Below are 56,109 nucleotides of genomic sequence, written 5' to 3'. Positions count from 1 at the left end.
TGCATACGGGTGACTCGATCGAAGGCGAAGTACGTACGCCGAAAGACGGCGAGCGTTACTTTGCCCTGGTAAAGGTGGACAAGGTCAACGGCGAATCGCCGGAAGCCTCGAAGCACCGCATCCTGTTTGAAAACCTGACGCCGCTGCACCCGAACGAGCCGCTGCGCCTCGAGCGCGACATGAACGGCGCCGAGAACATCACCGGCCGCATCGTCGACCTGATCTCGCCGATCGGCAAGGGCCAGCGCGGCCTGCTGGTCGCCTCGCCGAAGTCCGGCAAGTCGGTCATGCTGCAGCACATCGCCCACGCGATCACCTCGAACCACCCTGACTGCACCCTGATCGTCCTGCTGATCGACGAGCGTCCGGAAGAAGTGACCGAGATGCAGCGTTCGGTGCGCGGCGAAGTCGTCGCCTCCACCTTCGACGAGCCGGCCACCCGCCACGTGCAGGTCGCCGAGATGGTGCTGGAAAAGGCCAAGCGCCTGGTCGAAATGAAGAAGGACGTCGTGATCCTGCTCGATTCGATCACCCGTCTTGCACGCGCCTACAACACCGTGATCCCGGCGTCGGGCAAGGTGCTGACCGGTGGTGTCGACGCCAACGCGCTGCAGCGTCCGAAGCGTTTCTTCGGCGCCGCCCGTAACATCGAAGAAGGCGGCTCGCTGACCATCATCGCCACCGCGCTGATCGAAACCGGCTCGCGCATGGACGATGTCATCTACGAAGAATTCAAGGGCACCGGCAACATGGAAGTGCACCTCGAGCGCCGCCTGGCCGAGAAGCGCGTCTACCCGGCGATCAACCTGAACAAATCGGGCACCCGCCGCGAAGAACTGCTGATCAAGCCGGACCAGCTGCAAAAGATCTGGATCCTGCGCAAGCTGCTGTACTCGATGGACGAGATCGAAGCGATGGAGTTCATCCTCGACAAGATGCGTGCGACGAAGACGAATATCGAATTCTTCGACATGATGCGCCGCGGCGGTTGATTTAACCGTTCGTTAAAGCATCGAAAGAGGGCAGCTGCGGCTGCCCTTTTTTATTCCTGCAGCCGGTATGCATCGTTTACTCGTGGGCATGCCCACCCTACGTTACACAACGGTCGGTTGAACTGGCTACGGGCAGTGGTGCACCGTAGGGTGGGCATGCCCACGCGTAAAACGCCGCAACCCCTTATCCGTATTCCGGCCGCGGCCCCCGAATACCCCACGGTTGCCTTGCCGGCGCAACCGTTTTATAATCGCGGGTTCAGTAGTACCCACCCCTGGCAAGTGATCGGCAATCGGGTCAAGAAGCAAGACGACCGACGAAGTGCTGTTTGGCTACCAAACCTACCCAAGGCAGAACCATGAAAAACGAAATCCATCCAGATTACCGCGACGTTGTCTTCCACGACGTGTCGTGCGACTTCAAATTCGTCACCCGTTCGACCATCGCTACCCGCGAAAAGATCGAATTCGAAGGTAAAGAATACCCGCTGATCAAGATCGAGGTGTCGGCTGAATCGCACCCATTCTTCACCGGCAAGCACAAGATCGTCGACACCGCTGGCCGCGTCGAGAAGTTCCGCCAGAAGTTCGGCGCCGTCGGTTCGAAGACCGCCATCGCGAACGACCAGGGTTAATTCCCGGAAGCCTTTTGCGGGCTTCGCAAGAACCCCGCAGGGACCTCGAAAAAGAAGCCGCGAATCAAAAGCTGATTCGCGGCTTCTTTTTTTTCGCCGCTATACTAGCGCGACATTCATTCCAGCACCTGACTTATCGATGAAACCAGTCCGTCTCCCCGCCGCCGCCACGCTGGCCCTGCCGCGCTGGGCCTTGTTCGCACTCGGCCTGCTGTATATCCTGCCGGGGCTGATCGGCCGCGATCCGTGGAAGGACGACGCCGGCAGCTTCGGCATCATGTGGACGATGGCGCGCGGCGGCCTGCACGACTGGCTGTATCCGAACATCGCCGGCCTGGCCGCCACCGAGGATGGCCCGCTCGCCTTCTGGCTGGGCGCGATCTGCATCAAACTGTTCGGCTGGATGCTGGGCGACGTGCTGGCCGCGCGCGTGTCGAACATCGGCATGTTCGTCACCGGCGGCATGTCGCTCTGGTACACCGCCTTCCACCTCGGCCGCCGCCCCGAAGCGCAGCCGCTGCGCCTGGCCTTCGGCGGCCAGCCGGAACCGGACGCGTATGGCCGCACCCTGGCCGACACGACGGTGCTGGTCTACCTCGGCTCGCTCGGCCTGCTGGTCTACAGCCACGAAACCCTGGCCGTCACCCTGCAAGGCTCGCTGGTTGCCTATTTCCTGTACCGCGCGGTGCGCTATATCGAAACCGCCAGCCTGCGCAACGCGGCCCTGGTCGGCCTGTCGCTGGGCGCGCTGGCGCTCACGCGCGGTCCGCTGTCGCCGGCCGTGCTGCTGCTGGCGCTGCTGCTCTGCACGCGTCTGTTCCACATCCCGACCGGCGCCGCGCTGCGGCACATGGCACTGGCGGCCCTCGCCGCGCTGGCCCTGACCCTGGTCTGGGTCTTGCCGGCCACCCTGGTGCAGCCCTACGGCGAGTCGCCGGTGGCGGCCTGGTTCGGCTCGCACATGGGGCAATTCGACGTGCCGAGCTGGACCTCGGTGAAATCCTTCCTGCGCGCCGGCGTCTGGTTCTTCTGGCCGGCCTGGCCGTTTGCCGGCTGGGCGATCTGGGCCTGGCGGCGCCAGGAAAACATGCTGCACATCGTGCTGCCGCTGACCTTCCTGGGTGCGCTCACCGCCCTGTTCCTGTGCGACCCGAATCCGGAAAACGGCGACCTGCTCAAACTCCTGCCGCCGCTGGCCCTGATGGCCGCGTTCGGCCTGCCGACGATGAAACGTGGCGCCATCAATGCCATCGACTGGTTCTCGGTGATGGCGCTGACCACGCTGGCGGCCCTCATCTGGCTGTTCTGGATCGCCAAACTGACCGGCTGGCCGGCCCAGCTGTCGCACAACGCCCTGAAACTGGTGCCCGGCTTCACACCCGAATTCGGCATCATCGCCTTCACGGTGGCGGCCAGCGTCTCGATCGGCTGGATCTGGCTGGTGCGCTGGCGCGTGTCGCGCCAGAGAGCCGTACTGTGGCGCGCCGTCGTGCTCTCCTCGGGCGGCCTGATCCTGCTGTGGGTGCTGTTGATGACCCTGTTCCTCCCGGACCTGAACTACAGCAAGAGCTACGCCGGCGTGGCGCAGGCGCTCGCCGCCAAGCTGCCGCCGAGCGCGAACTGCATCGACACCAACGTCGGCGCCGCCCAGCGCGCCTCGTTCGCCTACTACGGGCGCCTGCCGTTCGTGGGCGTCGCCGGCGGCAAATGCGACTACGTGCTGCTGCAAGACCGCGTCAAGACGCGCGACGACCGCACGCTGTCGCGCACCTGGGGCACGCGCGGCGCCACGCTGCTATGGGAAGGCCGGCGCGCCTCCGACCGCGACGAGCGCTTCCGCCTGTACCGGCGCGCGCCCTGAGCCGCAGCGCTGCGCTCCTCAAGCCGCCCTTCCGGGCGGCTTTTTTTTGCCGAAACCGCTGCCGGCCGCGCCAGGGGCGCCGCGATGTGACAAGCGCCCCGGTCCGGTTATTTGAGTCACGTCAACTCCGGGGCGCAAGCGGGGCCGACAATGACAAAGGTCCCGCCGATCCCGATGTACCCGTTGAGGAGACAACATGAAAAGCGTAATGTTCTCGGAAATCGTCGGGGCACCACGCCGCGCCGGCCTGCGCGGCCTCTCTCCCCTCGCCGCCTACTGCCTGACGATGGCGATCGGCATGCCGCTGCTGGTGCTGGTCGTGCACCTGGCCGACCCCGGCGCCCCGCTCGCCTGCATCGTGCTACCGGTGCTGGCGGGGCTGGCCCTGCCGCTGTGCACGAGCGCCCCCGGCCGGCTCGATGTCAGCACCCGCTTCGACGCCCGCCACATGCGCAGCACGCTCGACGCCACGCTGGGGGAAATGGGGTTCACGCAAGTGTGCGCCGGACCCGACCGCGTCCGTTACGTCAAGCTGGGCGCCCGCGCCTTGCGCGCCCAATCGGTCAGCGTGCGCATCCGCCCGCACGTGCTCGAAGTCGTCGGCCCGATCCCGACCCTGCGCGCCCTGCAGGCCGCGCTGGCCGGACCGGTCGATGCCCCGCTGCCCGTCACGCGGCCCGCGTCTCTTTCGCACCGGGAAACTGTTGCCGGTGCAATGCAAATCAGCGATAATGCGGAGCGCGTTGCCGGGATGGCGGAATAGGTAGACGCACGGGACTCAAAATCCCGCGCCGCGAGGCGTACCGGTTCGATTCCGGTTCCCGGCACCAACAGACAATAGCACGACATATCACGCAGTATCAGAACCCGCTCTCTCCATAGGAGGTGCGGGTTTTTTGTTGTCTCACGTAGGGTTGCCTTATACCATCAAATCTCGACACTTTGATGGTACCTTTGTTGGGATCTCGAACTGTCAGAAATCGACATACCAACAACGAGGAAGACATGCCACTCACCGACACCTTCATTCGCAAGATCAAGCACAGCGGCGTCCGGCTGGCGACAAGCACACCGACGGGCAAGCTCTCCACTTGCTCGTGAAGGAAGCCGGCAAGTACTGGCGCCTGAATTATCGCTTCGGTGGCAAGCAGAAGACTCTTGCTCTTGGCGTGTACCCTGAAGTATCGCTTGCACAGGCGAGAACGCGTCGGGATGATGCCCGCAAACTCCTGGCCGAAGGAATCGACCCGAGCAAAGCAAAAGTCGACAAGCTTGCTAAGGCGAGTGCTGCCGCGAATACGTTCGAGTCTGTCGCACGCACTTGGCTCGTAAAGACGGCGGCAACGCGAGCGGATAGCACGCAAAAAAAGAACACGACTTGGCTTGAGAAGATCGTTTTCCCGTCGATCGGGAAAATGCCGATCTCTGAAATCGGTCCGCGGGACTGGGAAGTCTTCTGCAACGGCTGAAATCTACGTTCATATTGCCGTTCTCCCTCCGCCTAACTGTGTTAAAGGAACCGTTCGTCAAGGTAGTACTGAAACAGTCTCCAAGCTGTGCAGTTTCAGCTATGCGAACATCGACGGCATTTCCCAAAGTAAACTTCTGCCATGGCATACTTATCGAACTTGCGCACCTAGCGCTGTTTGGAACCTGTCATGACCGAAAAATTAGCAGAGTGCACGTCTCTTTCAAATGGCGCACGGTTTTATCGAGGCGATCTACACATTCATTCTTACGGCGGCTCCCACGACGTTAAGGATCAAGGGATGACGCCGCAGGTGATTGTTGCAACGGCAGTCGCAGAGCGCTTGGATCTCATTGCAATAGCTGATCACAACGAGATCCTGAATGTACGGGCGGCGATCGAAGCTGGAAAGTCGGCGGGAATACTCGTTATCCCAAGCGTCGAGTTATCTACGCCAGAAGGGCATTTACTATGCTATTTCCCATCGATTGAAGCCCTGGAACAATTCCATGGCCGTCTGGATTTGTCAGAGCGCGGCACCCAGACAAGTCGTTGCCGCACAAATATGAGTCGCTGCCTAGACCTGATCGCTGAGCAAGACGGATTCGGAATATTAGCCCACATCGACGGCGGAAATGGATTAGAGAGAAATCATCCTGGTGCATCGCCCCATAAGCTCGACATCCTCTGCCACCCCGCGTTGTTGGCCATTGAATTGAGCACTGCTCAGTCTTCTGTTTCTTACACTAGCGACGATCCCGAACAGATTCGTGTCGGGATTGGTAAGCAACGAATCGCAAAGTTAGGGCTGGGAGAACGGCAAAATCTCGCACGCATCCTGAACTCAGATTCGCATACGCTACAGGCATTAGGGCGAAACGCAAATCAAGACCGAAAGCTCACGCGCTACAAAATGACAGCACCATCATTCCTTAGCTTGCGCCATTCGCTGGAGGAGTGCGACTCTCGGGTCAGGCTTGAAGAGGAGGTCCCGGCCGCAACTCCATTTGTTCTCGGAGTAGCTTTTAGCGGCGGATTCCTGGATAAACAGGTAATTCATTTCAATCGCAATCTCAACTGCATTATCGGCGGCAGGGGAACTGGAAAGTCGACGACTTTTGAAGCTATTCGATGTCTCGTCGGTTCCGACGAAGAAGCCGATGTCGTCGATACTGAAGTATGGCCTAACCAACTAAGTCTTTTTTGGCAAGATGAAGCCGGCCAGGAGCATAGCTTGCTGAGATCGGCTGGGCAGAAGCTTGAGAATCTCGATGCTCCCGACGGTCCTCTCACGTTTGGTATCGATTGTTTTAGCCAAGGCGAGGCTGCACGGGTCCGTGAACAGGCAAAGTCAGATCCCCTTGCTCTCATGAGATATCTGGACACGTTCACTGGAGTAAACGATGCTCTAGCGAACGAAGCGAATATCTTGCAGTCGTTGAAGGAAAAGCACAGCGAAATTTTAAAAGCTGAGAGACAACTTGCTCAAATTCCGCAGACTCAGCGGTCGTTACATACGGTTCAACAGCAACTGGCGGCATTCAATGCGGCAAAAGGCGCCGAGATCATGCAGTTGCAGCGCAGTCTGGCCAACGAAAAGGGCCGGCGCGAGTCGTTGACGCAAAGCATTGCAGACATCAAATTGGAGATAAACAATTTTTCGTTTGTGTCCATGATTGACGACGCCCGTATTTTCGCTAGCGGGGAGGACATCACGACCGGCTCTACCGAAGCGAACGCCATTGTTGAGCTCGCTGATGCTTTTAAGGAAAAGGCTGAAGAGATCGAGCAACACCTAATCGAAGCATTCAATTCGTTTAGAAACGACGTAATACGTGAAATGGAAGCGTGGGCATTGAAGGAGCGTCCAGTTCGTGAAAGTATTGAGTCGCGACGAGGTACGCTCGAACAGCAAGGCGTTAAGCTGAACATGACCCACATCAGCAAGCTGACTACAGATGAGGCATCATACAAACAAACGTTGAGCACACTAAAGAATTGGGAGCCACACCATCGACGTCTTTGTGCAGAATATGCTGCCTTACTGTTGGAGCGATGGGCGGCGCGCACGCGAATAGCGACACTTCGACAGCACTATGCCACAAAAGCGACGAGAGCCCTTGGCGAGGTACTGACTGATTTAAGAGTCAAACTTCAGTACGTTCAGAGCGGTTTTTCCGAGCAGGCGGTTGCGATTGTAGCGGCAGCATTAGGCTGGAAAACGGTTAATCATGCCAAGGCCAAGCTGCTCATCGCCAGTCTTACTGTACCGGGTCTACTGGAAGCAGTGTCGAAAAAACGAGTTGCACTGCTTACGGGGATCCTTACCGAAAATGAAACTCCGCAATTCAGCAAATCAGAGGCCGAAGAAATCATTGAAAAATTGGCTGATCCCGCTGTAAAAGCTTCTCTCGAACAATGTCAGATCGACGACCTTCCCAAGCTCACTGTCTCACGTCACGCAGGGGGAGCTGACGGCTGCACGGTCTTAAAACGTGAGTTCCCACAACTTTCGCTCGGTCAGCAGCAGTCGGTGCTGCTCGCCCTCATTCTATCGTCAGACAGTCGTCAGCCATTAATCATCGACCAGCCAGAAGACAACCTCGATAGCGAGTTCATTTTTCATACATTTGTTCCCGTCCTTCGCAGAGCAAAGGAACGTCGCCAGGTCATCATTGTGACTCACAATGCGAATATTGCTGTGCTTGGAGACGCCGAGCAACTTATCGTTTTAAAGACAAGTCGCGACCGTAGCCAGATTGTGGCACGTGGTTCGATTGACGAAACGTCCGCTAAAGATGCGGCATGCAAAATTTTGGAGGGCGCCAGAGAAGCGTTTGCTCGGCGAGCGCGGATTTACTGCATTTGATAGCACAATGAATCTGCGCGTGCCGAGCAATTTCGTCAGCTGAACAGAGTTCTTGCAATTGATTGAATGCATCAGGCTGTCGCCCCATCCATCGGTTGAACAGATGAACGACCGTCTGTAGAAAGTGCGCTGCACGCGGCCGGTACTTCCATTGACCACGCCAGCGCAGATTTTACAGAGCGATGCTTTTTGCTTAGCGCGCCAGGGCTGGGCGTACCGGCGGCATCAGCCGGGTTTGAATGTGACCACCACCCACGGCGCCACTATATTCGTCCTCTGCCGCCAGTTTGAAAGTGCCGACGACGGCCAGCAATTCCTGTGCTTGCACCTGCATCGAATCCGCCGCAGCTGCGGCTTCTTCCACCAGCGCCGCATTCTGTTGCGTCACTTGGTCCATCTGGGCGATTGCCTGATTGACCTGAGCAATGCCGGCACTCTGCTCTTGCCCAGCAATGGTGATCTCGCTCATGATGTCGGTAACCCGTTTGACGCTCGCGACGACCTCGTTCATGGTTTCGCCCGCTGCGGTGACAAGTTTGCTGCCAAGGTCTACCTTGCCGACGGAGTCGCCGATCAGCTCCTTGATCTCCTTTGCAGCAGCAGCGCTGCGCTGCGCCAGATTGCGCACTTCGGACGCTACCACGGCGAATCCACGTCCCTGCTCGCCTGCACGAGCCGCCTCGACAGCTGCGTTCAAGGCCAGAATATTCGTCTGGAATGCGATCCCATCGATCACGCCGATGATGTCGACGATGCGTTTCGCCGATTCGTTGATCGAACCCATCGTGCCGACGACTTGGTCGACCACGTCGCCACCCTTGACGGCAACTTGTGATGCCTTCGTTGCCAGCTCGTTCGCCTGGCGCACGTTTTCCGTGTTCTGCTGGACGGTCGAAGTCAGCTCTTCCATCGATGCAGCGGTTTCCTCAAGCGAACTCGCCTGCTGTTCGGTACGCGCGGACAGGTCAAGGTTTCCGGCAGCAATCTCGCCAGATGCCGTCGTGATCGTGTCCGTACCGTCGCGGACCTTGGATACCAGCGCGGCCAGGCTGTGCTGCATCTTGCGCATTGCAAACATCAGGCTCGTGCTGTTGCGCTCGTCGTCCACGTCAATGCCGATCGTCAGGTCACCGGCCGCGATCGAAGAAGCAATGGCAGCAGCGTAATCAGGCTCGCCGCCAAGCTGGCGAGTGACATCGCGCGTCAGCCACCACGCGACACCGGCACCGATGACGATGGCGCACGCGGCCAGCACGAGGCTGAGCGTCAGCATGTTACGCGTCTGCTGGGTCAACGCATCCTTGGCGACGGCAACTGCCTCGTTCTTTTCCTTGATGAGCTTGAGCAGGTCAGCTCGGGCCTCACGCCACAGTGGCGTTTCTTCCTTAGTCAGGATCGCGATCGTCGATGCCTGGTCCTGCGTCGCGAGTTGTACGATTTGGTCTTGAACCACAGCACGCTTTTCCTGCAATGCCTGGATTTTCGACAAGGCCGCCGCCGTACCCGCGTCCGACCGCGCGAGCGCCTGCGCGGTCTTCAGTTCCTTGCCAAACGCCTCGCGTGCGCTTGCCAGGTTAGTGTAGCCCTGCTTATTGCCTGGCTCAAGAATGATGTTCCGCAGAGCCTGGCCCATCTGCAAACCTTGGGCATACAGATTGTTGTTCGCGGTCAGGAATGCCTGATCCTGCTCGATAAAGGTGTCGAACTGCGCTGCGGCACTGCGCATGCCCGAGATCCCCGTACCGACCGCGACCATAAATAAGATGAATACGACGGCCATGCAGAGGGCCATCTTGTTTCGCAACTTCATGCTTGCCTCGATAAATGTGATGAGAGGTCACCCTGATGAAGGCAGACCATGAATCAGAATTATGAGGCGAAACAAATGATTCCCTAAGGAAATTTTCGGGAAATGTATCACGGCCGGAGTTTGCCGACGTATATACGCAACGTAACAAATTTTGGAAGGACGAGCGCCGCCCCGCTCGTTGCAAAGAGTGCCTTAAAGCGTTGAGTATGAAGCAGGTCGCGGGCCGACCTTAGGTGGTTGTAACTCGCCGGCCCGCTCGGCAAGTACGTGGCGCTGGCCTTTTACATGAACTTCTCCAGACCCGGGGTCGTATTGCGCTGTTCAGGCAATCCTGTAATTCCCGGCAACTCGGAAAGGCGGGGCATGCCACTCTTGACGTGCACCTTTCCCTGCTTGTCGCGCCACACGATGCCAGGGGTTCCACCAATGCCGAACCCATCCATCACCTCCCCGTTCTTCTGGATGGCGCTTACGAGGGTTGGGTGAGACGTGACGCTGAGGCCCGCTGGCGCAGTCCAGGGCTTGCCATGGTTCTCTTCCATACTGCGGAAGGCGGCTAGTTTGTCTTTAGCCGCGAGGATTGAAACCGCTTTGGGCAGGCTGGTCGGCCCCAGCATCGCCACTGGTATCCAGCGCACCTGCAAGCCCGCAGCCTGATAGGGTTGAACTGCCTGCCACAGGTAATGGCAATAAGGGCAGTTTGCATCGACGAATGCATAGATGACGCTCTTCGCATTGCCGGTACTACCCTCAGCGACGTAGCTTGTCTTCTCGAGCTGCCCAAACGCGGCGGAGAGATCCGGCTGCGGCACTTGGGACGCCTCGTAGAGCTGAGAAAGGTTCTGGCCGCGTTCATCGATCAGTGCACCAGCAATCAATGTTTTACTGTCGGCTGTGGTGTAGACAATCGAATATTTTCCACCCTGCGATAAAACCCATCCTGTCAAACCCGACGCGGCGGGGAACTGCTTGACGACCTTGACACCTGCGTTGACGGCGCCGTTGAGCACTTTTGGTACCGCCTGCGCCGCGAGAGCGGCCGGCATGATAATTGCGGCCGCGAGTGTAAGTGCGATGCTGCTTTTTTTGATACTCATGCTTTCTCCAAATGGATCGATATGGATGGGTCAAGGGGCAGCTTGGACGACGGGCGCAAGCGAATGCAGGAATGCATCGGCATCTTGGTAGCCGATCACGCGTGTCCCCGGGATTTCGGCCCCGCCAGCGCCGAAGAAAACGATGCCTGGGGGACCGAACAGTCCGAATCGCTTCAGGAGCGCCTGGTCGGCAGTACTGTTGGCCGTGACGTCCACCTGCAAAAGAACCAGCGTTTCGAGCTGGGCGCGCACGCGCGCGTTGGTGAAAGTGAAACGTTCCATTTCCTTGCATGAAACACACCAGTCCGCGTAGAAATCGAGCATGACCGGCCTGCCGCCGGCGGCTGCAAGTGCGGCGTCCAGTTCCGCGGTGCTAGCTATGCGCTTGAATGCTATCGCTGCGCCATGTGCGTCCGCCGCTTGCGTGAACGGGGCAAAGGGATCGGCACCTCCGGCCGCCAGCCCCGCCAGCTGCACTGCACCGAAGGCGCCAGCGAGCATGCCAACGACAAGATTGAGCGGCTTGCGATATCTGGACAGGAGCCACACCGCATATCCCAGGCCGAGGACGGCCCAGCCGACCATCTGGTAGCGCGGCGGAATGACCGGAGAAGCAATCCACAAGGCCGTGCCGAGCATCAGAACGCCAAAGAACTTCTTGATGTCGTTCATCCAGACGCCGGCGCGCGGGAGCAAGGTGCCGGCGGATGCCCCGAGCAGCAATAGCGGAATACTCATTCCAGCGGCCATCGCAAACAGTGCGCTGCCGCCGATCAGCGCATCCCGGGTCTGGCTGATATATACCAGGGCACCTGCCAGCGGAGCGGCAACGCACGGGCCGACGATCAGCGCCGACAGGGCTCCCATGACAAAGACACCCGCATGCGTGCCGGCGGTACGCTCGTTCGATTTGCCCATGAGCCGTGTCTGGATCCCGGCAGGCATCTGCAACTCGTAGACGCCGAACATCGATAGCGAGAGCGCTGCCATCAGAAGTGCGAAGCCTCCCAGCACCCAGGCGTTCTGAAGCGCTGCCGCCAATCCCTGTCCGGCGAGGCCAGCGCCAATGCCCATCATGGTGTAGACCAGTGCCATACCCAGCGAATACGAGGCAGAAAGCCCGAGTCCGCGCATTCGGGAGGTTTGGACGCCGTTGCCGACGATAATGGAGGACAGGATGGGCAACATCGGCAGGACGCAAGGCGTAAATGCCAGGCCGAGGCCGAGTAGCAGGAACATCGGCAGGATCAGCACCAGGTCGCGGCTGGATAGCGCCTTCTCGATCCGGCCGGCATCGTTGCCAGTTCCGAGTGCGTCTGGGGATCGCATCGCGTTTGCAGCGCTGCCGCCCACAAGCGTCGCCTTCGAGGTCATTGGGGAATAGCACAATCCTTTGTCCGAACAGCCCTGCGACGTCGAAAGCAACGTGAACGGGCCGGTGCCAGTAACCGGTACGCGAATCGTTACAGTTCCACGGTAGGTTTCGACATTTTTCTCGAAGGTCTTGTCGTAAACAACGGCGCCTTGTGGCATTCGTGGTGATCCGGTCGTGCCCCCCTGTGCCTTGAAAGCGAAGCGTTCGCGGTACATGTAATATTCGGGCGCGATGTCGTAGCGTACTTCGGCATCGTTCCCGTCCATCCGGGCAGAAAACTTGAATGCCTGCTCCGGCGGCAGGAAAGAATCATCCGCCTGCACAGGCATCATCATGAACAGCGATGCCATTACTGCCGCCGCAATCGAGCGCCAATGGAACAGCTTGAAAAAAGCTTTGATCATTGAATCCCCTTGATTTCAGGTCCGGGGCCTGCCATCGGCACCGCTGGCCTGGTTAGCAGTTCGACTCGCTGCGCGAGCGTAGCCGGCGACAGTTCACCCATGCGCCGATCGACGAGCTTTCCTCGCGCATCGAAAAACAGCGTGGTCGGAAGGCCAGGGGCATGTGCGACTGCGGCGACCCTACCTGCTGGGTCAAGGAGTACGTTCTGGAGCGTCAGCGACTGCTCATTGAGGTAAGAACGGATCGTCTCCTTGCTTTCTCCCTGGTTCACAAAGACGAAAGTCACGCCTGGCACTGTGCGCTGCGCTTGCTCTAGCACCGGCATTTCACGCCGGCATGGCGGGCACCATGTGGCCCACAAATTAAGCACCACCGGCTTGCCTGCAAATGCGCTGACCGAAATAGCGTTTCCATCGAGGTCGGCCAGGGAGAGCTCCGGCAGACTGCCGGCAACAGGGAACAGGTCGGCCATCGCCGTGCCAGCTACCCATAACAGCGTGCCGGAGAGGACACCCGCAATCACTGCCTTGCGCTTGTCAGCATGGCGCCAGGCTACCCAGCCGCCGGCAACGGCAGCGGCGAGAACACCGAGTGCCAAGCGAAACCCTCCGTCCCGTACGTCAATGATTCGCCATGGCTCATTCGCGTAACGGTCCCAGTAAATACCGACGAACGCGGCACGCGCGGTCAGCACGGAAACGGCTATTACAAACAACAAAATGCGTTCCACTTGCACGCCATCGGAGCGGGCAATGCGATTTCCCACTGCAACCCCGACAATCACGGCGACAAGGGTCACCAGCAGGCTCACTGGCAATACCAGGGGGCCGAGCGTTACTTCTGTCATGTTCATCTTTCATGAGCGTTTCAGGCCTCGTGCGTGCATACCGCGCCAGCTAGTACCGAGCACAGACGAGTTTCGAGCGTGAAACGGATGGTAGGGGCTGCCGATTACCGCAGCGTTAAGGGAATAAACTAATTTGCTTGCACGGGGATGAGCTGCGGTCCCTGTACCAACGGCGCCGCGTTAACCTTGGAGTAATCGCTAACGGGTAAGATGAGATTTTTTTGGAAGTGGGTGGTTTGATGCGCGTGTTAGTGGTGGAAGACGATCAGCTCGTCGCCAGCGGAATCGTCGCCGGGCTGCGACTTTCGGGAATCGACGCGGACCATATGCCGAACGCGTCGATGGCTGACGCCGCGCTCCAGACGGGCAACTTCGACGTCATCATCCTCGACCTGGGGCTACCGGACGCAGACGGCGTGTCCTTGCTCAAGCGCTGGCGAGCCGGTGGGAGGGCCTGTCCGGTACTCGTGCTGACCGCACGTGACAGCGTCCAGGACAAGGTGGGTGGTCTGCGCGCCGGCGCTGACGACTACCTCGTCAAGCCCTTCGACCTGGACGAACTGACGGCGCGGCTACACGCACTGCAACGCCGTAGTGCCGGGCGTAGCATCGACCTCATCGAACACGGCCCGCTGTCGTTCAATCCCGCGACCTCCGCAGTGACGCTGCATGGTGAGCCTGTCGAGTTATCGCGTCGCGAACTAGCCCTGTTGCAGACGCTGCTGAACTGCGGCGGCCGCATCCTCAGCGCTGAACAGGTCAAGGACAGCCTCTACGGGCTTGGTGAAAGCGTCGAGAGCAATGCCCTGAACGTGCACATCCACCACCTGCGCCGCAAGCTGGGACAACAGATTGTGGAAACAGTGCGTGGTCTCGGTTATCGCCTGGGACCGGCCGGTAAATGAAAACACTTCGATTACGCCTCCTGATTGCCATTGGAACTTCTTTCGCGTTGTTCTGGACGCTGTCGTCCATCTGGACCCTGGTCGACCTGCGCACCGAGTTCCGCGATGCGCTCGATGAAAGGCTCGCCGCTTCTGCACGCATGGTGTCCGCGCTGGTCGCCGATTCGCCTGTACTGACGGCACGTCCCGCGGCCCGGGAAACCCCACCGTATCTGGTGCGGACCGACGGTGTCGCTTGCGAGATCAGGCTCCTGCGCGGAGGAATCGTTGGACGCACACGAAATAGTCCGAACCGCCTGGGCATTGCCGTCCCCGGCTTTCAAACGCGCTCCATCGACGGTGTCGAATGGCGCAGCTATACGATCGAACAGAATGGCGTGCGCATCACGACGGCTGACCGGGTGGAGCGCCGTGAACATCTGTTCCGCAACATCGCGTTTGCGACTTTCGTCCCTTTCCTCGTCGCGATGCTGGCGACACTGGCTGCCTTGTGGTTCGCGATCCGGCGCTGTCTCAAACCGCTCGAGCGGATCCGCGGCGCACTGGCGGCGCGCGCTCCTGACGCATTGCAGCCCTTGCCTGTCGAAGGCTTGCCGGGTGAACTGTCGCCGCTGGTCTCGACCGTTAACGGCTTGCTGTCCAAGATTGAGCGCGCCATCGAGCGCGAGCGCCGATTTACCGGCGACGCCGCCCATGAACTGCGCACGCCACTCACCGCAGTCAAGACCCATCTCCAGGTTGCGCGCCTGAGCGAGCCCGGCGCGGCAGCCGGTATCGCACTTGACCATGCCGAGCAAGGAGTGCGTCGTCTCCAGAGCACAATCGAGCAGCTGCTGATGCTGGCCAGTGTCGAGGGCTCGGTGTCGTTCGATGAGGACCAGCAGCTCGACGCACGTACCATCGTTGAGCACGCCGTCAAACAAATCCCACCCTCCTCGGCCCAGCGCATCCACGTTATCGATGAGGGCGGTGCCGAACGAATACTGCGGGTACCAGCCTCGCTTGCAATGACTGCATTGCGCAATTTGCTCGACAATGCCTTGCGCTACGGCACGGCCGATGCGCCTGTGGTGGTTCGTATTCAACAAACAGGCGACACGATCAGGTTCACGGTCGAGGACGAGGGTGAAGGATTGAGCGATGCGGATATTGCCCGCGCCGGGCAACGGTTCTGGCGCAAGGGGGGCGGACAGGGAAGTGGACTTGGTTTGTCGATCGTGCGAGCAATCACTGCGCGTTACGAGGGCTCCTGGGACTTGCTACGACGCAGCCATGGCGGTATGACGGCGCGCCTTACTTTTCCCAGTAACTGATGGTGCTGGAAGGCAGGCGAATGCACGTCTCACTGCACATCCAGAATGACCTCAAGGATTGGTAAAAATGTCGTGCCAAAACTGCGCGGATCTTTGCGTTCGCTATCGAATCGCTTCGCCAAGTGACCTACGACGAACAATCAGGACCGCGCTCCGCAATGTCCAGAACGGGATATTGAGCGAAATAGCGACTCCAGGAGTGAATGGCACCCCTACGATTCAAGAGCTTGCATACGGTGCGGCTTGGAATGACGTCGATGCAATTCGCTTTGAATGTAAAACATGTGGGCAATCGTTCCACTTAAAGGTGAATCTTATTCCGGATCAGAAGGATATTGGGAACCAAGCTAAGCTGCCAGGCTACCTGGTCTACGTATTGGATGGTGCCCTACGTTGGTGGGGACTTTGTGTTGAACTTCCCCAAGCGGGATGTGTTGAGCACAACGCTCAGACTGCTGCCCAGCATTGCAAACGCCGCCGCGACCGGTAACACCATTCCCGTCGACGAAAGCGCGAGTACGAGCACGTTATAGACCATCGAAAACACGAGATTCTGGCGCACGATACGGACGGTGCGCCGCGCATGGCGCCAAGCCGCTACAACCTGGTCCACCCCACCGCTTGCAATCACGACGCCCGCCGTCGCCACGGCGGCGGTGCTGGCGCCTTGCACCGATATCCCGCAATCGGCGCCGGCAAGCGCCAGGGCATCGTTGACGCCGTCGCCAACAAAAACGGCCGGCCGCCCGGCCGATTCGATGATTTCCGCCTTGCGTTCCGGGCTGCATCCGGCATGCACCCTGTCCTTTGACAGTCCGATCACGGAAGCGACACGATTGGCAGGACCGCCCTCGTCGCCTGTCACCAGGCGCAGGCCGATTCCCGCTTCGGCAAGAACCGACAACGCACTTACAGCGTCTTTGCGAATCGCATCGCATAACAGCAGAGAACCCAGCCATGCACCATTTCGGGCTACCTCGATCCGGGTATTACCCTGCGTTTCGCCGGCGGCAGGCACGGGCACGCCATGGGCCTCGAGGAAGCGGGCGTTACCGACCAGTACCCGGCACCCGTCATTGTCGCTGCACCAGTCGCTGCCCTGCGCGTGGCGTTGCGCGATGCCGGCGATCGGCGAAGCATCGGGCAAGCTTGCCGCAGCATCCAGGATGGCGTGCGCCACAGGGTGCGCGATCCCGTGTTCGGCCTGCCCGGCCCAATACAACACTTCGTCGGAGGTGACGCCGGGCGCAGCGATCGAGCTCGCCAGCACCAAACGGCCTTCGGTCAGCGTACCGGTCTTGTCAAACAGGATCTCGCGTGCGTTCGCCAGCGCTTCGAGCGACGCCGGGTCGCGGAACAGGATGCCGTTGCGTGCCGCGCTCGCCGCCGAAGTCGAATAGGCCAGCGGCAGTGCAAGCCCCACCGCGCATGGGCAGGCGGCCACCAGCACGGACAAGGCGCGCAGTGCCGCCGCAACCGGGTCGCCATGCGCGAGCCAGCTACCCAGAAAGCTCAGGGCCGCAAGTGCGAGGGCGCCCGGAATCAGCCAGCGCGCAAAGCGCTCGGCCTGGGAAGCGGCTGCGCTGCGGGCCCCGAACAGTTCGAGCATGCGCACCCCGATGCGGTCGATGAAACGCTGCCCGTACGCCTGCTCGACACGGACGGTCAGCCGGCACGACAGGTTGATCGCGCCCGCTACCACCTGCGATCCCGGCCCCACCGGCAGCGGCAGCGACTCGCCGTTCACCACGGCAGAGTCGACTTCGCTGGCGCCGTCGACCACCACGCCGTCGACGGCGATACGCTCTCCGGCGTATATCAGCACCAAGTCGCCCTTGTGCACCTGGGACGCCGGGATATCGGTCGGAACACCATTGACACCGAGGCGCCGCGCCGTTTCGGGAACCGCTTGGCGCAACGCGTTGACGGCAGCCGAGTTATGCCGGCGCGCGTGCAGTTCGACCAGGCGTCCGCACAGGAGGAAAGTAACCAGCATGGTCGCCGTATCGGCATACACATGGGCACTGCCACGGGCAAGAGCCCAGGCCGATAGCGCGCTGGCGGCGATAACGCCAAGCGAAATCAGGGCGTCCATGCCAGGCACACCCGCACGCAGGGTGCGCCAGCCTGCCCGGTGGAAGGCGGCAGCCGACCAGGTGACCACCGGCAGCGCGGCCACGCAAGTGGCCAGCGCCACCCACCACCCCTCTCGCGAAGCGGAGAAATCCGTATCCAGATACAGGGCGAATGAGCCGAGCATGCTCCACATGCCAAAGAACGCGGCCACCGCCAGGCGTATCCAGACCGCGCGTGCCTGGGCATCGATCTGCGCCTCTACTTCCTGCGCTTCGAGCAGCGGTGCGATCGTGTAACCGAGTTTTTGCACCCGCGTGAAGAGAACGTCGAGGTCGATCGTCTGCGGATCCCAGCGGATCAGCGCCGAACCGCCTGCGAAGCTGGTGCTGGCCCAGGTCACCCCCGGCGTACGAGCAAGGGTACGCTCGACGGCCATGGCACAGCTGCCGCACCACATGCCCTCGATGCTGACCACCATGCGGCCTGCGTGCCGCAGCGACTCACGGTCGAGTTCGTCGAACGGCAGCGCGGCCATGGTCAGGTTCCCGCCGGGCTGCTGCGCGCCACCCCGACGCCAAGCAGCTTGCCGTTGACTTCCTTGCCGTAATAGCTTTTCTCGTCCTTATGGAACTTGGCGCGCGCCTCCTCGATCTCGCCGGTCTGGCGCGGATCCTTCGGCCGCTCGTGGCCGTTGATATAGGCGGCCACGTCCCACGCGTCCTGGTCCGACAGACTGTAGGGTTTGCTGAGCGGCATGTTGGCCTTGATGAAGCCGGCGGCGGTATCGATCCGCGCCATGCCGGCGCCCCAGTTGTAGGCTTCCGGGCCCCACAAAGGCGGGAAGCGCACCTTGCCGTTGGCTTCCTTGCGTCCCTGGCCCTCGGCGCCGTGGCACAGCACGCAGTTTTGCTCGTACACTTTGGCGCCGCGCGCGTAGTCGTAACTACGCGCAGTTTCCTTGACCTTGATGTAGCCGCCGCCACGCATTTCTTCGCCGGTCGGCGCGCCATCCGCCAGCCAGTACATGTAGGTCATCAGCTCCTTGTAGACGTCGTCCCCGGGTGGAGGCGCCTTGCCGGCAGGCGAGGCCTGGGCGTTCATCGAGTAGTTGAAGCAGCCATTGATACGCTCCTCGAGCGTGTTGATCTTGTTGTTCTTGGCGCGGAATTTCGGGTACTGCACATAGGCGGCCCACATTGGCGCCGAGTTTTCGCGGCGTCCCGCGTCGAGGTGGCACTGGGCGCATGCCATGCTATTGCCTGCGTAGCGCGAAGCGAAACGCGGGGTATCGACGAAGATATCGCGGCCGCGCTTGATGGCGTCACCCACGGGCCCCTTCGGAATTTCGGCCTCCGACGGCGGCACGAAGTAACCGTCGTGGCCGACCGGCTGGAGCGGAGCCGGCGCCTTGCCCTCCTTGTCTTTCTTGCGGGCCGCGCGCGCGGCCAGCATGGCTTCGCGCGCCGCCTTCTCCTGCGCCTCGTGCGTCAGTGCAGGGGCAACGTTCGCCCCGCCGAGCGAGGTACGCAGCTCGTCCCAGGCGCCGGTCTGGTGCACCAGCGCGCCGAGCGCGAACAGGACCAGCCCGCCGCCGGCCCCGGCCAGGACCCGTTTTACCGTCCGGCCGATGCCGTAGGGGCTGCTGTTATCGGTTTCTTTTGGATTCGTCATGATCTTCCTTCGCCAGCGGCTGGCCTCAAAATTGGGGGGGCGACGGCGTCGCCGCTGCCTGCACGGGCGACGCCGCGGCGCGCGATGGCATCGAGCCGAGGTAATCGGCAACAGAGCGCATGTCCTCGAAGCTCATGCGCCGCGCGATGCCGTCCATCAGTGCCTGTGGCGAATTCTTGCGCTCGCCCTGATGCCAGGCAGCCAGTTGCCCGAAGATGTAGTCCGGCTTTTGCCCGGCCAGTGCCGGGAAGCCAGGCGCGACACCCTCGCCGCCCATCCCGTGGCAGGAGAAGCACGCCGGAACATTCGTTTTCCAGTCGCCCTTTTCGGCAATCGTGCGTCCGCGCGCCAGGTCGCCGCCCAGCGTCGGCGCACCCGTGGTACTCAGCTTGATGCCGGCGTAATAGCTGGCCAGTTTTGTCATATCCTCGTCGGACAGCGCACGTGCAACGAATTGCATCGACTCGTTGTGGCGCAAGCCGGTTTTGAAATCCTGTAATTGCTTGTTCAGGTACTCGGCCGGCTGTCCGGCAAGACGCGGCGTATTCAGGTTGCCCTGCCCTGCCTCGCCGTGGCACGAGGCGCAGCTCCACGCCTGTCCCTTGCCGAGCCCGACCATTCGTAGCGTGGCCGCGTCGCCATCCGCCACGCCAGGCGTACCCGACAATGAGCCGGAGGCGGCAGGCGGCAAGGGCTGCACCGGGGTCAGCATATTCGCTTCCACCTTCTGCTCAAATCCTCGCTGCTGCGCCCGGTATTCGGAGACATAAGTAAGCAGGCCCCAGAATGCCAGTGCGAAGACCACTGCCAGCACGAACAGGGGGACCGGCCGCACCTGTTCCCAAGGATCGAACGCTTCGTCCACCGGCGGCGCCAAAGGACGGCTTTGAGGATCGGTGTTCTTCATTGTTGCTCCTTCCTGGACAGCGCATAGCCCTCGTCACGAATACGGTCGCCGGCCGGGCCGCCCTGGTAAGTGCGGTTCAGGCCCTGCAAGTAAGCGACCAGATCGAGCGCCGCTTGCGTCGCCACGACAACCTCGCCCTCGGGCTGGTATTCGGGCGGCAGCTTGACGACGACATCGCCAGGCTCCGCTACCTTCTTGCGCTCGAACAGGTAGGAATAGGAAGGCATGATGCTCCAGTCGAAAATCGCACGCGGCTGGTAGAGGTGGGTCAGGTGCCAGTCCCTGCTCGGCAGGCGCGCGCCGACGTTGAGCAGGTCGGGGCCGGTACGCATGGTGCCGAGCTGGTGCGGGCGATCAAAGGCGAAATCGGCGGCGGTCGGCGCAGGGCCCCAACCCTTGGCCATGTCGGCCAGGGTCTGCCCGGCGGCCCGCGGCTGCTGGCTATGGCAGTACACACAGCCCTGATTGATGTATTGCTGGCGGCCGGCCAGCTGCTGCGGCGAGTAATCGACAAGGCCGGGCGCCGGCGCCTGGTCGCGAATCTGGGCGCCGGGAATAATCACCAGCATCAGGGTGGCGAAGGCGAGAATGGCGATCGCGCCGACAAAGATAGGAATGAGCCGGTTCATGATCATGCTCCTGCGTTGACGGATGCCGGCGTCTGGTCGGCAAGCGCCAGGCGCGGTGTGCCCTTGCCCAGCATCAGCGCGGCGATATGGAATGCGAACACAAAGTGCCCGAGGGTCATGAGGGTGCCGCCGACCGAGCGGGCTTGCAAATAGGGGATAGTTGCCCTGGTGATCGCTTCAAACGAGCGCCCGACGTCCAGCAGTCCGACGCCCTGGAGCCAGCCACCCAACGACACCGCGAAGAAGTACAGCGCAAAGCCACCGACGACCAGCCAGAAGTGCAGTTTGAGCAGGCGCGGCCACGGCCAGTCGCGACCGGTCAAGTAAGGCAGCATGTAATAGATCGCGCCGAACAGCACCATCGTCGTGAAGCCATAGGCGCCGAGGTGCGCGTGACCGACGGTGTAGTGCGTAAAGTGGGTGACGGAATTGACAGCGCGTAGCGCCTCGATCGAACCCTGGAACGACGACAGCGTGTACATCAGCGCGCCGAGCGCGACGAAGCGCAGCGCCACCGACTCCTTCAGCGCCCAGGCATTGCGCGCGACCGTGGTGTGCTGGTTGACCGCGACCGCGATCACCGGGATGAACATCATCACGCTGTGCACGATAGACATCGTCACCAGCCAGGTCGGTACCGGGGCGCCGATCAGGTGGTGGATGCCGACCTGGCTGTAGAACAGTGCCAGGCCCCAGAAGCCGAGCAAGGAAAGGCTGTATGAATAAACCGGCTGACCGACGATCTTCGGGATCAGGTAATAGGCCGTCCCGACGCCGAGCGGCGTCAGCCACAAGCCCAGAACATTGTGCGCGTACCACCAGTTCACCGTCGCCTGCTGCACGCCGGCATGCAGGCCGGGAAGATTGGCGATCACATACAGGACCGGGAACCAGACCAGGCCGCCCAGGAAGTACCAGCCGGAGACGTAGATGTGATGCGACGTGCGGTAGCGCGCCGTCATCACCAAGGGGAATGCAAGACAGCCGCCGCCCACCGCCAGCAGCAGGCCGATCTGCCATGGAATTTCCAGCCACTCGACACCTTGGGTATAGCCCAGCGCAATTGCGGTCACGCCCATCCCGACGCCCAGGGTCCAGACCATTGCTCCGAACATTGCCACCCCCGGATGGCGTAGCGGCGTGTGGAAGATGCGCGGTACGATCCACAACGCCGATGCGATGCCGGCCACGGACAGCCAACCGTAGGCGACCAGGTTCAGGTGCATGGTGCGCATGCGGCCGAAGGTCAATGGCGCGTACGCGGAAAGCCAGTCAGGCAGGTGCAGTTTCAGGGATGCGATCACGCCGAATACGGAACCGAGCACTAGCCAGAAGGCTGCGACGGCCACCATCAGCATGACGGTACGGCGTCCGGCAACGTCGATCCGCTCGCGCATGGCGTCGAACCGGTGGGCGTCGGTGCCGAGCGCAGGACGCCCGAAGGCAGTCGGGTCGTCCGGCGCACCGGTCTCCCCGGGCTCGAAGATCGTATGCGCGTCACGTTGCGACAACGAGAACTGGCGCCGGGCGATTGCCCAGATGAGAAAGCCGAGCGCGCAGAGGGACGCGGTAAAGCTCAGCGCCAGCAGGAGTCCTAGGGTTTTTGGCATGGAATCAACATTCGATTGGAGCGCTGCGCGACTGGATACCGCGCAGGATGATTTTTCGTTTAGAGCGATCCGCGAAGTGCATGGCTGAGCATTTACCTGCCTGTACAGTCACGCCAGCGGAGCAGCGCAAGCCCGGAGTAACCACCGGCGAATTGAACTCAAGCAATGATTGTTCTGTGGGGCGCGATGCTACATGGCCCCGGTTAACGCAACGTTAAGGCTGAGGTGGTGATACATGGCGTTGCGCCATGGTCACACTCGAGGTAGGCCCTCGCCACCGCTGATGCGCGTGGTGGCACAGGCTGGACTTCCTTGCTCTATTGCTTATTCAGCCGCATTCTTTTCGAGGGGAAGACCGAGCTTTTCCCATGCCGTTATACCCCCGAGCATGTTGTAGACATTCGTGAACCCATTGCGCCGCAGGATACTTACTGCGAGCCCGGAGCGGTTCCCTACGCTGCAATGGGCGACGATTCGGCGTTCCTTTGGTATCTCCGGCAGGTTCTCTTCGAGATGTCCTACGAAGGTATGGTGTGCGCCGGGAATATGCTTCTCCTCCCACTCCATGTCGTCTCGCACGTCGAGGATATAGAGTTCTCCCTCTTCTTTCCAGCGTGCGGCTTCGCTGGCGCTAGTCGTACCGAGCGCTTCGATGGGAAAGCCCTTTTCGCGCCAGGACTCGACGCCGTTTACCAGCACGCCTTCGACGCGATCGATGCCAATGCGGGCAAGTTGCGCGATTGCCGAGGGCGCCTTTCCGGGCTGGTCCACCACGATGAAGATTCTGGCCTGGTCCTGCGCGATCCACCCGCCAAAGCTGGAAAGCCCTTCCAGCCAAACGTTATAGGAGCCCTGGATGTGCGCCCCGGCGAAGGCTTCGGGTGGCCGCGTATCGATCACGATCTCACCCTGGCTGGATTCGCGGAAGGCATCGGGTGCAAGTACGTGATCGCCAGGGGATGGCGATAGCGGCCGCCCGGCTTCCAGGTTGACGACTTCCATGTGAGAGAAATACGGCGGCCTCGGCAGGTTTTCGCCAGCTTTCAGTTTCATGAATTCTTCGCGGCTTTTCGTGAACACCGGGTTGGTCGCACGTTCGATACCCAGCGTCGACTCATCTCGATCGGAGATACTGCCTCCGCATGCAGAGCCCGACCCGTGCGCCGGCAGGATGAACGCCTGGTCGCCGAGCGGTGCCAGTTTCTGGTGCACCGAGTCGTAGAGAATCCCGGCATTGTCGGCGGTTCGCTCCGGGTCCGACAGATCGGTTCTGCCAGTATCGCCAACAAAGAGCGTATCCCCGGTAAAAACGGCCCAGCACTGGTCGCCGGTATCTTCGGGATAGACTGCATAGGACATGCTCTCGGGAGTGTGCCCCGGCGTGGCCAGCGCAACGAAGCGGGTTGTACCCACCTTGAACTCCTGGCCATCGCCGACCTGCACATCGACGCGCCCAAACAGCGGATGCGTACCCGCCAAAATCTTCGCCCCTGTGACGTCGGCCAGAGTAGCGGAACCGAACTCGAAATCCTCCTGGCGGTGGGTTTCAATGCAATACGCGATGCTCAGCTCATTGTCGCGTGCGAGCTGGAGATACTCCGCCACGTCCCGGCGCGGATCGACCACCACCGCCAGCCCATTGCCGCACCCGAGCATGTAAGCGTTGTGGCCCAGTCCCGGCGTTTTTACCCGTTGAAAAAACATGGCTTATTCCTTTCGTTGAGGTTCAGGTCAAACGGCGATGACCGAGCGGTCATCGCGTGTTCGCGCCGTGGCGCCTTGCAGGTACTGTGTCAATGCGTCGATAGCGTGAATATCGAGTGCGCGTCGATTGCGCCCGAATCTGCGTGGTACGCCTTGCGCGGTCACGAATGCCACGGTGTAGGTCCGTTCAGGATCAACAGGTGCGCCCAGCACGAACAAGCGATCGACCCGGCTTCCGGGCGGATTCTCGATCTTCGCGAACAGTGTCAGGCCACGGCAGCGCTTGACGTAGCCGCCCATCTGCTCATACGGGTTGGCGGAGAAGGTACGTTCCAGATTCTCTTCCAGCATCGTGCGAATCTCGTCGCCTGTCAGCTCCACCGTTTCCACAGGCGGATTTGTGGGGATGATGTTCCACAAGTCATTCAAGGTAATGGGTCCGGGAGCGACTGGCGCACCATAGCGCCATCCATTCGAGAACGCTATCTCGGTGCCCGCCGCGGACGCGATCGCGTCGAGTAGCAGGTCGTCCATCGAACAATGCAGCGATTGATAGCGGGACAGCGCATGCCCGGTATGACCGACGACCCGGGACAGCATGGCGCGATGCGGCGCCATGACGGCATCGACCAGCGCTTGAACGCACTGGTGGGGCACGAAGCGCTCGTCGATCGCGATCAGCCGATGGCGGTGGGCCGCGATACTACCGTCTTCCACTTCAAGATCCAGGCGACCAAGGAAGGAGCCATGGCATCCTGACTGAAAAATGATCGCGCCGTTCTGGATGACGGGCGACTCCATCCTGTTATGCGTGTGGCCGCTGACCAGTACGTCGATGCCGTCCACTTCGGATGCAAGCTTCACATCCTGGGGAAAGCCAAGGTGAGACAGTACGAGGACCAGCTCGGCCCCCTCGTGCTCGCGCACGTGTCGGATCCACGACGGAAGCTCATCGCGGCCGAGGGTGAAGCGCAAGCCTTCGCTGAAGGCAGGCGGCATGGTCTTGTCGACGATATTGCAGGCGATGCCGATGACCGCGACGCGCAGCCCGCCCTTGTCGACCATGCGGTAGGGCTGGAAAAAGAGCCCACCCTCGTTCCGGTAGCAATTAATGGCCAGTACAGGATAGGTCAATTGAGCGGCAAGCCGCTGGACCTGGGCTGGACCGTAGGCAAACTCCCAATGTACGGTCATCGCCTCGGGCGCTAGCGCATTCATCAATGGAACCATGGCCTCGCCCTTCGACTGGACGGCGACATATGTGCCATGGAAAGTGTCGCCGTTATCCAGCAGCAGAGTCGCCCCATCTGTTTCCGCACGCACCTGCTCGACCGCAGTTGCAATCCGAGCCAGGCCGCCCAATGTCTGGAATCGGTCCTGGTCGCCGCCGCGGACGAGCTCCTGGTGGGGTTCGATATATCCATGCAAGTCGTTGATTTGCAGGATAGTCAGGCGCTTTTTCATTGCAATCTCCATTGGTCGATGGACGTAGTGTCGCGCGCCCCGATTAACCAGGCATTAACGCGCGCGCAAGGAGCCGGCGAGCGCACCTTCCCACCGGCTAGGTCCTGCGCGCCACCATGCCGATCAATGCCGACGGGCCGGCATGCCGCGCACCTTCGCGTAGTTCGGCTTCATACACTTGCAGGTCCAGGATCTGGAGGGCGCTGAATTCCGCCCGCAACAACTCCTCGGTATATAAATTCTCGAGCACGCCAGGACCTCCGGTGTTGAATTCGAGCTGCCTTGGCGTATAGCCTTGCAGGATGAGCAAACCGCCCGGCTTGAGCGCCTCCACCATCCGGGCGAACAGGCGGGCACGAAGGTCCGGGCCGGCAAACTGGATGAAAATTGCGACGACGGCATCGTAGGAAGCCGGGGTCCAGTTCCAGGTGTCGCAATCGGCCACCCGGAAATCGACCACGACGCCGGCGTCGCGCGCCAGCCCCTTCGCCTTGTCGACCGCCACGGACGAAATATCGAAGGCGTCCACCGCCAGGCCCAGGCCGGCCAGCCACACGCTGTTGCGCCCTTCTCCATCGGCGACAGCGAGTGCGCGCCGGCCTGGTTCGAGTAGATGACGCTGCCGGGCAAGGTAGGCATTCGGCTCCCTGCCGAAGATGAATTCTGGGACGCTGTACCGTTCGTTCCAAACGCTTGCCGCGTCTCCGGGCTGCTTGTTTGCCATGCTTCACTCCTTGAAAGTTACCGATAAACGGACGGCAATGAAACCGAGGCGAACGCGCCAGGTTTTGCCGTTCTCGTCAGCCAACGCGCCAAATAACACTATATTTAACTACATATCGTATACTAATATAATATCTTGTTCTAGTATGATAGTGACGAAGCGCTTACGTGCTTCAGACTCTAGCGGCTGCTCTGTCGAAACCTGAGCTTTGTTTCGATCGCGGTGCCGACCGCAACGCAGGAACGAAATCAGCACTGATACAAGCCTTCGTGCGCTTTTACCTCACAGGAAACCATGATGAAAATCACTCATGAAATCGTTATCGTCGGCGGCGGCGCCGCCGGCATTGCGACCGCCTCCAGCCTGCTGGCGCGGGCACCCGGCCTGGATATCGCGATCATCGAACCGGCTACGACCCATTATTACCAACCAGGTTGGACCATGGTGGGCGCCGGCATCTTCCGGCCAACCCAAACCGCCCACGCGATGGCGTCGGTGATGCCGCAGGGTGCCAAATGGATTAACAGTGCCGTTGCCGCATTCGCACCAGGGCACAACGCCCTGTTCCTTGAAGACGGCAGCGAGATAGGCTATCGTCATCTTGTAGTCTGCCCGGGACTCAAACTCGACTGGGAAGGCGTCGAGGGTTTGAGCGACACGCTCGGCCGAAATGGCGTGACCTCGAACTATCGCGTGGATCTTGCCCCTTATACGTGGGAGCTGGTGCAGAAAATGCGAGCTGGGCGCGCCCTGTTTACGCAACCGGCCATGCCGATCAAATGCGCCGGCGCGCCGCAAAAAGCCATGTACCTGTCAGCGGACCACTGGAAACGGACTGGTGTATTGGCAGACATCCAGATCGAATTTTGCAGTGCCGGCACAGCCTTGTTCGGTGTGCCGGATTATGTTCCCCCACTGATGGAGTACGTGAAGGCCTACGGGATCGGGCTCGACTTTGGCGATAACCTGACCGCCATCGATGGGGCACGCAGGACCGCCACTTTCAGCCGTACTGGCGCCGATGGCAGCAAGCAGACGATCATCAAGGAATTCGACATGATCCATGTCGTACCGCCTCAGGTCGCGCCGGATTTTGTTCGCAACAGTGCACTTGCGGGCAGCGCCGGCTGGGTCGACGTCGATCCCGCGACCTTGCGTCATGTCCGTTACGAAAATGTCTTCGCGCTCGGAGACGTCGCCGGCACTACCAACGCGAAAACCGCAGCGGCAACGCGCAAGCAGGCTCCGGTGGTCGCTCACAATCTGCTGGCGGCCCTCGGCAAGGCACGTGGAAGCGCGACGTATGACGGCTATGGCTCCTGTCCGTTGACGGTCGAGCGCGGCAAGATCGTGCTGGCCGAATTCACCTACGGCGGCAAGCTGGCCCCGAGCTTCCCGGCATGGCTGATCGACGGAACCAGGCCATCACGTCTTGCCTGGCTGCTGAAAAAAAGCGTTCTGCCGCCCTTGTACTGGGGCGGCATGCTCAAGGGACGCGAATGGATGGCACATCCGAAAGTGACAAACCCATGAAACCGCTCCGGCCGCGCATTGACATGCAATATGCCATGACGCTAGCCTGAACCCGGGATGAGTATGCAACCACATCGTTTCAGACGTCGCGGCGAAGTCTGGGTCGCCATGCAGTTAATCTTGTTCCTGGTATTCATACTGGTACCGCGCGTAGGCCCTGCCTGGGCCGTGCCAGCCGTGTTCCACGTTGTTGGTATCGTGGCCGCGCTGGCCGGAGTTGCCGTGCTCGGCCATAGTACGGCGATGCTCGGCCGTTCGCTGACGCCGTTTCCACGACCGCTGCCAACGGCGCAACTGGTGACCAGTGGCATATACCGGCTGGTGCGCCATCCGATCTACTTCGGCATCCTGTTGGCGGCATTCGGGATTGCATTGTGGTCGCTCAGCCCCCTACGCCTCATGCTCACGCTGGTGCTGGCGCTCTTCTTCGATCGCAAAGCGAACCAGGAAGAAACGTGGCTACAGGAGCGCTACGCGGAATACCCGGCATACCGCGCTCGCACCAGAAAGCTCATCCCCTGGATTTACTGACCTGCGCCGCCGCATCGCTGGCGACCCGTGGCCCGACGGGATCTCGAGAGGATCCCGGATTCAAGCTTCTTGTTTCCCATCTCCTTGCGGACCGTTCCGAAGGCCTTCCGAGAGCTGCCACAAGGTCTCGGCACGCAGTCCCGTGCGGCAGTAGGCCAGTACCGGTTTGGGCGAGTCGGCATACAGCGCAGCAAAGGCCTCGACATCGCTGGGGGTGATTTTTCCTGGCACAACCGGCAAGTAGTGCGCTTGCACGCCGCACGCGGCCGCCTGCTCTGCCACCGCGGCGAACGCTGGCTGGTCGCCAGCCTCGCCGTCGGGGCGATTGCAAATGATAGTGGAAAGACCCGCGTCGCGCATCCCGGCCAGAGATTCAGGCGACACTTGCGAGGTAATTGCGAAGTTCTTATCGAGGTAACGGATGCTCATGTGATCTCCTGTTCGTGGCATTCAACAACAATCTATTGAAATATAGATCGTCTGTGCATATAATATCCCCAGGGATAACGAAACACAAGAAGGATTCACGATGAGCGATGGACAAAAACTGGACTTGCAAGCGATGCAATCGGCGGCGACGCAAGCCTGCGGCCTGCTGAAAGTACTGGGCAACCCGGACCGGTTACTGCTGCTTTGCCAACTGACGCAAGGCGAGTTCTGCGTCAGCGAGCTCGAAACCCTGCTGCAAATCCAGCAGCCAACGCTGTCCCAGCAGCTTGGGGTACTGCGCGAGGAAGGTCTCGTCAGCACCCGGCGCGAGGGCAAGCAAATTTTCTACAACATCGACAGCCGCGAAGCGACGGCGATCATGCAGGTTCTGTATGAACTGTTCTGCCAGCCAGGCAAAGGAGAAACGAAATGACGATTGACTGGGTCCATTTCACGCCGCAGGCGGCGCTTGCCGGCGGCGTACTGATTGGTCTGGCCGCGGCGGCCTTCATCCTGTTGAACGGCAGGATCGCCGGCATCAGCGGCATCCTGGGCGGTCTGCTGCGGCCTGCGCGTGGAGACATTGGCTGGCGCGTCGCCTTCCTGGCTGGCCTGATCGCCGCTCCGGTTGTGTATGGCCTGTTCGCGGCGTTGCCCGAGGTGACGGTCGATGCCGGCGCCGGAACGCTGGTGGCCGCCGGCCTGCTGGTCGGTGTCGGCACGCGTTATGGCGCTGGCTGCACCAGCGGCCACGGCGTCTGCGGCATTTCACGCATGTCGCCCCGTTCGCTTGTCGCAACGGCGGCATTCATGTTCGCCGGCTTCGTCACAGTCTACCTCGTACGCCACGTTTTAAATTGAACAACTGAAGGAATCGACATGCAAATCTTCATGGCATTACTGGTCGGCCTCCTGTTCGGCATTGGCCTGATCGTCTCGGGCATGACCGATCCCGCCAAGGTCGTCGGCTTTCTTGACCTGGCCGGGAACTGGGACCCGTCGCTCGGTTTCGTGATGGGCGGAGCGATCCTGGTGGGGGTGTTCGCCTTTGGCCTCGCCCGCAATCGCAAACAGTCCCTTCTCGGTGCGCCGATGCGGCTGCCGACGGCGACCGTCATCGACCGTCGTCTTGTACTCGGTTCGCTTGCCTTTGGCGCCGGCTGGGGGCTGGGTGGCTACTGCCCGGGCCCCGCCCTGGCCTCGCTCGCCTCCGGCGGAGACAAGGCCCTGCTCTTTACGCTCGCGATGCTGGCAGGAATGGCGCTGTTCGAGGTGTTTGAACGGATCTCGGCCGCACGCGCACCGGGCAAGGCCTGATCATGAACACGCAAAACGGGAGGCTGGCATGCTGACCAGCGTCGGACTTGGCCTGGTGGTGGGACTGATCCTCGCCCTGACCGGCGCAGGCGGCGGCATCCTGGCCGTCCCACTGCTGATTTTCGGCACCGGCGCCAGCGTAGCGGAGGCCGGACCGATCGGACTCATGGCGGTCGGCATGGCCGCGGCGCTGGGCGCGGTACTGGGCCTGCGCGCCGGGATCGTGCGCTACCGCGCCGCCGTGCTGATCGCGGCCACCGGCATGCTGCTCTCGCCGGCCGGCCTGTGGGCTGCGCGTCAGATCGATGGCCGCTGGCTGGCCGTGCTGTTCGCGCTGGTGCTGCTGTTCGTCGCCTTGAAAACATTCAGGCAGGCCTCGGGGAAGGGGCCTGCCACCACCGCCGAGCATGTCGTGTGCAAACGGAACGGCGACTCCGGCCGCTTCATCTGGACCCGTCCGTGCGCCATGGCCATGACCCTGTCGGGCAGTCTCGCCGGCCTGCTCTCCGGCCTGCTCGGCGTGGGCGGCGGCTTCGTCATGGTGCCGGCATTGCAGCGTTACACGGATCTGCCGATGAAATCGGCCGTGGCGACCTCGCTGGCCGTGATCGCCCTGATTTCGCTGATGGGCGTTGCCACCACCGCCGTCAGCGGGCATCTGGACTGGTCGCTCGCCCTGCCCTTTTCGGCAGGCGCGCTTGCAGGAATGCTCGGTGGGCGCTCGCTCGCGTCGCGTCTTGCCGGACCTCAGCTACAGAAGGGTTTTGCATTCGTCTCCGCGCTTGTCGCCATCGCGATGATCGTCAAGGCAGTGTCGTAAAGAAGTCCCGTTATCATTTATCGAGGAAACCAAGATGAACCTGAATCCCATCCAGCTGTTCGATGCCGAATCGTCGACCTTCACCTACATCCTGACGGCGCCGGGGTCGAACCAGGCCGTCATCATCGATCCGGTCGATCATCATTGGGAACGCGACCTGCGCCACCTGGAGCGCCTGGGGCTGCAACTGGTCTATGTATTGGAAACGCATGCACACGCCGATCACGTCACTTCCGCCGGCAAGCTGCGCGAACTGACCGGCGCGCAGGCGGCGGTGCCGAGCGGCTGCGGAATCGCGCCGGCCGAACTGCAATTGAATGATGGCGATGTCATCCGCTTCGGCGAGGCCGAGGAAATCAGGGTGCTGCATACACCCGGCCATACTGCCGGCAGCATGAGCTACGTCTGGCGCAGCAATGCGTTTACCGGCGATACGCTGCTGATCGACGGCTGCGGCCGCACCGATTTCCAGAGCGGCAGCAGCGACGCCCTGTATGACAGCGTGACCGCGAAACTGTTTGCGCTGCCGGACGAAACGCGCATGTGGCCGGGGCACGACTACAAGGGACAGGCCGTTTCGACGATCGGCTGGGAAAAGCGGCACAACGCCCGCCTGGCCAACCGCAGCCGCGACGATTTCCGCAAGCTGATGAGCGAACTGAATTTGCCCAAGCCAAAGCTGATCGACGTCGCCGTGCCTGCAAACCAGAACCTCGGCCTGCCGCACGGTGCCTGACTCCACCCCATCCATGCAGGAGATAACGCCATGATTTTCCGCCAACTCTTCGAGCCCGTGTCCAGCACCTACACTTACCTGCTGGGCGATGAACAGACTGGGCAAGCGATCCTGATCGATCCCGTCATCTCGAGCATGGATCGGGACTTGGGAGTCCTGCATGACTTGGGCTTGCGCCTTGCCTATACGCTCGACACCCACATCCATGCCGACCATATCACTGCTGCACTGGAATTGAAACGCGCAACCGGCAGCAAGATTGCAGCCCCGGCCTTCGACCGCCTGGCCTGCGCCGATGTCGGCATCGAGGAGGGCAAACCTTTCGAGATGGCCGGTATTTCCCTCCAACCCCTGCACACCCCTGGGCACACGGATGGGCATTTTTCCTATCTGCTGGGTGACCGCGTGTTCACCGGCGACGCCTTGCTGATCGAAGGTTGCGGCCGTACCGACTTCCAGAATGGCGATGCCGATACGCTGTACCGGAGCGTTACCGAAAAGCTGTTTGCCCTACCGGACGAAACCCTTGTCTATCCTGCCCACGATTACAAGGAACGCTTCGTCACATCGATCGCACAGGAAAAGCTGCGCAATCCACGGCTCGGTAAAGGCAAGACGCTCGACGAATTCCGGGAAATCATGGCCAATCTGAACTTGCCTTACCCTACGTTCATCGACCATGCGGTACCGGGCAACCGCCAGTGCGGCGTGTGTCCCGCTGACCTGCCCGATAAGCTCCTCCGCTATTGCCAGCAGATGAGCGCAAGTCCGCAAGGATAAAACGTCTCTGCTTGGCCTCCGCAACAGCGCATCGTCATGGCTTCAGGTAAACATAGCCTTCCTGGAACTGAAGCCGCGCCACCTCGGCCACACCGGAGGGTACAACCGTGGCTTCCGGCAGGATGCGCTTGCGGTCGATCTTGCGCGCTTCCAGCGTGTTATTGCAGACCCGGAACTTGACGTTCCGGTTCGCCAGCTCCTGCACCACGGCATCGTAGGGATTGCCGTTCTTGTCCTTGGCATCCTCGATCAGGAAGTCGATGCCGGCGCCATGGGTTACCACGACGATCTGGGCCTTGGGACTGGCATTCAGGTGATTGCGAATATTCCCGAGCGCCATCATTGCATTAGTCGAATCGTTGATGTGATAAACGACTTTCTCTTCGCGCGGGGCGGCATTGGCGACGGCGCTTGCGACGAATGCCATGCACAGCACGGTAGCGATTGCACGGAACAGTTTCATAAAATCTCCTCGGAATTGGACATGCAGATAGGTGGCAGGCTTACTTCTGTTGCAGGCTTTCCCGCTCCATGAGCAGGAAGGTGCCGTAGGCGTTCAGTCGATTCGCCTGCGCAAATGCAGGGTACGCCGCATACCGACTCCAGTCGATTTTCGCATATGCCTCGTCGAAGGACGACAGCTCGGCAACCGCGTCGCCCATTACCTTGCGCAGGAAGGTCAGGTAGGACCGGGTCAGGTCGAGATCCCGGCGTGGGTCGCGCGACACGTCGCCGTGGCCTGGCACCACAATCGCCGGGGACAAGGCCAGCATGCGGTCGAGCGCACCGAGCCAGACACGGCTGTCGGCATCGCCCACGAAAGGCAGGCGGCCGGTGAAGAACAGGTCGCCCGCAAAGAGGAGACGATCCTCGTCCACTGCCAGCATGATGTCGTCAGGCGCATGGGCCCCGCTGCTGTCGATGACGCGAAAATGCAGTCCGCCCATCTCGAACGCGATCGGCTTGCCATCTGCAAAACTGAGCCAGCGGTCCGCCGGCAGCAGGCGCGTGTTCTCGTCGACCCAGGGCTTGAGCGACTCCTTGCGCTGCGCAAGGCGCTGCGCGGCGACATCCGAGGCAAGATAGGCGCGGCCCTGCTGGTGCGCCCAGATTTCCGCGTCGGCCGCCTTCAATGCCTGCAAGCCGTAGAAATGGTCCGCGTGGTAGTGGCTGACGATGACGCGCCGGATCGGCTGGCGGGTCACACCATGGATGGCCCGCACCATCGCCTCGCCCAGCGCCGGCGTGCCGAGGGCATCGAAGACGACGACGCCGTCGCGCGTCACCACGAACCCGGCGTTCGACATGAAACCGGCGTTGGCATTGTCCGCCATGCCTGCCTTGCCCTGGAATACATAAGCGTGTTCGCTGATCTTGACCGGTTTAAGCACGGGCGCTAGCGGGGCTGCGCTTGCCGCCAGCGCGGTCCCCGCCAGCACGGCCGGCACCCACAGCCTGCACGCCTTGTTCAGGTACGCCGTAATCCGTCGGATGAGTTGCATTTTCGCGTCCTTCTCAGAAATTCAGGTCGTCTGCGATCGCCGCCAGGCCGCTGCGGGCACAGGCATCGTCCGCGGCGCCGCTCGGTGCGCCCGAGATGCCGATGGCGCCCAGCAGGGAACCGTTCGCTTCAATCGGCATGCCGCCTCCGACGGCGAGCGCACGCGGAATGTGGCGGATGCCGGCAGCATCCGTTCCGCTCATGGTTGCTTTCGCCAAAGCCGTGGTGCTGATTTTGAAGCTGGCCGCTGTCCACGCCTTGTCGGTTGCCGCGTCCGCGGTATGCGTTCCGGCGAGGCGGTCGCGCAGCAGCACCTGGGTCTGCCCGGTACGATCGACCACGGCCACTGACACCTGGTAGCCAGCCTGGCGGCAGGCATGCATGGCTGCCTGCGCCGCCTGTAAGGCGAGCTCAGGGCTCATCAGGGCAATGGTATAGGTCGCCGCTCGTTGCGGTGTAGGCTGTGCCATGACCGGATTACTATGCAGCGCCGTCAGCATGCCAAGTACACATAACAATTGCTTCATTGTTCGATCCTTTTCGCTGACTCCATCGGCATATTGGCGAGCTTACTGCGCGAGGTAGCAAGCAGATTGTCGAGGTAAGCACCATACATGCCGGAGACGTCGCCACCCTCAAGCGGCGGTGCAAGGAGCCCGCCCCTTCCATCGACGACAATGACCGTGGGCGCCACGCGAATCTTGTAGGTGGCAGCCAGTCCCTTGCCGCTGCTGGCCTCGTTTCCGAAACCGTGCAATGGCGCCACCGAGGACAGGTCCGTCTCACGCACGATGGGCCGCTGCGAACTTGCACCTTCCCGCGCCAGCGGAATCAGGTAATTGCGCCGCACCGTTTCGCAATATGAGCAGCCGGGGAGAGAGAACAGGATGACAATCGGCACGCTGCTTCGCATCGCAGTACGGCCGTCCCGCCCGAGTTCCGTGGCGGCGGGCAAGCCTCCTCCCGGCGTCGCGGCGCTCGCGTATCCCACTACTAGCGTCGCCACCAGTGCAAGGAAGCGCCATGGCTGCGGCACGGGCTGTCGTGGCCTAATATTGGGGGAAATAGGCACGCGCCTTGCCCAGGTTATAGGACCACGGCAGGCCGGCGTTCTTCCAGCCGTTCAGGAGACGCTGCCCCTGCTTGTCACCGGATGCAATGGCGTCTCCCTCGAAGCCATCGACGACACTGTAGACGGCCGTGTAGCCTAGTTGGCTCAGCAGGTTGGCAGCACGTGCGCTGCGGTCGCCCGAGCGGCATATCAGCAGGACCGGCGCATCCTTTCCGAGTCCGGCTGCGCTCAGGCGTCGCGCGACCTCCGGTCCGAAATCGCTGTTGACCTCGAGCTTGAAGCGCCCTGCCTTGTCGTCCCAGGGCGCGTCTTCGGGATGCTCCACATAGGGGATATTCGCATCGACCACGGTTGGCAGGCCGACATAAGCGACTTCGTAGCGCGTACGCACATCGATGAAGTAGGCGCGCGGTCCCAGTTCCTGCTTCATCCGGTAGGCTTCACGCGCATCGAGGTAGCGGCCGGCCACTGTCTGCTTATTAGGTGCAACGGCGGCCGTTTCCACTGCCAACGCCGGTTTCCACGCCAGCAGCGCCAGTACCGTCGCCGCCAGCGCGGCCTTCGAGCTCATTCTTCGCATTGCATTTCCTTTCAACCGGTCAGGCCAGGATGCCCGGGTTGCCCTTCATGCCGATCAGGCGCGGCGTGTTCAGCTTGCGTGGCTTGACGACTTTTTCCGTGCGCAGCCACTGCGCCACGACGTCCCACACCGGCTCGCCCGATGCACCTTCGGCCACAGGTGCCCAGCCCGCGACCTTGTAGGTCTTGCCGGCATCGACCAATTTGCCGTGCAGGCGCATGTCGCTGATGCGCGATCCCATCGGCGCCGCCGGATCGATGGCATAGGTCATGCCGCCTACGCGCACCATGTCGCCGCCCTGCTGGTAGTAGGGGTCGGGATTGAACAGGTTGTCCGCCACGTCTTCCAGTACCGTCTTGATCGTCGCGCCGGTCATGGGCGTCAAGGTGGTATGCGAATACGTCGTCGCCGTCTGGTCCATCAGGTGTTCCATCAGGATCGGACTATCCGGCAGCAGCGAAGTCCCCCAGCGGAAGCCTGGCGAAAATGCCAGGTCCGCACCCTTGATGGCGATGAGCGCATCGACGATCAGCTGGTCGAAGGTGCCGTTGAAATTGCCGCGCCGGTAGAGCGTACCCTCGGTGACTGCCAGCTTCTCGTTCAGCTTCGTTTCGTAGGGAGCGCGGACCTTGCTCACCAGCGCTGCCATGTCGCGGTCGACCGGCAGGAAGTTGGCGAACACAGGCAACAGGCGATACTGGAAACCATGGACCTGTCCACCGCGCACATCGAAGTCCAGCACACCGAGGAATTTGCCGTTGCTGCCCGCATTGGTAACCAGGGTTTTCCCGCCACCATTGGCGACCGTTACCGGTACCGGCACGCCGTCGTGCGTATGCCCGCCCATGATGGCATCGATGCCGCGTACGCGCGAGGCCATCTTCAGGTCGACGTCCATACCATTATGCGACAGCACGACGACGACCTTCGCGCCTTTGGCGCGCGCTTCGTCTACCATCTTTTGCATGTTCTCTTCCTGGATGCCGAAACTCCAGTCGGGAATCATGTAGCGCGGGTTAGCGATCGGCGTGTAAGGGAAGGCCTGCCCGATGATCGCCACCGGCACGCCGTTCATTTCCTTGATGACGTAAGGGGCGAATACCGGGTCGCCGAAGTCGTTGGTCTTGACGTTCTGGGCGACGAAATCGACCTTACCCTTGAAGTCCTTGCTGACGATTTCCTCAACCCGTTTGTCCCCCAGGGTCATTTCCCAGTGCGCGGTCATGACGTCAACGCCCAGCAGCAAGCCGGCATCGACCATGTCCTGGCCTTTGGTCCAGAGCGCGGTGCCCGAGCCCTGCCAGGTGTCGCCGCCATCAAGCAACAGCGCGCCCGGCCTCCCGGCCTTCATTTTCTTGACCAGGGTAGAAAGGTGCGCAAAACCGCCCACCTTGCCATAGGTCCGCGCCGCCTGCTCGAAGTCGAGCGAGGTAAAGGCATGCGCCTGCGGCGAGTGGCGTGGTATGCCGGTCGCCTTGAGCAGGGCGTCGCCCACCAGGTGCGGCATGCGGCCCGCTGCGGCGCCAAGGCCGATGTTCACGCTCGGCTCCCTGAAGTACACCGGCATCAGCTGTGCGTGGCAATCGGTGAAGTGAAGGAAGTGGACGTTGCCGAAGCGCGGCAAGTCATACAGGGCGCCGGGCGACGGCGCCGCCAGTGCGGCCTTTGAATTGAGCAACATGCCGCCGGCGGCAGCGATCCCGAGTAACTGCGCGAATTCGCGCCGATTCATTCCCATACCAAGTCCTCTGCAAAATGCATTCGTACTGCTGCGCCGCGTGCGTGCCTGCCGGCCAGCATGGCGTCCTTACTGGTTCACCGGCGACGCGGGATCGAGCAGCAAGGCCATCACATCCTTGATCTGTGCTTCGGTCAGGATGCCGTTATGGCCGAAGCGCGGCATGTTCGAGCAGGCCGTGTAGGCTTGCGCGTTATAGATCTTGCCCCAGGTGTACTTCAGCATCTCCTCGCTGTTGCCGCGGATCTTGCCGTACTGGTAAAGACTGGGTCCGATATTTCCGAACGAGATTTCCTTCTTCGTAATCTGGTGGCAGGCATAGCAATTGCCGCCGTTGACGCCGCCGACCTGGTCCGATGACTGCATGCCGCGGCCGTTCTGGGCGATCTTCTCGCCTTCCTGCCAGCTGCCTGTATATTTGCCATCGGAAGGCTGGCGAATGTTCTTCATCTGCGCCGCTTCGATACGTGCGCTCACTTCGGCTGGCCGCTCCTGCGGGTACTGGCTGCACAGCTGCTGAGCCTCGTCCTGGGCAGCCACGCGCTCGAGCGTGGCCGGCCCTTTGGAACGGAAGTCCTGTTTCAAAAGGTCGAGTGCGGCTTGACGGTAATCGGTGTCGGCAGCGACGGTGGCACAACCGGCCACCGCAGCCGCGCCCAGCACGACGATCAGCTTTCTTGCAAATGGTGTCATCGCTCTCTCCTATCGTTTCATTGCCGGACCGGCATACACCCCGCCATCCGCGTTTTTCGCGAGGAACATCGTGATCGCCGTGATTGCATCGGACGCGTACAGGGGTTCGGGGAAGCGCTGCTGGCGGAAGCAGTCGTTGAGCCGGTGCTGCATCGTGCGCACCTCGCCCTGCGAGACGCGGTAGGCCGGCCAGGTGGTATAGGCCGCCTGCGCATTGACCTTATTCAGGATATTCGGCAGCTCTTGCAAGCGGATGCGTTGCCCAGTGGTCGAATGGCAGGTCGCGCATGCAAAATCATGCGAGCCGCCGCGGTAGTAGAACAATTGTTTGCCCGTCTCGTAAGCGCGTTTCTCCAACGGATGGCTGGTTGATACTGCCATGGTGGCACCGCGTGACTCGGAGGTGATATATGCGACCAATGCTTCGATGTCCGATTGCTTTCCCGCCGCGCCAAAAGGCACCTTGGTCGCCTCTTCCCGGCTCAGGCCCTGCAAGCTCATTCTGCAATGCAGCAGGCGCTGTTCGAGATCCATGACCTTGTTCACGTCCTTGAAGTAGCGCGGCAGCTCGGCATAGGCGCCCTTGAGCACGCCGGGGCCCTTGCCGAAGTCGCAGCGCTCCAGCGAGACGTTTTTCGGTCCCGCCCTTTTCTTCCATAATTCTTCGCCGCGCATTTCCCACAACTCCGCAGGATTGCCGTCGGCAAGCATCTGCCGGTATTTCGCGATCTCGTCGGTTGCCGACGTCTGTGCCAGCGCTGCTCCGCACGCGCCTTGCAGGGCCAAACCGATCAAACCGATCACACCGAAACGCATGTTGCTCATGCCTGTCTCCTTGTTGTTGGACTGCGCGGTCTGTCGCCGCGCATGCGGCCGCTCCGGCTCGGAAGCGGCCCCGTGCTCAGCTAATGACGCCTTCGTCGGTGCGCGTCTCGCCAGCGCTGTCAACCCAGGTCACACTGACCTTGTCGCCTTTGGCTGCGCCCTTGAATTTGAAGGACAGGAAGGGGTCTTTCGATACCGACGGACCGAAGTTTGCGTCGAGCACGACCTTGTCCTTCACCTTTGCCACGAGCGTCTTGATGTAGTGGGCCGGGACGACCTTGCCGCTGGCGTCCTTGCGCTGACCGGTTTCCATGTCATGCCGCATCAGGACTTTTACTTCGACCGTATCGCCAGACAAGCTGGCGCGGATACGCATTGGGTCTGCCATGATCTTTCCTTATTCGATATTCTCTTGGGAGTTCAGCCGCCGCAACCGCCAAGGGTGACCTTGATTTCCTTGCTGGCCACGAGCCACTTCCCATCGGCGCGCACCAGGGCGTGCACATTGGAGGTGGCCCCCATCTTGACGCGGGTGGTCACGGCCGGTTCAGTCCCGGCCGGAATCGTGAAGCTGGCCGACATGGCGCTCGGATTCTTCTCGACCAGGATGGCCATGAAGTCCGTATTCGGCACCTTGCTGGCGATCGACACCGGTACCACTGCGCCGTTTTCGGCGATGTCCGGGCCCGTGATCGACACGTCACTACTGACGGCGAACTTGTCGCCGCCAAGCTCCTTGACGGCAGCTTCCAGGCTCTTGGCATCGAACACCTTCTGGCTCCATTCTGCCGCGAAGACCTGCTCCGGCCTGAGCAATCCGGCGGCAAAGGCAGCGCCCAGCACCGAGGTAATGCGCATGACGTTGCGTCGCTGTTGATTCATACCATCCTCCAAACGTTGAAAATGCCGCCGCTCACGTGGCAGGCATGCTTACTTCACCTGCGCCATGTAGCCGGCGAGGCGCTCCTTGTTCATCACGAACGATTTCGACAGTGCATCCGCGCCCTTCTTCGCATCGGCCAGATTGCTTGCCTTGCCCACCTGGATGACGCCCGTCATGGCCATCATCTTGTGCGGTTCGCACACGTAGACATAGACACCTTCCTGGTCGAGCTTGATCGAGATCTCTTCATCCGGCTTGCCCTTCCAGGCAGCCGCGCCGGGAGGAGTGATGACCGATGCGCTGTTATGCGACATGTCAACCTTGACGAACTTGACCGTGTCGCCTTTCGCCACTTGCAGGAAAGCCGGCTCGAACACCATGGCGCCGTCCTTGCCGCTGTTAAGCATTTTGATCTGGTAGTCGGCCGCCATGGCTCCCATGCACGCTGCCGCCAGCGCGATTCCGAATACAGCTTGTTTCATTTGTGCTCCATCTCCGTGTTGAACTTGTTATCGCTTGTACCATCGCTGGCCCGGCCTATTGCGGTGCCAGGATCCATCCGACCAGGACTTTCAGGTCCTCGTCTTTCACGTGTGCCTGGGCCGGCATCGGGATCACGCCCCATTTGCCGGTACTGCCGTCCTTGATGCTGCCTGCGAGCTTCGCCGCTGCGCCAGGATCGTCCTTGTACTTGGCGCGCACTGCCGCGAAGGCAGGGCCCATGACCTTGTTGTCGACGGCGTGGCAGGCCAAACAGGCATTCGCCTGCAACAGAGCGGTAGGAACGCCGGCCTGTGCCGCAGGGGCCGCTGCCTTGACGGCAGGCGCGCCGGCTGCCGGTTTCGCATCGCGCGCCGCCGCGGCCGGTACCGTCGTATCGACGCCGCGCGTCGCGCCAAAGCCACGCGTCTGCAAGGCCAGGTTGCCGTGAGCGTTGCGCGACGCTTCCGGCAAGGTCGAGCGCGGCGCCGGATCGACCTTGCAGTCCTTCATGCATGCCACGCTGCGGACGTCCGGTTTGCCCTTGACGTCCCACATGCCGTGCTTGGTTACCATACCGTTGCGGTTTGGCATGCGCGCCTGGGCTTGGGCGATCGTGCTGTCCGACAGTACGAAGTCGTCAGGAACGATCTCGCCCATGTTGAGAATGTAGGCGGTGACGGCGTACACCTCGTCGGTGGTCAGCGATTTCGGTGCCGTCCATGGCATGGCGCGATTGATGTAGTCCCATAAGGTCGAGACGGTAGCCACTTTCATCAGGGTCGTCTTCTGCGGCTGGCGTCCGTTCACCAGCGCCGCCACACGCCCGGCCTTGATGTCGTCTGGCGTAGTACCTCCGACCAGCGGCGTGAAGACTTCGTTCGATTCGCCAAAGGTGCCGTGGCAGGATGCGCATTTGCTCTCCCATACGGCCTGACCTTTGGATACGCTGCCCGATCCCTTCGGCAGCCCCTTGAAATCGGGCCGCACGTCGATATCCCATGCCTGCACTTCTTTCGGCGTGGCCGGGCGTCCCAGATTGGTCAAGGGGCCAGCCAGCGCTGCTGCGGCGGCGGCGGCAAGCAGCGCGCCGGCGCCAAGCTTAATAAACCTGGACATTCGATACCTCCCCCGATTGCGCCACCTGCCAGGAGTGGATTGCGTTGTTGTGATAGATCGAGCGGGTTCCGCGCACCGCGCGCAACTCGTTGATTTTCGGCTGCACGTAACCGGTGTCGTCGATCGCGCGCGATTGCAGGACCGCGGGCGCGCCGTTCCAGTCCCAGTCGATGTTGAAACGCGTCAGGCACTTGCTCAGGACCGGCGTTTCGAGGCGCGCGGTGCGCCAGTTGCGGCCACCGTCGACGGAAACGTCGACCCGCCTGATCTTGCCGCGCCCCGACCACGCCAGGCCGGTGATGTTGTAGAACCCGGTGTCGACCAGGCGCTGTCCGGCCGACGGCGTGGTGATCACCGACTTGCATTCCTGGATCGACGTGTACTGGCGATAGGTTCCGTCGGGCATCGCGTCCATATAGTGGATCGCTTCGTCCTTGGTCGCATAAGGCTGGTCGCCGACCTCGATACGGCGCAGCCATTTCACCCAGGAGGCGCCCTGCACGCCCGGGACGACCAGCCGTAACGGATAACCATTCTCCGGGCGCAGCATCTCGCCATTCATGGCCCAGGCAACAATCACGTCGTCGAGTGCGCGGTCAAGCGGGATGGTGCGCGTCATCGACGAGCCGTCGGCGCCTTCGGCCAGCACGACGCGGGCCTTGCGCTTGTCGTATCCGCAATCTTCGAGCAACACCGACAGAGGCACGCCGGTGAATTCGCTGCAACTGAGCATGCCGTGCGAATACTGCACCGATGGCACCGCCACATTGCCCCACTCCATGGCGGTGTTGGCGCCACACTCGATGAAATGCATGCGCGACACCGACGGCATGCACATCAGGTCGTCCATCGTGTAGACCTTGGGATTCTTGACCAGCCCGTTGATCATGAAGCGGTGCTTCGACGGGTCGATGTCCTGCCAGCCCTGATGGTGCCGCTCGAAATGCAGGCCGGACGGCGTGATAATTCCGAACAGTCCCTGCAAGGGAGTGAATGCAACGGAGGCAGCGGACACGCGGGTCAGGCCGGGCGACTCGCGCCGTTGCAGGTTGGCCTCGAACGCTGAAGGAAGCCCATAGGGCATTGAGGCGACCGGTTTGCCCAGCGTGCGTGAATGCTCCGGCAAGGTAAGGATAAGCGGGTCGCCATCGGCCGCCGGTGCGCTGCCGCTCTGGGCAAGCGCAGTGCCAGCCGTCATGGCGGCACTGGCAGCGAGAAAACTGCGCCGCAAGAAGCCCCGCCGCTCTTCACTCAATCCTTTTGCGTTGATCTCATCGATCAAGGCGCGATCGACATAATTCTCGGGGGCTTTGATGACACGGCCAAATCTGCGTACTGGTTTTTCCATGCTGCGTTCCGTTCAATGCGAATAAAATAGCTACATGCTCATATAACCAAATGCGCATATGGTCATACGTACTTATCCGTGCATCAAAGACTTGCTGACTGCAAGCTTCGTTAATTCATGTCATGAAGTGTTCGATTGCGTCCTGATGCATCCGGCGCGACTTCTTCACCTTGTCCGCCATTTGCGTGCACACGGTGCGACACAGTTCGATCGTGTTCTGATCCTCGATGCGGTAATAGACCTGCGCCCCGTCCTTGCGCCGGCCGAGAATGCGGGCGCGATACAACATGTTCAGTTGACGAGACACATTCGCCTGGGTGGCTCCCAGCTCCTTGACGATCGTACCCACCGGGCGCTCTCCGTGACACAGGGCGTGCAGGATTTTCAGCCGGGTAGGTTCGGAAAGCAGGAAAAAGTAATTCGAGACTTCCTCGAACACTTCCGCCATCTCTTCATTGTCGAGGTCAGGGTCCATTAACTATTCATTAAATATATGCGTACATGCGCATGTAACCATTGTCGCAATGTCGACGCAACATATTTCGATGGTGCATTGCCGCAATGTATGTTGAGTAAATGCGATGAGGGATTGATATTCGTACTCATCACTGGCTTAGAACTCACCGGCAGCGGCGCGATCAAGCATCTTGAGTATCGTGATGCGCACTTTCGATACAGAAGCGCGCAGCTCGGGAGGCATTGGACGGCCGAGCTTGAGCAGGACATCCATGTCCATGGCGTAGATCCAGAGGCCGTCGTCCTGCTCTACCACGGTGATCCGGCAGGGAAGAAAGGCAGACATCGGCGGACTGAAGTCGACGATCGCGCGGGCTACCTGCGGGTCGCAATAGGAGTATACCTTCAGGAATTTCTGTGGCTGGCCGGAGCGAATGGCGAGTTCCCGCGACAGGAACAGCTCGCCAACAGGGCGCAGGTTATCTTCCGCTGCAACGCTGGCGAATGCCTCTTCGATTTCCTGCACGCTGACTCCGGCGGCAACCTTGCGCGACCAGGTCGTGGCAGCCGCGGCATCCCCACCGGAGTCGACCCAGCGCCCGAAGACAAGCCCGGCCTGGGTGCCTGCGCCCGGCTCGGTGCGCGCGAGGGTACGCAGAGAGCCACAGCCAAGAAGCGTAGCGGTACAACAAGAAACGAGAAACAAACGGAACCAAATCGATGGCATGGCAGAAAACCCAGAGAATTGACTACTCTGGAGAATACGTTGCCGGTATGGCTGAGGCAAGTGAGCTTCCAGGCAGTCGGATCTGGACAACGCAAAAGCGGCGAAGCGCGCCATGAGTTCCTTGCCCTCATATACGATAGTCAAGAGTCACACGTATTGATACGCCAGAGCCAGGCCACCTGTAGTTCGACTGCCACGAAAGACCCTTGCCCGTGATGTTGCGAACACTAACCACGCTCTTGCTGCTCTTCGCCTTGCATGCGAGTGCAGGCGCCGTTCCACGCGTGGTCAATGTCGGCATTTATGCCAATGCCCCAAAAATTTACTTCGATGGGCAAGGCCAGGCCGACGGCATCCTGGTCGACCTTCTGCGCCCGATTGCGAAGTCAGAAGGCTGGGACCTGCGTTTCGTCTCATGCGAGTGGGCGCGGTGCCTCAAGGCCCTGGCGGACGGCGGCCTTGACCTTCTCCCGGACGTCGCATGGTCGGAAGAGCGCAAGCAGGTACTCGATTTTCACGATACTCCGGCCCTCTTCAGCTGGTCGCAACTTTACCGGCGCCCCGATGTGCCGATCAATACGATGATGGATACCGGTGGAAAGCGCATCGCCATCCTGGCAGGATCGATCCAGCAGCGATTTTTCGCTGACTACGCCACGAACTTCGGTGTGAAACCTCATCTCTTGCTGGTGGATTCGGTCGAAGATGGTTTTACGCTGGTGGAGCGGGGAGAGGCCGATGCCGTTGTGGCCAGCAAGTATGCCGGCTCCCTGTATGCGCCCACCCGCGGGATTATCGAAACGCCAGTCATATTCCAACCGGTCCGCCTCTACTACGCAACTGGAAAGGGCCAGAACGCCGACCTGCTCCATGCAATTGACCAACAGCTCGGAGCTTGGCAAAAAGATCCAGACTCTGTCTACTTTGAGATTCTCAACCATTGGCAGACCCGTAGCGTGATCGCGCAGGTCCCCCCCTATGTCTGGTGGGCCGCAGGGGCAGTCATCGCGCTGCTGGCCATGGCGGTAGCGTCGACAACCTGGCTGCGCTGGCAAGTGGCGCATAAGACCGGAGCTTTGCGCGACAGCGAACAACAGCTGGCAACCATACTCGACAGCGTAGACGGGCTCATCTATATCAAGGATGCTTCCTACCGCTATGCATACGCAAACCGCGCGCTGCATGTACTCTTTTCTCGCAAGACCAGCAGTATCATCGGCAAGCAGGACACTGAGCTGTTTTCGCAGCCGGTTTCGATGGAACTTCGTCGAAATGACATGCGCGCGATAGCCGAGGGCGAACGGGTGGTTGCGGAAGAAACCGTCACGGACCAGAACGGTGACATGATCACTGTCCTCAGCACCAAGATCCCGCTGTGCCGCGATGACGGGACCGTTTACGGCCTATGCGGCATTTCAATCGATATTTCCGAACGGCGGGCTGCGGAAGAAGCGAATCGTGTAGCTGCCTTTGTGTTCCAGTCAGCAGAGGGCATGTTCATTGCAGGCCCGGACAAACTCCTTCAACGGGTCAATGACGCATTCTGCGTGATGACCGGTTACGCACCTTCTGAACTGATCGGAGCGCCTCTTCCCTGCTTCGCGCTCGGACGAGACGAAGCAGATGCCAGGGACACCATGTGGAACACAGCCGAGCACGAAGGCAAATGGAAAGGAGAGATCTGGACTAGCCGCAAAAACGGCGAAAGTTACCCGGCCCGATTGACCCTTACCACCGTTCGCGACGAGCATGGCAGGCTCACCCATTATGTCGGCACGCAAGGCGATATTTCCGAACAGGTATCCGCACAAGACGAGGTCGCCAAGCTTGCCTATTTCGATGTCCTGACCGGGCTGCCAAACCGTCGCCTGTTGCTTGACCGCCTGCGGCATTGCCTGTCGCTGCACGACCGCACTGGCCAGATGGCCGCCCTGCTGTTTCTCGACCTGGACAATTTTAAAGACCTGAACGATTTGCACGGGCATCAGACTGGCGATCAGTTGCTGATCCAGGTCGGACAACGGCTCAGAACCTGCACGCGTGCAGGCGATACCGTCTCGCGTCTTGGGGGAGACGAATTCGTCATCCTTCTCGAAGACATCGGCAAGACTGAGGAGGAAGCTGCCGGGCATGCAAGTGCAATCGGACGAAAAATCATCGCGGCGATTGCCGAACCTTTCGTGCTCGGGACAACAACACACCACACCACGTGCAGTATCGGCACGGCGCTTCGTACGAACGCCACAATCGGTATCGATGAAATGATGAAGCGTGGCGACATGGCCATGTACGGCGCAAAGAAAAGCGGACGTAACACCATGTGCTTCTTCGATCCTGGCATGGCGTCCGGCGTATCCTACAGACTGGCGCTGGAAGCGGAACTGCGGGAATCACTGAAGACGTCAGGCTTCCATCTGCACTACCAACCTCAGGTCGATGCGAGTGGTCATATCACTGGTGCAGAAGCCCTGCTGCGCTGGAACAGCAAAAAACATGGTTTTGTCGGGCCAGCTGTCTTCATTCCCGTTGCCGAAACCTCAGGGCTCATTGTGCAACTCGGCAGCTGGGTTCTTCGTACGGCCTGCGAGCAACTTGCGCGCTGGGCTTCCCAGCCTGCCATGGGCGCCCTGACCGTCGCAGTCAACGTCAGTGCGCGCCAGTTCCGTGAAAACGGCTTCGTACAACATGTCATCGATATCATTCATGAGACAGCCATCGCGCCAGAGCGTCTGAAGCTGGAATTGACTGAAACAGTGCTCATCGAAAACGTCGACGATACGATCGACAAGATGCAGCGCTTGAAGTCGATCGGTGTCAGCTTTTCACTGGATGATTTTGGCACAGGCTATTCGTCACTCAGCTATCTGAAGCAGTTACCGCTCGATCAGCTGAAAATCGACCGTTCATTTGTCCGCGATATCCTCTCGAATCCAGACGATGCGTCGATTGCGCGCAGCATCGTAGTGTTGAGCCAGTCGCTTGGATTGAGCATCATCGCAGAAGGAGTGGAAACACAGGAGCAACGCGCATTTCTCGCCGAGATCGGTTGCACGTGCTACCAGGGTTACCTTTTTGGAAAACCAATGAATGCCGCGGACTTCGAGCATTCCTTTCGTGAACGTCTCGATGCGGCAGCCCTACGAGGATAAGCCGTGGTAGATTTCTTCCTCCTGCGCGAAATGTAACCGCAGGATTGAATCAAGGGCGTACAAGGTGCGGCGCAGCTCCAGATTGAACGCCCCTTCTTCGCTGTCATGCAGCGAAACCTTGGAAAGGCGCTCGATAACACGGCTGAGCCGGAAAATTTCCCGATGCGTGCTGCTCATGGACGCCATCGAATCCTCGCCTCCGACCAGTCTTGCCAGGATCGGATAGACTGCGGCATCGTCATTCGATTCATGCGGGAGTATTTGATCCCGCAGCGCCATGTTTAGCCCTGCCAGTTCTTTCGTTATGCTTGCTGCCGGCAAGCTGCCGACCTGGTCTGCCAGCCACGCTACGTGATCGATAATCGGAGTCAACCGATTGTGCTCCTCTTTCAGTTTGTGGACCTCGTCCGGCGGCAGTTTTAGTTCGGATTTTGCAGTACCCAGACGCAGGACCCGCAAGGCGTTCGCAATCACGGCTACGTCAATCAGTTCCTGCAACAGCGCGCCAGCGACCGGTGGCAAATAGCCCAGGGCGGCAACAAGCATGGCCACGATCGACAAGCCCATTCCTCCTGCGACGCTTTGCAAGGCAATCGAACGGGTTTGCTGGGCGATTCGGAGCGCGAACGCCAGGCGATCCAGGCGATCCACCAGCAATACGACTTGCGCCGATTCGGCCGCGGCCGCGGCGCCGCGCGCGCCCATGGCGACGCCGATGTCGGCGGCGGCCAGAGCCGGGGCGTCGTTGATGCCATCGCCGACCATCATCGTCACGCCGTTTTTCCGCGCCGCGGCGATCGCGGCCAGCTTCGATTCGGGGGTCTGCTCAGGCATGACCGTATCGATTCCCAAGGAAGCGGCAATCGTCGCCGCCACGTCATGGCGATCTCCCGTCAACATGGCAATATGCTCGACACCCGACGCCCTCAGGAGCCGCAATGCCCGTGGCGAGTCGAGCCGGATCTCATCCGCCATCTGCAGAACTCCCACGAACCTGTTGTCGACAGCAATACATACGACCGCAGCACCATCGTAGCGCGCCCGTTCCATGATCTTTGTCGCCCAGGCAGCTTGCCCTACCTTTCCCGAAACGTACCGATGACTGCCTGCATGAACCTCGCATCCATCGACATAACCGGACAATCCGGCGCCGGGTTCTTCGCTGACACCGTGCGGTATGGTCAAGGCCAGGCCCCGTTCGATCGCCGCACCAACGACGGCTTGCGCGATCGCGTGGCTGGACATTTGCTCCAATGATGCCGCGAGCCTGAGCACATATTCTGGCTGCACCGATGGATCGGCGGCGACGGCAATCAGACGGGCCCTGCCGCCAGTGAGCGTCCCTGTTTTGTCAAAGAAGATGGTATGGACTTGCGCCAGCATTTCCAGCGCACCTCCATGCTTGATCAGTACACCGCGTTGGGCGCAACGCGACATCGCGCTGACGATTGCCACGGGAACGGCGAGGATCAGGGGACAAGGCGTTGCGACCACCACCACGGCGAGCGCCCGGTTCGGGTCTCCGGTCAGCAGCCAGGAGATCCCCGCCACACCAAAGGCGAGTGGAACAAAAAGAAGTGCATACCGGTCCGCCAGCCGTGCTGCCGGTGCCTTCGACTCCTGCGCCGATCGGACAAGACGAATGATGTTCGTGAAGGTGCTGTTCTCCGCGGTCGATGTGGCAAGCATGTCGAACACGTTCCCGGCATTGACAATGCCGCTCCCCACGGCGTTTCCGGGTCCATACGTGACGGGTAGTGCTTCGCCCGTCAAGCTGGACTCATCGACAGTAGCACTCGAGGTCAACGTACCGTCGACCGGGACAGTCTCGCCTGGACGAACCGCGAGCCGGTCGCCCGGCTTGACCATCGCCAGGGACACCTGAACCACAGAACCGTTTTCGTAACGATTAGCCAGCTTCGGCGCCCGGTCCAGTAGTGCGGACATCTCGTCTTGCGCCCGTTTTTCCGCGTACGCTTCCAATGCCCGGCCGCTGGCAAACATCAGGGCGATGACTGCGGCAGTCAGCGTCTCCTGAAGAGCAAGCGCCCCAACGATCGACACCAGTGCAATGAGATCGAGGCCAAATTTCTTGTGTCTCAGCGATTCGACAATGTCAAACACCAGAGCGATGAGCACAATGCAGGCGCCACTCATCCACAACCAGGCCGCCACATCGCGCATGCCGACCAGATACGAGATGCCGCCGCCAGCTAAACTGAACGCACATACGCCCACTTGGGCCTGATTACGCCAATTCTGCTTGAGTTTCATAAGAGAAATCGTTGTCGATCATCGCGTCAACGGGATATTTTTGGCCCGTCGCTTCGGAAATGGCCGGCATAAATATTCATTTGACTTGCATCTCCAAGTTCACCTTAGCCTGTAATGGCGACAGACGGCTACTTTTCCGACGAAGCGCCTAGAAGGCGAGAACATACTTTTGAGAGACTCTTCATGATAAACAAACACGCCTTTGATACTACGCTTGTCGAAAGCGAAAGCGCACCTCGTCGAATTCTCGTGTGGGATGCTTCAGTTCGCGTGTTCAACTGGCTAATGGTATTGATGCGCTAATACGGGCGAGAGTTATTTCCGAATATCAACATTCATTTGTAGAGCAAAAGTTTGCCCTAACATTACGCTCGTGTGCGTTAGATTTGCAACACTGCATAGTCCGGCTATTTGTTGGTACTTTTGTTGGTACCTAAGCATGTATTTTTCTATTCTTCATAGGGAGATTCGATTCCGGTTCCCGGCACCACCTAACAATAGCATGACGTATCACGAAGTATCAGAACCCGTTCTCTCCATAGGAAGCACGGTTTTTTTGTTGTCTCCTCCCCAGTCGGCGCGCAAGGCCGGGCATCATGCTACGATGCCCTTTCTATAAGGAGGCGAGCCATGGACCGACTGGGCACATACCGCGGTTACGATATTGCAGTCACCCTGCACTCGGACGGGGTGCGGAAGACCCCGAAATGGCACTCCTCCATTCAGATCAACCTCATCGGCAAGGCGCCAACAGCGCCGTGCTTTACCACCGAGCCATCGGCTGGTACGGTCAGTGGAGCGAGGGACCGGGCAATCCGCATCGCCAGATTCATCATCGATGAGCGTCCGGACGCCGGGCCGGTCGGCGGCGACGACCTGTCGGAGGAATAAGCAAACGAGGACTCCGCCTCCCGGGTACAGCGCACTATCCCTTTGCGGACCCGGCGCAGGAACGCGTAACCGTCGCTAGCCGGATGTCCGAGATCAGGAGATCGACCTTTTCCTTTCCAGGCTGGCCAGCCCATCGAGCGCACTCGAGGCGGCGAACACGATGGCGCCGTTCACTTCGAGCAGGGATTTGGACACCTGCAGCATGTCTTCCATGTCGTCCACGACCAGGATGCGCAATCCCTCCAGCCGCTGTCGTTGTCGGCGCTCGGCAAGGGCCTCGGCTTGTTGTCGAGCAGCGGCAGCGAGACCGAGATTCCGGCCTGGGCCAGGGGTCCAGACAGGCGTTGACAAGGGTACTGTTCGAGCGCATGGTGTTTTGCGAAGGACTTCGATGCCATTACCTGTCAATCCAGCGCTGACGTGTTGTCGAGCCGTCGAAAGTGCCCGGCCCGGCAATGGTAGCATTACGGGGGATGGTGAAAATGAGCGAACGTCAAAAGCGATCCGATGTCGGGACAGCAAACTCGGTAGCACGCGGCGTCAACATCCTGGCCTCGCGCAACCGCTCGCTGGCGCAGAACTACATGGAATACAAACAGGTTCCCCCAGAGGTGATCGAGCGCGTTCTCGACAGCCCGGCGTCACGCCGCGCACCGAGTACCGAGCAGCTCGTTTCAGAAGCAATCACGCCCACCAGTCCCCCGCCCTGACGGGCTGGCCGACGCGCTCGCGTATGCAATGCGTCCCCACGGCGCTCGCCAATGACGCAGAACGTCCGACAAAACGCCCCAGGGCAAGGCGTTCCTAGCCTGGGTGGCGGGAGCGCAGCTTGTCCGCGTCGACCGACTCTTCGCCCTCCGCGGTCGAGCACTCGGCCGCCATGCTGGCGTCCCAGGGCTGGAGCTGCTCGTCGACGATTTCCGGTGGATCGAGCATGTCGGCCACCATCGCATGCAGCTCGGGCGTGTCCCAAGGCAGGCCACTGCGTTGCCTGCTGTGGATATAGTGCTTGATCTCGCTGTTCTGCTCAGCGCTCAATGGTAGGTCGCGAAAGATGTCCCCCGGTTCGGATTCCATACGATGTCCTTCATGCAGGCGCTTCCAGGATATCGAAGCTACGCGCATCTGTTTGCATTGGGCGCACGGGACGAGCGGGACGCGGCGATGCCCTGCCGGCAAGCACGTTGACGCTGCATGCAAACGGATTTGACGCTGCCGGACAGCCATGGCCTGGCGTGCTTCGATCAACTCCACGAAGCAGCACGCCACACGCCGATCCTGACGCTGTGCGAGCTCGAGGCCGAGGACGACGCCAAGGAAGCAGTCCATCGCGGCGCCCAGGGCTGGCTATCGAAGGGTTACTTCGACAACAACCTGGTGCCTCAGTCCTTGCGCAACATTATCGAGCGCATGAAAGTGGAACAAGGCCTGTACGTCGCCCGGGTGCGTGCGGAAATTACGCTGAACTCGATCGGCGACGCCGTCATCTCCGTCGCCATGGATGGCCGCGTCGATTACATGAACATTGCAGCCGAACTGATCACCGAGTGGCCACGGGAGGAAGCAAGCGGGCGGCCCATTGCAGAGGTGCTCACTATCGTCGATGGCGCGACCGGGCGCGCGATCGCCAATCCAGTTGAATCCCTTCTGCAGGGCAGTCGTCCCCTGGTGTTGCCCGGCGAAGTCGTCCTTGTCTGCCGGCACGGCAGGCGCATCCCGATCGAGGATTCGGCCGCACCGATCCACGATCGGGATGGTCAGGTCGTGGGTGCCGTGCTGGTGTTCCGGGACATCTCCGACGCCGTCGCCCTGACGTCGAAGATGCGGCACCTTGCGCAGCACGATTTCCTTACCAACCTGCCCAACCGCGTCCTCCTGAACGACCGCATCACCCAGGCCATTGCCGCGGCCAGGCGCAACGGCACCAACCCGGCGCTGCTATTCCTCGACCTGGACAAGTTCAAGCACATCAACGACTCGTTGGGACACGCTGTCGGCGACCAGTTGCTGCAAGCCGTCTCGGTGCGCCTGGTCCGCTGCGTGCGCACATCCGACACGGTCAGCCGCCATGGCGGCGATGAGTTCGTGATCCTGCTGGCCGATGAGCGCCAGTCGCAAAACGCGGCGCTGGCGGCCGAAAAGATACTGCTTGCGCTGTCGACGCCCTTCCTCATCGACGGGCAGCAGCTGCATACGTCGACCAGTATCGGCATCAGCGCTTTCCCGCTGGACGGCATGGACGCCGCCGCCCTGATCAAGAATGCCGACACCGCCATGTACCATGCCAAGGAGCGCGGGCGGAATAATTACCAGTTCTTTTCCCACGACATGAACATGCGCGCGATGGAAAGGCAACTGATCGAGAATAAGCTGCGGCGGGCGCTCGACCGCCACGAATTCGCGCTGCATTACCAACCCAAGGTCGACCTGAAAACGAACCGCATTACCGGCGTCGAAGCCCTGTTGCGCTGGGAACATCCAGAATGGGGCCTGGTGCTGCCGGCGCGTTTTATCGTGGTCGCCGAGGACTCCGGCCTGATTATTCCAATCGGGCGCTGGGTCCTGGGTGAAGCCTGTGCGCAGGCGGTGCGTTGGCGTAGCCGGGGCATTACCCCGGTGTCGATCGCCGTCAACGTGTCGGCACTGGAGTTTCGTCATCGGGATTTTTTCGACCACGCGCTGTCCATCCTCGAGGCAACCGGCGTCGACCCGGCGTGCCTGCAGCTCGAATTGACCGAGAGCGTCCTGATGCGCGATGTGGCGGCCAGCGCCGGCCTGCTCGCCAGGTTCAAGGCAATGGGCGTGCAAATCGCCGTGGACGACTTCGGCACCGGCTACTCCAGCTTGAGCTACCTGAATCAATTCCCGATCGATATTCTCAAAATCGACCAGTCCTTTGTCCAGGCAATCGATGGGGAAGCGGAAAATAACGGCGCTATCGTGAGTGCTGTCATCGGCATGGGCAAGAACTTGCACCAGCGGGTCATCGCCGAAGGCGTCGAGCACAGGGTGCAGCTTGCTTTTCTCAAGGCCCACGGATGCAATGAAGGCCAGGGCTACTTCTTCAGCGGGCCGGTCGATGCAGTCCGGATGCAAGCAATGCTGGACACCGGCGCGTGTGCATGACCCTCGATGCTCATCGAGAATACGTTTTTTGCTCTTCCGGCGGACTTTGCCCCCCCGGCCAGGCTTACTTCTCCCGCTGCCCCGCCGACCAGTTATCGTACCCGCGCTCGATCCTGCGCATCGTCCCATCGCGCTCGAGCGCCGAGAAAGCGCCATTCAGGCGCGTGATCAACTCGTCCGGCACCGCGCGGTTGCAGGCCAGATAAACGTCGATCCGGTTGAACACCAGCACCGGAACGATCTGCCCGGCCCAGCCATTCTGCTCGAGCACGGGGTTGTCGACGCGCAGCGCCGCCCACAGGTCGATGCGCCCTAATAAAAGCTTGCGGGGATTGGTCAGGTCGTTCGGCGCCGGGTCGACCCGGAAACCGCGGCTGCGCAGGAACTCGTCGCGGGCGTCGCCGTTATAGGTGCCGATGCGGTAGGGGCGCGCGTCTTCCAGCGTGCGCAGGGCGAAGCGGCGGTTGGCGCGCGCCATCAGCACCCATTCGGCGCTGTCGATCGGGCCGACCCATTTAAATGAAAGCTCGCGCTCGGGCGTGCGGGTAGTGGCATACACGCAGGCGTCACCCCGGTCGTGGGCGGCGGCGTAGGCCCGCTTCCAGGGCAGCAGGTCGATCGTGTAGGCAACCCCGGCGCGCTCGAAGGCGGCCCTGACCTTGTCGGTGGAGATGCCGATCACCTTACCTGCGCCATCGAGCATGCTCGACGGGGGCGCGGCTTCGGTGGTGATGGTCAGCGTGCCGGGACGGCGTGCGGCCCTGGTGGTGTCGGCATCCGCCTGCGCCGGGCCGGCGCCCAGCAGTACCGCCAGCGCCAGCCATCGAAATTGTCGAATCAGCATGTCGTGCACCTCTCCGGGGCATCCGGGAAAGCTTCCCGCATGCCCACAGCATACCGTATCGACAAGCCCGTGCCGGCGGCGCTGCAGCGGGCTCGACCATATGGTGGCAACTGCGCGACAGAATGCTTGCATATTCGGCAATTTCGACAAATCCCAACAAGACTTTCCCTACGGAAAATGTCATACTGACGATTACGCCGCCCGTCCTGGGCGCGCTCGCTCCGGAATTCCCCCATGTCGCTTTTCATGTTGCCCGACGATCCATCGTTGCTCAGTTACGGTATGTACGACCCGAAACTGGTCGTGCTGTCCTTGCTCGTGGCAATCTTTTCATCGTGGATGGGCCTGCAGATCGCGGGCCAGTCGCGCCAGCAGACGCGCCATCGCACCCTGTTCCTGTTCACCGGCAGCCTGGCGCTCGGCGCCGGCGTCTGGGCCATGCACTTCATCGGCATGCTGGCCTTTAACCTGTGCACCCAGGTCGACTACGACCCGATGATCACGATCCTGTCGAACCTGCCGAGTATCGGCGCGTCCTTCGTGGCCCTGAGCCTGATCGCGCGCGAACGCATCGGCACCGGCGGCCTGCTCGTGGGCGGCGTGCTGGTCGGCGCCGGCATCGGGGCGATGCATTATTCCGGCATGGCCGGCATGCGCATGAGCCTGGACCTGCGCTACGATCCGCTGATGTTCGGCCTGTCGATCGTGGTCGCCGTCGTGCTGGCCACCCTCGCCCTCTGGGTGCGCTTCGGCCTGACCCGCCTGCGCCTCTCGGAAGGCAAGCGCCTGCTGCTGGCGGCCGTCGTCATGGGCTGCGCGGTGACCGGCATGCACTACACCGCCATGGCGGCCTCCCGTTTCGTGGGCACGGTCGACCCCGACGCCGTCGCGAGTTCGAATACTACCTTCCTGGCGCTCGCGATTTCCCTGATCACGGTGCTGTTCACGGTGGTCGTGCTGGGCGCGAACGGCCTGCTGCGCTACCGCCAGCTGTACCTGGAACTGTCGCGCAGCGAAGCCTGGATGCGCGCCCTGCTCACCACGACGGTCGACGGCGTGATCACCATCGACCGCAACGGCACGATCGAGGAATTCAACGCCTCGGCCGAGAAGATCTTCGGCTGGCGCCGTGCCGACATCGTTGGCGGGAATATCCGTCTCCTGATGACCGAGGCCGAGCGCGCCGCGGAAGATGCCGGCCTGCTCGGCTACCTGCGCGACAGCGGCACCAACCCGATTCCCAACAATGCCGACATCGAAGCGCTGCGGCGCGACGGCAGCCTGGTGCCGATCCGCGTCGCCCTCGGCCACGCGCGCATGGACGAGCGGGAACTGTTCGTCTGCTTCGTCACCGACATCAGCGAACGGCGCGAAATGGTGGCGGCCCTGCGCGCCAGTGAACAGCAATTCCGCTCCCTGATCGGCACCATTCCCGGCATCTCGTATCGCAGCCGGATCGAAGGCGCGCACCCGATGGTCTTCATCAGCGACGCCGTCGAGCGCGTGGCCGGCTATCCGGCGCACGACTTCCTGGGCAATCCACCGGGTACCGCGGCGCGGCGCAACTTCGGCACCCTGATCCACGCCGCCGACCGCGTGCGCGTGTCCGAAGCGATTGCCGCGGCGCTGCAGGAAGACCGCCCCTACCTGGTCGAATACCGCCTGTTGCACGCCGACGGCTCGACCCGCTGGCTGTGGGAAAACGGCGCCGGCGTGCGCAACGAGGAAGGCGTGCTGACCTGGCTCGACGGCGTGATCCTCGACATCAGCGAACGCCGCATGATGGAAGACGCGCTGCGCGAGGCGAAGGAAGCGGCCGAACAGGCCGCCGCTGCGCGTGCCAGTTTCGTCGCCAACATGAGCCACGAGATCCGCACGCCGATGAATTCGATCCT

52 protein-coding genes, 1 tRNA gene and 1 pseudogene (2 of these 54 running past the window's edge) are annotated in these 56,109 nt (G+C 61.1%); 22 read left to right on the top strand and 32 right to left on the bottom strand.

The window, feature by feature from the left end; translation table 11 throughout:
- The 7 genes from rho to AC1MEM_RS06295 form a co-directional block, all read left to right on the top strand.
- Positions 1-992: the 3' portion of a transcription termination factor Rho gene (gene rho / locus AC1MEM_RS06325; protein WP_499476043.1), read on the top strand. The gene continues 271 nt to the left of window position 1, outside the view; only the last 992 of its 1,263 coding nucleotides appear in the window; its start codon lies off the left edge, out of view; it ends in the stop codon at positions 990-992.
- Between the two features lie 359 nt (positions 993-1,351).
- Positions 1,352-1,627 carry a type B 50S ribosomal protein L31 gene (locus tag AC1MEM_RS06320; protein WP_499476042.1) on the top strand — a complete coding sequence of 92 codons (276 nt, stop codon included), beginning with the start codon at positions 1,352-1,354 and terminating at the stop codon, positions 1,625-1,627.
- 139 nt (positions 1,628-1,766) lie between these two features.
- Positions 1,767-3,488, top strand: coding sequence for an ArnT family glycosyltransferase (locus AC1MEM_RS06315; protein WP_499476041.1), 1,722 nt, complete (start codon positions 1,767-1,769; stop codon positions 3,486-3,488).
- Positions 3,489-3,684: 196 nt separating this feature from the next.
- The gene (locus AC1MEM_RS06310) at positions 3,685-4,251 is read left to right on the top strand and encodes a hypothetical protein (RefSeq protein WP_499476040.1); all 567 of its coding nucleotides are present in this window, start codon (positions 3,685-3,687) and stop codon (positions 4,249-4,251) included.
- Positions 4,234-4,318 (top strand) — tRNA-Leu (locus tag AC1MEM_RS06305). Before AC1MEM_RS06310 ends, AC1MEM_RS06305 begins: the two co-directional genes overlap by 18 nt.
- 267 nt (positions 4,319-4,585) lie before the next feature.
- Entirely contained in the window at positions 4,586-4,957 is a 372-nt protein-coding gene (locus AC1MEM_RS06300) for a tyrosine-type recombinase/integrase (protein WP_499477592.1), read from the top strand.
- Positions 4,958-5,146: 189 nt separating this feature from the next.
- Entirely contained in the window at positions 5,147-7,825 is a 2,679-nt protein-coding gene (locus tag AC1MEM_RS06295; RefSeq protein ID WP_499476038.1) for a TrlF family AAA-like ATPase, read from the top strand.
- Between the two features lie 193 nt (positions 7,826-8,018).
- Here the strand turns inward: AC1MEM_RS06295 and AC1MEM_RS06290 are convergent, their stop codons facing one another.
- The 4 genes from AC1MEM_RS06290 to AC1MEM_RS06275 form a co-directional block, all read right to left on the bottom strand.
- Entirely contained in the window at positions 8,019-9,635 is a 1,617-nt protein-coding gene (locus tag AC1MEM_RS06290; protein WP_499476037.1) for a methyl-accepting chemotaxis protein, read from the bottom strand.
- A gap of 281 nt (positions 9,636-9,916) precedes the next feature.
- Positions 9,917-10,732 carry a thiol:disulfide interchange protein DsbG gene (dsbG, locus tag AC1MEM_RS06285; protein WP_499476036.1) on the bottom strand — a complete coding sequence of 272 codons (816 nt, stop codon included), beginning with the start codon at positions 10,730-10,732 and terminating at the stop codon, positions 9,917-9,919.
- A 30-nt stretch (positions 10,733-10,762) separates the two neighbouring features.
- Positions 10,763-12,511, bottom strand: coding sequence for a protein-disulfide reductase DsbD (dsbD, locus tag AC1MEM_RS06280; protein ID WP_499476034.1), 1,749 nt, complete (start codon positions 12,509-12,511; stop codon positions 10,763-10,765).
- The gene (locus tag AC1MEM_RS06275; protein ID WP_499476033.1) at positions 12,508-13,365 is read right to left on the bottom strand and encodes a TlpA family protein disulfide reductase; all 858 of its coding nucleotides are present in this window, start codon (positions 13,363-13,365) and stop codon (positions 12,508-12,510) included. The genes dsbD and AC1MEM_RS06275 overlap by 4 nt, the downstream gene beginning before the upstream one ends.
- 233 nt (positions 13,366-13,598) lie before the next feature.
- On the opposite strand from AC1MEM_RS06275, the gene AC1MEM_RS06270 reads away from it, so the two are divergent.
- A complete protein-coding gene (locus AC1MEM_RS06270; RefSeq protein WP_499477590.1) occupies positions 13,599-14,264 on the top strand; it encodes a response regulator in 666 nt (221 codons plus the stop codon).
- On the top strand, positions 14,261-15,577 hold the full coding sequence (locus AC1MEM_RS06265) for an ATP-binding protein (protein WP_499476032.1): 1,317 nt from the start codon (positions 14,261-14,263) through the stop codon (positions 15,575-15,577). The genes AC1MEM_RS06270 and AC1MEM_RS06265 overlap by 4 nt, the downstream gene beginning before the upstream one ends.
- A gap of 388 nt (positions 15,578-15,965) precedes the next feature.
- Here the strand turns inward: AC1MEM_RS06265 and AC1MEM_RS06260 are convergent, their stop codons facing one another.
- From AC1MEM_RS06260 to AC1MEM_RS06225, 8 genes are all read right to left on the bottom strand, one after another.
- The gene (locus AC1MEM_RS06260; RefSeq protein ID WP_499476031.1) at positions 15,966-18,188 is read right to left on the bottom strand and encodes a heavy metal translocating P-type ATPase; all 2,223 of its coding nucleotides are present in this window, start codon (positions 18,186-18,188) and stop codon (positions 15,966-15,968) included.
- Between the two features lie 2 nt (positions 18,189-18,190).
- Positions 18,191-19,324: a c-type cytochrome gene (locus AC1MEM_RS06255; RefSeq protein ID WP_499476030.1), complete on the bottom strand. Its 1,134-nt coding sequence runs from the start codon at positions 19,322-19,324 to the stop codon at positions 18,191-18,193.
- Positions 19,325-19,349: 25 nt separating this feature from the next.
- Complete coding sequence (locus AC1MEM_RS06250) at positions 19,350-20,231, bottom strand: c-type cytochrome (RefSeq protein WP_499476028.1); 882 nt, start codon at positions 20,229-20,231, stop codon at positions 19,350-19,352.
- On the bottom strand, positions 20,228-20,860 hold the full coding sequence (locus AC1MEM_RS06245; RefSeq protein WP_499476027.1) for a cbb3-type cytochrome c oxidase subunit II: 633 nt from the start codon (positions 20,858-20,860) through the stop codon (positions 20,228-20,230). The genes AC1MEM_RS06250 and AC1MEM_RS06245 overlap by 4 nt, the downstream gene beginning before the upstream one ends.
- A 2-nt stretch (positions 20,861-20,862) precedes the next feature.
- Positions 20,863-22,470, bottom strand: coding sequence for a cbb3-type cytochrome c oxidase subunit I (locus AC1MEM_RS06240; RefSeq protein WP_499476026.1), 1,608 nt, complete (start codon positions 22,468-22,470; stop codon positions 20,863-20,865).
- 324 nt (positions 22,471-22,794) lie between these two features.
- Positions 22,795-24,174 (bottom strand): MBL fold metallo-hydrolase, encoded by a 1,380-nt coding sequence (locus tag AC1MEM_RS06235; protein WP_499476025.1) that lies wholly within the window; start codon positions 24,172-24,174, stop codon positions 22,795-22,797.
- A gap of 27 nt (positions 24,175-24,201) precedes the next feature.
- Positions 24,202-25,638 (bottom strand): bifunctional metallophosphatase/5'-nucleotidase, encoded by a 1,437-nt coding sequence (locus AC1MEM_RS06230; RefSeq protein WP_499476024.1) that lies wholly within the window; start codon positions 25,636-25,638, stop codon positions 24,202-24,204.
- 97 nt (positions 25,639-25,735) lie between these two features.
- The gene (locus AC1MEM_RS06225; protein WP_499476023.1) at positions 25,736-26,362 is read right to left on the bottom strand and encodes an SAM-dependent methyltransferase; all 627 of its coding nucleotides are present in this window, start codon (positions 26,360-26,362) and stop codon (positions 25,736-25,738) included.
- Positions 26,363-26,671: 309 nt separating this feature from the next.
- Between AC1MEM_RS06225 and AC1MEM_RS06220 the strand changes: the two are divergent.
- Both AC1MEM_RS06220 and AC1MEM_RS06215 read left to right on the top strand, forming a co-directional pair.
- Positions 26,672-27,895, top strand: a pseudogene (locus AC1MEM_RS06220) (NAD(P)/FAD-dependent oxidoreductase); the annotation flags it as partial.
- Positions 27,896-27,952: 57 nt separating this feature from the next.
- Positions 27,953-28,426, top strand: a complete 474-nt coding sequence (locus tag AC1MEM_RS06215; RefSeq protein WP_499476021.1) for a methyltransferase family protein — start codon at positions 27,953-27,955, stop codon at positions 28,424-28,426.
- Between the two features lie 60 nt (positions 28,427-28,486).
- Here the strand turns inward: AC1MEM_RS06215 and AC1MEM_RS06210 are convergent, their stop codons facing one another.
- The gene (locus tag AC1MEM_RS06210; RefSeq protein WP_499476019.1) at positions 28,487-28,855 is read right to left on the bottom strand and encodes a protein tyrosine phosphatase family protein; all 369 of its coding nucleotides are present in this window, start codon (positions 28,853-28,855) and stop codon (positions 28,487-28,489) included.
- A gap of 100 nt (positions 28,856-28,955) precedes the next feature.
- On the opposite strand from AC1MEM_RS06210, the gene AC1MEM_RS06205 reads away from it, so the two are divergent.
- Genes AC1MEM_RS06205 through AC1MEM_RS06180 form a run of 6 tightly spaced genes read left to right on the top strand, consistent with a single transcriptional unit; the run spans position 28,956 to position 32,508 of the window.
- Positions 28,956-29,288, top strand: a complete 333-nt coding sequence (locus AC1MEM_RS06205) for a metalloregulator ArsR/SmtB family transcription factor (RefSeq protein ID WP_499476017.1) — start codon at positions 28,956-28,958, stop codon at positions 29,286-29,288.
- On the top strand, positions 29,285-29,716 hold the full coding sequence (locus AC1MEM_RS06200; protein ID WP_499476016.1) for a YeeE/YedE family protein: 432 nt from the start codon (positions 29,285-29,287) through the stop codon (positions 29,714-29,716). Before AC1MEM_RS06205 ends, AC1MEM_RS06200 begins: the two co-directional genes overlap by 4 nt.
- Before the next feature lie 18 nt (positions 29,717-29,734).
- The gene (locus AC1MEM_RS06195; protein WP_499476014.1) at positions 29,735-30,172 is read left to right on the top strand and encodes a YeeE/YedE family protein; all 438 of its coding nucleotides are present in this window, start codon (positions 29,735-29,737) and stop codon (positions 30,170-30,172) included.
- 28 nt (positions 30,173-30,200) lie between these two features.
- Positions 30,201-30,992 (top strand): sulfite exporter TauE/SafE family protein, encoded by a 792-nt coding sequence (locus tag AC1MEM_RS06190; RefSeq protein WP_499476013.1) that lies wholly within the window; start codon positions 30,201-30,203, stop codon positions 30,990-30,992.
- Between the two features lie 34 nt (positions 30,993-31,026).
- A complete protein-coding gene (locus tag AC1MEM_RS06185) occupies positions 31,027-31,728 on the top strand; it encodes an MBL fold metallo-hydrolase (RefSeq protein WP_499476012.1) in 702 nt (233 codons plus the stop codon).
- Positions 31,729-31,758: 30 nt separating this feature from the next.
- A complete protein-coding gene (locus tag AC1MEM_RS06180; RefSeq protein WP_499476011.1) occupies positions 31,759-32,508 on the top strand; it encodes an MBL fold metallo-hydrolase in 750 nt (249 codons plus the stop codon).
- Positions 32,509-32,542: 34 nt separating this feature from the next.
- Here the strand turns inward: AC1MEM_RS06180 and AC1MEM_RS06175 are convergent, their stop codons facing one another.
- From AC1MEM_RS06175 to AC1MEM_RS06105, 15 genes are all read right to left on the bottom strand, one after another.
- Positions 32,543-32,971 carry a DsrE family protein gene (locus AC1MEM_RS06175; protein WP_499476010.1) on the bottom strand — a complete coding sequence of 143 codons (429 nt, stop codon included), beginning with the start codon at positions 32,969-32,971 and terminating at the stop codon, positions 32,543-32,545.
- A 40-nt stretch (positions 32,972-33,011) separates the two neighbouring features.
- Positions 33,012-34,010, bottom strand: coding sequence for an MBL fold metallo-hydrolase (locus AC1MEM_RS06170; RefSeq protein WP_499476008.1), 999 nt, complete (start codon positions 34,008-34,010; stop codon positions 33,012-33,014).
- A gap of 13 nt (positions 34,011-34,023) precedes the next feature.
- Positions 34,024-34,536, bottom strand: coding sequence for a GlcG/HbpS family heme-binding protein (locus tag AC1MEM_RS06165; protein WP_499476007.1), 513 nt, complete (start codon positions 34,534-34,536; stop codon positions 34,024-34,026).
- Positions 34,533-35,045, bottom strand: a complete 513-nt coding sequence (locus AC1MEM_RS06160) for a thioredoxin domain-containing protein (protein ID WP_499476005.1) — start codon at positions 35,043-35,045, stop codon at positions 34,533-34,535. Before AC1MEM_RS06160 ends, AC1MEM_RS06165 begins: the two co-directional genes overlap by 4 nt.
- 13 nt (positions 35,046-35,058) lie before the next feature.
- Positions 35,059-35,661, bottom strand: coding sequence for a rhodanese-like domain-containing protein (locus tag AC1MEM_RS06155; protein WP_499476004.1), 603 nt, complete (start codon positions 35,659-35,661; stop codon positions 35,059-35,061).
- Between the two features lie 19 nt (positions 35,662-35,680).
- Entirely contained in the window at positions 35,681-37,393 is a 1,713-nt protein-coding gene (soxB, locus tag AC1MEM_RS06150; RefSeq protein WP_499477589.1) for a thiosulfohydrolase SoxB, read from the bottom strand.
- A 75-nt stretch (positions 37,394-37,468) separates the two neighbouring features.
- A complete protein-coding gene (soxX, locus tag AC1MEM_RS06145; protein WP_499476002.1) occupies positions 37,469-38,092 on the bottom strand; it encodes a sulfur oxidation c-type cytochrome SoxX in 624 nt (207 codons plus the stop codon).
- Between the two features lie 9 nt (positions 38,093-38,101).
- The gene (gene soxA, locus AC1MEM_RS06140; protein ID WP_499477587.1) at positions 38,102-38,908 is read right to left on the bottom strand and encodes a sulfur oxidation c-type cytochrome SoxA; all 807 of its coding nucleotides are present in this window, start codon (positions 38,906-38,908) and stop codon (positions 38,102-38,104) included.
- A gap of 85 nt (positions 38,909-38,993) precedes the next feature.
- Positions 38,994-39,305 carry a thiosulfate oxidation carrier complex protein SoxZ gene (gene soxZ, locus AC1MEM_RS06135; protein WP_499476000.1) on the bottom strand — a complete coding sequence of 104 codons (312 nt, stop codon included), beginning with the start codon at positions 39,303-39,305 and terminating at the stop codon, positions 38,994-38,996.
- Between the two features lie 32 nt (positions 39,306-39,337).
- Positions 39,338-39,799 carry a thiosulfate oxidation carrier protein SoxY gene (gene soxY, locus AC1MEM_RS06130; protein WP_499475999.1) on the bottom strand — a complete coding sequence of 154 codons (462 nt, stop codon included), beginning with the start codon at positions 39,797-39,799 and terminating at the stop codon, positions 39,338-39,340.
- Positions 39,800-39,847: 48 nt separating this feature from the next.
- A complete protein-coding gene (locus tag AC1MEM_RS06125) occupies positions 39,848-40,282 on the bottom strand; it encodes a pseudoazurin (protein ID WP_499475997.1) in 435 nt (144 codons plus the stop codon).
- Between the two features lie 55 nt (positions 40,283-40,337).
- On the bottom strand, positions 40,338-41,399 hold the full coding sequence (locus tag AC1MEM_RS06120) for a c-type cytochrome (RefSeq protein WP_499475996.1): 1,062 nt from the start codon (positions 41,397-41,399) through the stop codon (positions 40,338-40,340).
- Positions 41,383-42,747, bottom strand: a complete 1,365-nt coding sequence (gene soxC, locus AC1MEM_RS06115) for a sulfite dehydrogenase (RefSeq protein ID WP_499475994.1) — start codon at positions 42,745-42,747, stop codon at positions 41,383-41,385. Before soxC ends, AC1MEM_RS06120 begins: the two co-directional genes overlap by 17 nt.
- A gap of 115 nt (positions 42,748-42,862) precedes the next feature.
- A complete protein-coding gene (locus AC1MEM_RS06110) occupies positions 42,863-43,222 on the bottom strand; it encodes an ArsR/SmtB family transcription factor (RefSeq protein WP_499475993.1) in 360 nt (119 codons plus the stop codon).
- A 138-nt stretch (positions 43,223-43,360) separates the two neighbouring features.
- Positions 43,361-44,044: a DUF302 domain-containing protein gene (locus AC1MEM_RS06105; protein WP_499475991.1), complete on the bottom strand. Its 684-nt coding sequence runs from the start codon at positions 44,042-44,044 to the stop codon at positions 43,361-43,363.
- A gap of 101 nt (positions 44,045-44,145) precedes the next feature.
- Between AC1MEM_RS06105 and AC1MEM_RS06100 the strand changes: the two genes are divergently transcribed.
- The gene (locus AC1MEM_RS06100; protein WP_499477585.1) at positions 44,146-47,079 is read left to right on the top strand and encodes an EAL domain-containing protein; all 2,934 of its coding nucleotides are present in this window, start codon (positions 44,146-44,148) and stop codon (positions 47,077-47,079) included.
- On the opposite strand, the gene AC1MEM_RS06095 is transcribed toward AC1MEM_RS06100, so the two are convergent.
- On the bottom strand, positions 47,068-49,353 hold the full coding sequence (locus AC1MEM_RS06095; RefSeq protein ID WP_499475990.1) for a heavy metal translocating P-type ATPase: 2,286 nt from the start codon (positions 49,351-49,353) through the stop codon (positions 47,068-47,070). The two genes, AC1MEM_RS06100 and AC1MEM_RS06095, sit on opposite strands and share 12 nt — an antisense overlap.
- A 630-nt stretch (positions 49,354-49,983) precedes the next feature.
- Here AC1MEM_RS06095 and AC1MEM_RS06090 point away from each other — a divergent pair.
- On the top strand, positions 49,984-50,244 hold the full coding sequence (locus AC1MEM_RS06090; RefSeq protein ID WP_499475988.1) for a hypothetical protein: 261 nt from the start codon (positions 49,984-49,986) through the stop codon (positions 50,242-50,244).
- Positions 50,245-50,337: 93 nt separating this feature from the next.
- Here the strand turns inward: AC1MEM_RS06090 and AC1MEM_RS06085 are convergent, their stop codons facing one another.
- Positions 50,338-50,481, bottom strand: coding sequence for a response regulator (locus AC1MEM_RS06085; protein WP_499475986.1), 144 nt, complete (start codon positions 50,479-50,481; stop codon positions 50,338-50,340).
- Positions 50,482-50,726: 245 nt separating this feature from the next.
- Here AC1MEM_RS06085 and AC1MEM_RS06080 point away from each other — a divergent pair, with 245 nt between their 5' ends.
- Positions 50,727-50,954: a hypothetical protein gene (locus AC1MEM_RS06080; protein WP_499475985.1), complete on the top strand. Its 228-nt coding sequence runs from the start codon at positions 50,727-50,729 to the stop codon at positions 50,952-50,954.
- Between the two features lie 94 nt (positions 50,955-51,048).
- On the opposite strand, the gene AC1MEM_RS06075 is transcribed toward AC1MEM_RS06080, so the two are convergent.
- Entirely contained in the window at positions 51,049-51,282 is a 234-nt protein-coding gene (locus AC1MEM_RS06075) for a hypothetical protein (protein WP_499475984.1), read from the bottom strand.
- Between the two features lie 156 nt (positions 51,283-51,438).
- Here AC1MEM_RS06075 and AC1MEM_RS06070 point away from each other — a divergent pair, with 156 nt between their 5' ends.
- The gene (locus AC1MEM_RS06070; RefSeq protein WP_499475983.1) at positions 51,439-53,370 is read left to right on the top strand and encodes a putative bifunctional diguanylate cyclase/phosphodiesterase; all 1,932 of its coding nucleotides are present in this window, start codon (positions 51,439-51,441) and stop codon (positions 53,368-53,370) included.
- A 64-nt stretch (positions 53,371-53,434) separates the two neighbouring features.
- Here the strand turns inward: AC1MEM_RS06070 and AC1MEM_RS06065 are convergent, their stop codons facing one another.
- Positions 53,435-54,214 carry a substrate-binding periplasmic protein gene (locus AC1MEM_RS06065; RefSeq protein ID WP_499475981.1) on the bottom strand — a complete coding sequence of 260 codons (780 nt, stop codon included), beginning with the start codon at positions 54,212-54,214 and terminating at the stop codon, positions 53,435-53,437.
- 234 nt (positions 54,215-54,448) lie between these two features.
- Here AC1MEM_RS06065 and AC1MEM_RS06060 point away from each other — a divergent pair, with 234 nt between their 5' ends.
- Positions 54,449-56,109, top strand: the start of a protein-coding gene (locus AC1MEM_RS06060; RefSeq protein ID WP_499475979.1) for an MHYT domain-containing protein. Its footprint extends 1,717 nt past the window's final position; only the first 1,661 of its 3,378 coding nucleotides appear in the window; it begins with the start codon at positions 54,449-54,451; its stop codon lies beyond the right edge, outside the window.

It is taken from the genome of Telluria sp. AIW5 (genome assembly GCF_056680575.1).
Note: the sequence above shows the minus strand (reverse complement) of the source record. Positions and strands in the feature narration are given on the sequence as shown.

Excerpts from the sequence above, each read along its gene's own strand:
- AC1MEM_RS06260 (WP_499476031.1), bottom strand. The coding sequence starts at position 18,188 with ATGGCCGCGCTGCCGTTCGACGAACTCGACCGTGAGTCGCTGCGGCAC.
- soxY (WP_499475999.1), bottom strand. The coding sequence starts at position 39,799 with ATGAATCAACAGCGACGCAACGTCATGCGCATTACCTCGGTGCTGGGC.
- AC1MEM_RS06270 (WP_499477590.1), top strand. The coding sequence starts at position 13,599 with ATGCGCGTGTTAGTGGTGGAAGACGATCAGCTCGTCGCCAGCGGAATC.
- AC1MEM_RS06320 (WP_499476042.1), top strand. The coding sequence starts at position 1,352 with ATGAAAAACGAAATCCATCCAGATTACCGCGACGTTGTCTTCCACGAC.
- AC1MEM_RS06250 (WP_499476028.1), bottom strand. The coding sequence starts at position 20,231 with ATGAAGAACACCGATCCTCAAAGCCGTCCTTTGGCGCCGCCGGTGGAC.
- soxX (WP_499476002.1), bottom strand. The coding sequence starts at position 38,092 with ATGACACCATTTGCAAGAAAGCTGATCGTCGTGCTGGGCGCGGCTGCG.
- soxZ (WP_499476000.1), bottom strand. The coding sequence starts at position 39,305 with ATGGCAGACCCAATGCGTATCCGCGCCAGCTTGTCTGGCGATACGGTC.
- AC1MEM_RS06175 (WP_499476010.1), bottom strand. The coding sequence starts at position 32,971 with ATGAAACTGTTCCGTGCAATCGCTACCGTGCTGTGCATGGCATTCGTC.
- AC1MEM_RS06195 (WP_499476014.1), top strand. The coding sequence starts at position 29,735 with ATGCAAATCTTCATGGCATTACTGGTCGGCCTCCTGTTCGGCATTGGC.
- AC1MEM_RS06210 (WP_499476019.1), bottom strand. The coding sequence starts at position 28,855 with ATGAGCATCCGTTACCTCGATAAGAACTTCGCAATTACCTCGCAAGTG.
- AC1MEM_RS06215 (WP_499476021.1), top strand. The coding sequence starts at position 27,953 with ATGAGTATGCAACCACATCGTTTCAGACGTCGCGGCGAAGTCTGGGTC.
- AC1MEM_RS06165 (WP_499476007.1), bottom strand. The coding sequence starts at position 34,536 with ATGAAGCAATTGTTATGTGTACTTGGCATGCTGACGGCGCTGCATAGT.
- AC1MEM_RS06105 (WP_499475991.1), bottom strand. The coding sequence starts at position 44,044 with ATGGCGCGCTTCGCCGCTTTTGCGTTGTCCAGATCCGACTGCCTGGAA.
- AC1MEM_RS06200 (WP_499476016.1), top strand. The coding sequence starts at position 29,285 with ATGACGATTGACTGGGTCCATTTCACGCCGCAGGCGGCGCTTGCCGGC.
- AC1MEM_RS06185 (WP_499476012.1), top strand. The coding sequence starts at position 31,027 with ATGAACCTGAATCCCATCCAGCTGTTCGATGCCGAATCGTCGACCTTC.
- AC1MEM_RS06190 (WP_499476013.1), top strand. The coding sequence starts at position 30,201 with ATGCTGACCAGCGTCGGACTTGGCCTGGTGGTGGGACTGATCCTCGCC.
- AC1MEM_RS06265 (WP_499476032.1), top strand. The coding sequence starts at position 14,261 with ATGAAAACACTTCGATTACGCCTCCTGATTGCCATTGGAACTTCTTTC.
- AC1MEM_RS06080 (WP_499475985.1), top strand. The coding sequence starts at position 50,727 with ATGAGCGAACGTCAAAAGCGATCCGATGTCGGGACAGCAAACTCGGTA.
- AC1MEM_RS06095 (WP_499475990.1), bottom strand. The coding sequence starts at position 49,353 with ATGAAACTCAAGCAGAATTGGCGTAATCAGGCCCAAGTGGGCGTATGT.
- AC1MEM_RS06240 (WP_499476026.1), bottom strand. The coding sequence starts at position 22,470 with ATGCCAAAAACCCTAGGACTCCTGCTGGCGCTGAGCTTTACCGCGTCC.
- AC1MEM_RS06110 (WP_499475993.1), bottom strand. The coding sequence starts at position 43,222 with ATGGACCCTGACCTCGACAATGAAGAGATGGCGGAAGTGTTCGAGGAA.
- AC1MEM_RS06295 (WP_499476038.1), top strand. The coding sequence starts at position 5,147 with ATGACCGAAAAATTAGCAGAGTGCACGTCTCTTTCAAATGGCGCACGG.
- AC1MEM_RS06230 (WP_499476024.1), bottom strand. The coding sequence starts at position 25,638 with ATGAAAAAGCGCCTGACTATCCTGCAAATCAACGACTTGCATGGATAT.
- AC1MEM_RS06235 (WP_499476025.1), bottom strand. The coding sequence starts at position 24,174 with ATGTTTTTTCAACGGGTAAAAACGCCGGGACTGGGCCACAACGCTTAC.
- AC1MEM_RS06180 (WP_499476011.1), top strand. The coding sequence starts at position 31,759 with ATGATTTTCCGCCAACTCTTCGAGCCCGTGTCCAGCACCTACACTTAC.
- AC1MEM_RS06090 (WP_499475988.1), top strand. The coding sequence starts at position 49,984 with ATGGACCGACTGGGCACATACCGCGGTTACGATATTGCAGTCACCCTG.
- AC1MEM_RS06290 (WP_499476037.1), bottom strand. The coding sequence starts at position 9,635 with ATGAAGTTGCGAAACAAGATGGCCCTCTGCATGGCCGTCGTATTCATC.
- AC1MEM_RS06315 (WP_499476041.1), top strand. The coding sequence starts at position 1,767 with ATGAAACCAGTCCGTCTCCCCGCCGCCGCCACGCTGGCCCTGCCGCGC.
- AC1MEM_RS06125 (WP_499475997.1), bottom strand. The coding sequence starts at position 40,282 with ATGAAACAAGCTGTATTCGGAATCGCGCTGGCGGCAGCGTGCATGGGA.
- AC1MEM_RS06245 (WP_499476027.1), bottom strand. The coding sequence starts at position 20,860 with ATGAACCGGCTCATTCCTATCTTTGTCGGCGCGATCGCCATTCTCGCC.
- soxA (WP_499477587.1), bottom strand. The coding sequence starts at position 38,908 with ATGCGTTTCGGTGTGATCGGTTTGATCGGTTTGGCCCTGCAAGGCGCG.
- dsbD (WP_499476034.1), bottom strand. The coding sequence starts at position 12,511 with ATGATCAAAGCTTTTTTCAAGCTGTTCCATTGGCGCTCGATTGCGGCG.
- AC1MEM_RS06120 (WP_499475996.1), bottom strand. The coding sequence starts at position 41,399 with ATGTCCAGGTTTATTAAGCTTGGCGCCGGCGCGCTGCTTGCCGCCGCC.
- AC1MEM_RS06310 (WP_499476040.1), top strand. The coding sequence starts at position 3,685 with ATGAAAAGCGTAATGTTCTCGGAAATCGTCGGGGCACCACGCCGCGCC.
- AC1MEM_RS06275 (WP_499476033.1), bottom strand. The coding sequence starts at position 13,365 with ATGAACATGACAGAAGTAACGCTCGGCCCCCTGGTATTGCCAGTGAGC.
- AC1MEM_RS06070 (WP_499475983.1), top strand. The coding sequence starts at position 51,439 with ATGCAAACGGATTTGACGCTGCCGGACAGCCATGGCCTGGCGTGCTTC.
- AC1MEM_RS06205 (WP_499476017.1), top strand. The coding sequence starts at position 28,956 with ATGAGCGATGGACAAAAACTGGACTTGCAAGCGATGCAATCGGCGGCG.
- dsbG (WP_499476036.1), bottom strand. The coding sequence starts at position 10,732 with ATGAGTATCAAAAAAAGCAGCATCGCACTTACACTCGCGGCCGCAATT.
- AC1MEM_RS06155 (WP_499476004.1), bottom strand. The coding sequence starts at position 35,661 with ATGCGAAGAATGAGCTCGAAGGCCGCGCTGGCGGCGACGGTACTGGCG.
- AC1MEM_RS06255 (WP_499476030.1), bottom strand. The coding sequence starts at position 19,324 with ATGACGAATCCAAAAGAAACCGATAACAGCAGCCCCTACGGCATCGGC.
- soxB (WP_499477589.1), bottom strand. The coding sequence starts at position 37,393 with ATGAATCGGCGCGAATTCGCGCAGTTACTCGGGATCGCTGCCGCCGGC.
- soxC (WP_499475994.1), bottom strand. The coding sequence starts at position 42,747 with ATGGAAAAACCAGTACGCAGATTTGGCCGTGTCATCAAAGCCCCCGAG.
- AC1MEM_RS06170 (WP_499476008.1), bottom strand. The coding sequence starts at position 34,010 with ATGCAACTCATCCGACGGATTACGGCGTACCTGAACAAGGCGTGCAGG.
- AC1MEM_RS06100 (WP_499477585.1), top strand. The coding sequence starts at position 44,146 with ATGTTGCGAACACTAACCACGCTCTTGCTGCTCTTCGCCTTGCATGCG.
- AC1MEM_RS06225 (WP_499476023.1), bottom strand. The coding sequence starts at position 26,362 with ATGGCAAACAAGCAGCCCGGAGACGCGGCAAGCGTTTGGAACGAACGG.
- AC1MEM_RS06065 (WP_499475981.1), bottom strand. The coding sequence starts at position 54,214 with ATGCTGATTCGACAATTTCGATGGCTGGCGCTGGCGGTACTGCTGGGC.